The sequence below is a fragment of the Streptomyces nanhaiensis genome (assembly GCF_046614825.1).
GTDB classification, from domain to species: domain Bacteria; phylum Actinomycetota; class Actinomycetes; order Streptomycetales; family Streptomycetaceae; genus Streptomyces; species Streptomyces radiopugnans.
Window position 1 is genome coordinate 1 of record NZ_JBKJFM010000014.1, and the last position, 54,622, is coordinate 54,622.

53 protein-coding genes and 5 tRNA genes are annotated in these 54,622 nt (G+C 74.5%); 39 read left to right on the forward strand and 19 right to left on the reverse strand.

The window, feature by feature from the left end; all coding sequences use genetic code 11:
* Window positions 1-148: 148 nt before the first annotated feature.
* Window positions 149-1,096: a DUF2510 domain-containing protein gene (locus ACLIYP_RS06360; RefSeq protein ID WP_412712211.1), complete on the forward strand. Its 948-nt coding sequence runs from the start codon at window positions 149-151 to the stop codon at window positions 1,094-1,096.
* Window positions 1,097-1,173: 77 nt separating this feature from the next.
* Here the strand turns inward: ACLIYP_RS06360 and ACLIYP_RS06365 are convergent, their stop codons facing one another.
* Entirely contained in the window at window positions 1,174-2,388 is a 1,215-nt protein-coding gene (locus ACLIYP_RS06365; protein ID WP_412712163.1) for an amino acid deaminase/aldolase, read from the reverse strand.
* 434 nt (window positions 2,389-2,822) lie between these two features.
* On the opposite strand from ACLIYP_RS06365, the gene ACLIYP_RS06370 reads away from it, so the two are divergent.
* Genes ACLIYP_RS06370 through ACLIYP_RS06380 form a run of 3 tightly spaced genes read left to right on the forward strand, consistent with a single transcriptional unit; the run spans window position 2,823 to window position 5,585 of the window.
* Window positions 2,823-3,575 (forward strand): hypothetical protein, encoded by a 753-nt coding sequence (locus ACLIYP_RS06370; RefSeq protein WP_412712164.1) that lies wholly within the window; start codon window positions 2,823-2,825, stop codon window positions 3,573-3,575.
* Complete coding sequence (mycP, locus tag ACLIYP_RS06375) at window positions 3,572-4,822, forward strand: type VII secretion-associated serine protease mycosin (protein ID WP_412712165.1); 1,251 nt, start codon at window positions 3,572-3,574, stop codon at window positions 4,820-4,822. Before ACLIYP_RS06370 ends, mycP begins: the two co-directional genes overlap by 4 nt.
* Before the next feature lie 22 nt (window positions 4,823-4,844).
* Entirely contained in the window at window positions 4,845-5,585 is a 741-nt protein-coding gene (locus ACLIYP_RS06380) for an SseB family protein (protein WP_412712166.1), read from the forward strand.
* A gap of 92 nt (window positions 5,586-5,677) precedes the next feature.
* On the opposite strand, the gene ACLIYP_RS06385 is transcribed toward ACLIYP_RS06380, so the two are convergent.
* Window positions 5,678-6,073: a DUF1844 domain-containing protein gene (locus ACLIYP_RS06385; RefSeq protein ID WP_412712167.1), complete on the reverse strand. Its 396-nt coding sequence runs from the start codon at window positions 6,071-6,073 to the stop codon at window positions 5,678-5,680.
* 420 nt (window positions 6,074-6,493) lie between these two features.
* On the opposite strand from ACLIYP_RS06385, the gene infC reads away from it, so the two are divergent.
* From infC to pheT, 7 genes are all read left to right on the forward strand, one after another.
* Window positions 6,494-7,108 (forward strand): translation initiation factor IF-3, encoded by a 615-nt coding sequence (gene infC, locus ACLIYP_RS06390; protein WP_093662397.1) that lies wholly within the window; start codon window positions 6,494-6,496, stop codon window positions 7,106-7,108.
* Window positions 7,109-7,247: 139 nt separating this feature from the next.
* On the forward strand, window positions 7,248-7,442 hold the full coding sequence (gene rpmI / locus ACLIYP_RS06395) for a 50S ribosomal protein L35 (protein WP_093662399.1): 195 nt from the start codon (window positions 7,248-7,250) through the stop codon (window positions 7,440-7,442).
* Window positions 7,443-7,579: 137 nt separating this feature from the next.
* Window positions 7,580-7,963: a 50S ribosomal protein L20 gene (gene rplT, locus ACLIYP_RS06400; protein ID WP_412712168.1), complete on the forward strand. Its 384-nt coding sequence runs from the start codon at window positions 7,580-7,582 to the stop codon at window positions 7,961-7,963.
* A 127-nt stretch (window positions 7,964-8,090) separates the two neighbouring features.
* Window positions 8,091-8,948: a TrmH family RNA methyltransferase gene (locus tag ACLIYP_RS06405; protein WP_412712169.1), complete on the forward strand. Its 858-nt coding sequence runs from the start codon at window positions 8,091-8,093 to the stop codon at window positions 8,946-8,948.
* A 39-nt stretch (window positions 8,949-8,987) separates the two neighbouring features.
* A complete protein-coding gene (locus ACLIYP_RS06410; RefSeq protein WP_412712170.1) occupies window positions 8,988-10,148 on the forward strand; it encodes a sensor histidine kinase in 1,161 nt (386 codons plus the stop codon).
* 177 nt (window positions 10,149-10,325) lie between these two features.
* Window positions 10,326-11,453 (forward strand): phenylalanine--tRNA ligase subunit alpha, encoded by a 1,128-nt coding sequence (gene pheS, locus ACLIYP_RS06415; protein ID WP_412712171.1) that lies wholly within the window; start codon window positions 10,326-10,328, stop codon window positions 11,451-11,453.
* Window positions 11,453-13,960: a phenylalanine--tRNA ligase subunit beta gene (gene pheT, locus ACLIYP_RS06420; RefSeq protein WP_412712172.1), complete on the forward strand. Its 2,508-nt coding sequence runs from the start codon at window positions 11,453-11,455 to the stop codon at window positions 13,958-13,960. The genes pheS and pheT overlap by 1 nt, the downstream gene beginning before the upstream one ends.
* Before the next feature lie 184 nt (window positions 13,961-14,144).
* On the opposite strand, the gene ACLIYP_RS06425 is transcribed toward pheT, so the two are convergent.
* On the reverse strand, window positions 14,145-15,002 hold the full coding sequence (locus tag ACLIYP_RS06425; protein ID WP_093662411.1) for a 3-hydroxybutyryl-CoA dehydrogenase: 858 nt from the start codon (window positions 15,000-15,002) through the stop codon (window positions 14,145-14,147).
* 491 nt (window positions 15,003-15,493) lie between these two features.
* Between ACLIYP_RS06425 and ACLIYP_RS06430 the strand changes: the two genes are divergently transcribed.
* The gene (locus tag ACLIYP_RS06430) at window positions 15,494-16,747 is read left to right on the forward strand and encodes a glycoside hydrolase family 10 protein (protein ID WP_412712173.1); all 1,254 of its coding nucleotides are present in this window, start codon (window positions 15,494-15,496) and stop codon (window positions 16,745-16,747) included.
* A gap of 62 nt (window positions 16,748-16,809) precedes the next feature.
* On the opposite strand, the gene ACLIYP_RS06435 is transcribed toward ACLIYP_RS06430, so the two are convergent.
* Window positions 16,810-17,031, reverse strand: coding sequence for a DUF1918 domain-containing protein (locus ACLIYP_RS06435; protein ID WP_093662414.1), 222 nt, complete (start codon window positions 17,029-17,031; stop codon window positions 16,810-16,812).
* A gap of 192 nt (window positions 17,032-17,223) precedes the next feature.
* Between ACLIYP_RS06435 and ACLIYP_RS06440 the strand changes: the two genes are divergently transcribed.
* Window positions 17,224-17,643, forward strand: a complete 420-nt coding sequence (locus ACLIYP_RS06440) for a GNAT family N-acetyltransferase (protein WP_412712174.1) — start codon at window positions 17,224-17,226, stop codon at window positions 17,641-17,643.
* 72 nt (window positions 17,644-17,715) lie between these two features.
* On the forward strand, window positions 17,716-18,288 hold the full coding sequence (locus tag ACLIYP_RS06445) for a histidine phosphatase family protein (RefSeq protein ID WP_412712175.1): 573 nt from the start codon (window positions 17,716-17,718) through the stop codon (window positions 18,286-18,288).
* Window positions 18,289-18,345: 57 nt separating this feature from the next.
* Here the strand turns inward: ACLIYP_RS06445 and ACLIYP_RS06450 are convergent, their stop codons facing one another.
* Entirely contained in the window at window positions 18,346-19,095 is a 750-nt protein-coding gene (locus ACLIYP_RS06450; protein ID WP_412712176.1) for a MerR family transcriptional regulator, read from the reverse strand.
* A gap of 136 nt (window positions 19,096-19,231) precedes the next feature.
* The gene (locus ACLIYP_RS06455) at window positions 19,232-20,044 is read right to left on the reverse strand and encodes a LysR family transcriptional regulator substrate-binding protein (protein WP_412712177.1); all 813 of its coding nucleotides are present in this window, start codon (window positions 20,042-20,044) and stop codon (window positions 19,232-19,234) included.
* Between the two features lie 72 nt (window positions 20,045-20,116).
* Between ACLIYP_RS06455 and ACLIYP_RS06460 the strand changes: the two genes are divergently transcribed.
* The 6 genes from ACLIYP_RS06460 (at window position 20,117) to ACLIYP_RS06485 (ending at window position 25,903) form a co-directional block, all read left to right on the forward strand.
* On the forward strand, window positions 20,117-20,500 hold the full coding sequence (locus ACLIYP_RS06460) for a DUF5997 family protein (protein ID WP_412712178.1): 384 nt from the start codon (window positions 20,117-20,119) through the stop codon (window positions 20,498-20,500).
* A 241-nt stretch (window positions 20,501-20,741) separates the two neighbouring features.
* Window positions 20,742-21,770 (forward strand): N-acetyl-gamma-glutamyl-phosphate reductase, encoded by a 1,029-nt coding sequence (gene argC / locus ACLIYP_RS06465; RefSeq protein ID WP_412712179.1) that lies wholly within the window; start codon window positions 20,742-20,744, stop codon window positions 21,768-21,770.
* Between the two features lie 231 nt (window positions 21,771-22,001).
* Entirely contained in the window at window positions 22,002-23,153 is a 1,152-nt protein-coding gene (gene argJ / locus ACLIYP_RS06470; protein WP_412712180.1) for a bifunctional glutamate N-acetyltransferase/amino-acid acetyltransferase ArgJ, read from the forward strand.
* Window positions 23,150-24,124: an acetylglutamate kinase gene (gene argB, locus ACLIYP_RS06475; RefSeq protein WP_412712181.1), complete on the forward strand. Its 975-nt coding sequence runs from the start codon at window positions 23,150-23,152 to the stop codon at window positions 24,122-24,124. Before argJ ends, argB begins: the two co-directional genes overlap by 4 nt.
* A complete protein-coding gene (locus ACLIYP_RS06480) occupies window positions 24,121-25,335 on the forward strand; it encodes an acetylornithine transaminase (RefSeq protein WP_412712182.1) in 1,215 nt (404 codons plus the stop codon). Before argB ends, ACLIYP_RS06480 begins: the two co-directional genes overlap by 4 nt.
* Window positions 25,336-25,342: 7 nt before the next feature.
* Window positions 25,343-25,903 carry an arginine repressor gene (locus ACLIYP_RS06485; protein ID WP_093662430.1) on the forward strand — a complete coding sequence of 187 codons (561 nt, stop codon included), beginning with the start codon at window positions 25,343-25,345 and terminating at the stop codon, window positions 25,901-25,903.
* Between the two features lie 53 nt (window positions 25,904-25,956).
* Here the strand turns inward: ACLIYP_RS06485 and ACLIYP_RS06490 are convergent, their stop codons facing one another.
* The 3 genes from ACLIYP_RS06490 to ACLIYP_RS06500 form a co-directional block, all read right to left on the reverse strand.
* Window positions 25,957-26,523 carry a GNAT family N-acetyltransferase gene (locus ACLIYP_RS06490; protein ID WP_412712183.1) on the reverse strand — a complete coding sequence of 189 codons (567 nt, stop codon included), beginning with the start codon at window positions 26,521-26,523 and terminating at the stop codon, window positions 25,957-25,959.
* Between the two features lie 179 nt (window positions 26,524-26,702).
* Window positions 26,703-27,248, reverse strand: coding sequence for a GNAT family N-acetyltransferase (locus ACLIYP_RS06495; RefSeq protein ID WP_412712184.1), 546 nt, complete (start codon window positions 27,246-27,248; stop codon window positions 26,703-26,705).
* 54 nt (window positions 27,249-27,302) lie between these two features.
* Window positions 27,303-27,890, reverse strand: coding sequence for a pyridoxamine 5'-phosphate oxidase family protein (locus ACLIYP_RS06500; protein ID WP_412712185.1), 588 nt, complete (start codon window positions 27,888-27,890; stop codon window positions 27,303-27,305).
* A 294-nt stretch (window positions 27,891-28,184) separates the two neighbouring features.
* On the opposite strand from ACLIYP_RS06500, the gene ACLIYP_RS06505 reads away from it, so the two are divergent.
* Together ACLIYP_RS06505 and argH are read left to right on the forward strand one after the other, a co-directional pair.
* The gene (locus ACLIYP_RS06505) at window positions 28,185-29,381 is read left to right on the forward strand and encodes an argininosuccinate synthase (RefSeq protein ID WP_412712186.1); all 1,197 of its coding nucleotides are present in this window, start codon (window positions 28,185-28,187) and stop codon (window positions 29,379-29,381) included.
* 172 nt (window positions 29,382-29,553) lie between these two features.
* Window positions 29,554-31,020, forward strand: a complete 1,467-nt coding sequence (gene argH / locus ACLIYP_RS06510; RefSeq protein WP_412712187.1) for an argininosuccinate lyase — start codon at window positions 29,554-29,556, stop codon at window positions 31,018-31,020.
* Window positions 31,021-31,089: 69 nt separating this feature from the next.
* On the opposite strand, the gene ACLIYP_RS06515 is transcribed toward argH, so the two are convergent.
* Both ACLIYP_RS06515 and ACLIYP_RS06520 read right to left on the reverse strand, forming a co-directional pair.
* Window positions 31,090-31,806, reverse strand: coding sequence for a carbonic anhydrase (locus tag ACLIYP_RS06515; RefSeq protein ID WP_412712188.1), 717 nt, complete (start codon window positions 31,804-31,806; stop codon window positions 31,090-31,092).
* A 179-nt stretch (window positions 31,807-31,985) separates the two neighbouring features.
* Window positions 31,986-32,666 (reverse strand): lysophospholipid acyltransferase family protein, encoded by a 681-nt coding sequence (locus ACLIYP_RS06520; RefSeq protein ID WP_093662442.1) that lies wholly within the window; start codon window positions 32,664-32,666, stop codon window positions 31,986-31,988.
* A gap of 246 nt (window positions 32,667-32,912) precedes the next feature.
* Here ACLIYP_RS06520 and ACLIYP_RS06525 point away from each other — a divergent pair, with 246 nt between their 5' ends.
* Both ACLIYP_RS06525 and ACLIYP_RS06530 read left to right on the forward strand, forming a co-directional pair.
* Window positions 32,913-34,067 (forward strand): glycerophosphodiester phosphodiesterase, encoded by a 1,155-nt coding sequence (locus tag ACLIYP_RS06525; RefSeq protein ID WP_412712189.1) that lies wholly within the window; start codon window positions 32,913-32,915, stop codon window positions 34,065-34,067.
* A 340-nt stretch (window positions 34,068-34,407) separates the two neighbouring features.
* On the forward strand, window positions 34,408-34,935 hold the full coding sequence (locus tag ACLIYP_RS06530; protein WP_412712190.1) for a GNAT family N-acetyltransferase: 528 nt from the start codon (window positions 34,408-34,410) through the stop codon (window positions 34,933-34,935).
* A gap of 157 nt (window positions 34,936-35,092) precedes the next feature.
* Here the strand turns inward: ACLIYP_RS06530 and ACLIYP_RS06535 are convergent, their stop codons facing one another.
* Complete coding sequence (locus tag ACLIYP_RS06535) at window positions 35,093-35,521, reverse strand: hypothetical protein (RefSeq protein WP_412712191.1); 429 nt, start codon at window positions 35,519-35,521, stop codon at window positions 35,093-35,095.
* Window positions 35,514-35,882, reverse strand: a complete 369-nt coding sequence (locus tag ACLIYP_RS06540; protein ID WP_412712192.1) for a hypothetical protein — start codon at window positions 35,880-35,882, stop codon at window positions 35,514-35,516. The genes ACLIYP_RS06535 and ACLIYP_RS06540 overlap by 8 nt, the downstream gene beginning before the upstream one ends.
* Before the next feature lie 594 nt (window positions 35,883-36,476).
* Between ACLIYP_RS06540 and ACLIYP_RS06545 the strand changes: the two genes are divergently transcribed.
* The 9 genes from ACLIYP_RS06545 to ACLIYP_RS06585 all read left to right on the forward strand — a co-directional run bounded on the left by ACLIYP_RS06545 (window position 36,477) and on the right by ACLIYP_RS06585 (window position 48,007).
* Window positions 36,477-37,616, forward strand: coding sequence for a methionine ABC transporter ATP-binding protein (locus ACLIYP_RS06545; protein WP_412712193.1), 1,140 nt, complete (start codon window positions 36,477-36,479; stop codon window positions 37,614-37,616).
* A complete protein-coding gene (locus tag ACLIYP_RS06550) occupies window positions 37,613-38,281 on the forward strand; it encodes a methionine ABC transporter permease (RefSeq protein WP_412712194.1) in 669 nt (222 codons plus the stop codon). Before ACLIYP_RS06545 ends, ACLIYP_RS06550 begins: the two co-directional genes overlap by 4 nt.
* Before the next feature lie 169 nt (window positions 38,282-38,450).
* On the forward strand, window positions 38,451-39,302 hold the full coding sequence (locus tag ACLIYP_RS06555; protein WP_412712212.1) for a MetQ/NlpA family ABC transporter substrate-binding protein: 852 nt from the start codon (window positions 38,451-38,453) through the stop codon (window positions 39,300-39,302).
* Window positions 39,303-39,412: 110 nt separating this feature from the next.
* On the forward strand, window positions 39,413-40,078 hold the full coding sequence (locus tag ACLIYP_RS06560; RefSeq protein ID WP_412712195.1) for a GNAT family N-acetyltransferase: 666 nt from the start codon (window positions 39,413-39,415) through the stop codon (window positions 40,076-40,078).
* 238 nt (window positions 40,079-40,316) lie between these two features.
* A complete protein-coding gene (gene cbiE / locus ACLIYP_RS06565) occupies window positions 40,317-41,555 on the forward strand; it encodes a precorrin-6y C5,15-methyltransferase (decarboxylating) subunit CbiE (protein ID WP_412712196.1) in 1,239 nt (412 codons plus the stop codon).
* A 203-nt stretch (window positions 41,556-41,758) separates the two neighbouring features.
* Entirely contained in the window at window positions 41,759-45,241 is a 3,483-nt protein-coding gene (gene cobT / locus ACLIYP_RS06570; protein ID WP_412712197.1) for a nicotinate-nucleotide--dimethylbenzimidazole phosphoribosyltransferase, read from the forward strand.
* 185 nt (window positions 45,242-45,426) lie between these two features.
* Window positions 45,427-46,659 carry a uroporphyrinogen-III C-methyltransferase gene (cobA, locus tag ACLIYP_RS06575; protein WP_412712198.1) on the forward strand — a complete coding sequence of 411 codons (1,233 nt, stop codon included), beginning with the start codon at window positions 45,427-45,429 and terminating at the stop codon, window positions 46,657-46,659.
* Window positions 46,660-46,778: 119 nt separating this feature from the next.
* Entirely contained in the window at window positions 46,779-47,549 is a 771-nt protein-coding gene (locus tag ACLIYP_RS06580) for a TrmH family RNA methyltransferase (protein ID WP_412712213.1), read from the forward strand.
* Window positions 47,550-47,794: 245 nt separating this feature from the next.
* Complete coding sequence (locus ACLIYP_RS06585) at window positions 47,795-48,007, forward strand: hypothetical protein (protein ID WP_412696678.1); 213 nt, start codon at window positions 47,795-47,797, stop codon at window positions 48,005-48,007.
* A 19-nt stretch (window positions 48,008-48,026) separates the two neighbouring features.
* Here ACLIYP_RS06585 and ACLIYP_RS06590 read toward each other — a convergent pair whose 3' ends face one another.
* On the reverse strand, window positions 48,027-49,412 hold the full coding sequence (locus tag ACLIYP_RS06590) for a serine/threonine-protein kinase (RefSeq protein ID WP_412712214.1): 1,386 nt from the start codon (window positions 49,410-49,412) through the stop codon (window positions 48,027-48,029).
* Window positions 49,413-49,660: 248 nt separating this feature from the next.
* Here ACLIYP_RS06590 and ACLIYP_RS06595 point away from each other — a divergent pair, with 248 nt between their 5' ends.
* The 4 genes from ACLIYP_RS06595 to ACLIYP_RS06610 all read left to right on the forward strand — a co-directional run bounded on the left by ACLIYP_RS06595 (window position 49,661) and on the right by ACLIYP_RS06610 (window position 51,973).
* Window positions 49,661-49,903 carry a hypothetical protein gene (locus ACLIYP_RS06595; protein ID WP_093662468.1) on the forward strand — a complete coding sequence of 81 codons (243 nt, stop codon included), beginning with the start codon at window positions 49,661-49,663 and terminating at the stop codon, window positions 49,901-49,903.
* Between the two features lie 245 nt (window positions 49,904-50,148).
* On the forward strand, window positions 50,149-50,358 hold the full coding sequence (locus ACLIYP_RS06600) for a hypothetical protein (RefSeq protein WP_412712199.1): 210 nt from the start codon (window positions 50,149-50,151) through the stop codon (window positions 50,356-50,358).
* Window positions 50,359-50,547: 189 nt separating this feature from the next.
* Window positions 50,548-51,552 (forward strand): phosphotransferase family protein, encoded by a 1,005-nt coding sequence (locus ACLIYP_RS06605; protein ID WP_412712200.1) that lies wholly within the window; start codon window positions 50,548-50,550, stop codon window positions 51,550-51,552.
* Between the two features lie 136 nt (window positions 51,553-51,688).
* Window positions 51,689-51,973 carry a TFIIB-type zinc ribbon-containing protein gene (locus ACLIYP_RS06610; protein WP_093662472.1) on the forward strand — a complete coding sequence of 95 codons (285 nt, stop codon included), beginning with the start codon at window positions 51,689-51,691 and terminating at the stop codon, window positions 51,971-51,973.
* 81 nt (window positions 51,974-52,054) lie between these two features.
* Here the strand turns inward: ACLIYP_RS06610 and ACLIYP_RS06615 are convergent.
* The 5 genes from ACLIYP_RS06615 to ACLIYP_RS06635 all read right to left on the reverse strand — a co-directional run bounded on the left by ACLIYP_RS06615 (window position 52,055) and on the right by ACLIYP_RS06635 (window position 52,487).
* Window positions 52,055-52,126: transfer RNA gene (locus tag ACLIYP_RS06615), tRNA-Val, on the reverse strand.
* Window positions 52,127-52,144: 18 nt separating this feature from the next.
* A tRNA-Val gene (locus ACLIYP_RS06620) sits at window positions 52,145-52,216 on the reverse strand.
* A 27-nt stretch (window positions 52,217-52,243) separates the two neighbouring features.
* A tRNA-Val gene (locus ACLIYP_RS06625) sits at window positions 52,244-52,315 on the reverse strand.
* Window position 52,316: 1 nt separating this feature from the next.
* Window positions 52,317-52,387 (reverse strand) — tRNA-Cys (locus tag ACLIYP_RS06630).
* Between the two features lie 27 nt (window positions 52,388-52,414).
* Window positions 52,415-52,487, reverse strand: a tRNA-Gly gene (locus ACLIYP_RS06635).
* 135 nt (window positions 52,488-52,622) lie between these two features.
* Here ACLIYP_RS06635 and ACLIYP_RS06640 point away from each other — a divergent pair.
* Together ACLIYP_RS06640 and ACLIYP_RS06645 are read left to right on the forward strand one after the other, a co-directional pair.
* Complete coding sequence (locus tag ACLIYP_RS06640; protein ID WP_412712201.1) at window positions 52,623-53,738, forward strand: chorismate-binding protein; 1,116 nt, start codon at window positions 52,623-52,625, stop codon at window positions 53,736-53,738.
* Entirely contained in the window at window positions 53,735-54,559 is an 825-nt protein-coding gene (locus ACLIYP_RS06645) for an aminotransferase class IV (protein WP_412712202.1), read from the forward strand. The genes ACLIYP_RS06640 and ACLIYP_RS06645 overlap by 4 nt, the downstream gene beginning before the upstream one ends.
* Window positions 54,560-54,622 lie beyond the last annotated feature (63 nt).

Genomic DNA, 54,622 nt, shown 5'->3' on the forward strand with positions numbered 1-54,622 from the left:
CGTCTCGGTGATGCCGCGGCCCGGTCCGCCGGCGCCGCCGGGCCCCGGCGGACGGCGGCATGCCGGGACGCACGTCACGCCGTCGCGGCCGATGGGGGCGCACCGGTCCTCCCGGGCGCCGGTTGCCGCTACTGTGCACGCCGTGAGCATGACGACACCGCCCGGCTGGTACGCGGACCCCGGGCACACGGGTCCCGGTCCGGCACCGGAGCGCTGGTGGGACGGATCGGCCTGGACCGAACACACCCGGACCGCCGGCGCCCACGACGCGTACACCCCGTACGGCGCCGGGGACGCGTACACCCCGTACGACCGGACGGCCCCCCTCCCGCGGGATCCGCGGGCGAGGCCCTCGCGCGGCCCGCTGGTGGCCGCCGTCATAGCCGTCGCGCTCGTGGTGAGCGCGCTCCTGGCGGGAGGGCTGCTCCTGCTCGGCGGCTCCGGCGGCTCCGGTGACCACCGGGCGCGGCCCGAGGCCACCGCCGGCGCGGACGAGAAGCCCGGCGGGCGGCCGGACGGCGGGCCGGAAGAGGAGGAGCCGGACGAGGACCAGGGAGGGAAGGCCGACGACGGCCCCCCCGGCACCGCGGTCGACCGCGTCAACGGCGTCAGCGTCCCCGTCCCCGAGGGCTGGAACGAGGCGGATACCGACAACGGGATCTGGCTGTCCTCCGGCTCCTACCCCTGCCCCGGGGACACCTCCCTCACCTGCGTCCGCGCCGGGGTCTCCCTGCGGGCCGCCGACGACCCCACCGGGGCGGGCCCGCGGGCGATGGCCGAGGCGGACGTCGCCCGCAACGCCGAGGAGTCCTACGACACCAAGGGCTACGGCGGGATCGAGGAGCACGAGGTGGTCTCCTCCGCCGAGGTCACCGTCGCGGGGCAGAAGGGCCACCGGGTGCGCTGGCGGATCGCCAACGAGCTCGAGCCCGACGCGTACGTGGAGTCCGTCGTCTTCCCCGCCCCCGACGGCAGCGGCCGGATGCTGGTGATGCGCCTGGGTTTCGACATCCACGCCGAGGCCCCGGACCCGGGCGAGATGGACCGGATCGTGGCGGGCGTCCGCGCCGCCGACGGCCCCGGCATGGAGGTCTGAACCCGCCCCTCCCGCCCCTCCCGCCCCTCCCGCCCCCGGCGCACCCGTCGCGCCGGGGGCGGGAGGGGCCGGGTGCCTCAGAGGAAGGTGCGGCCCTCGCCGCGGTACGTCGGCACCGTCTCCGCCACCCGGTCGCCCTCGACCAGGTGCAGCGCCGCGAAGCGCTCGCACAGCTCCCCGGCCTTGGCGTGCCGGAACCACACCTTGTCGCCGATCAGCAGGTCGTCGGCGGGCGGTCCGAGCAGCGGCGTCTGCACCTCGCCCGGCCCCTCCACCGGGTCGTAGCGCAGCCCGGCCGGCAGGTACGGCACCGGCAGCCGGTCCCGGCCCGCCGCGCCGGAGGCCGGATAGCCGCCGCCGAGCACCGTCACCACGCCCACCCCGGGCCGCCGTACCACCGGCTGCGCGAACAGTGCCGCGGGGCGGCCGGAGAACGAGGTGTAGTCGTCGAACAGCCGGGGCATCAGCAGCCCCGAGCCCGCGGCGACCTCGGTGACCGCGTCCTCGGCGGCGGTGTGCTGCACGCTCCCGGTTCCGCCGCCGTTGACGAACTCCAGGTCCGGCGCCACCGCCCGCACCGCGCGTACCGCCGCCGCGCGCCGCTGGGCCAGCTCGCGCCGCGCGGCCGACTGCATCAGCCGTACCGCCCGCGCGCGCAGCGGGCGCCCGTGAGGGGCGTCGCCCACGCCCGCGATGTGCCCCTCGTACGCCATCAGCCCCACCAGCCGGAAGCCGGGCCGGCGTGCCACCGACCGGGCCAGCTCGGCCAGTTGGGCGGGGGAGTGCAGCGGCGAGCGCCGCGCGCCGATCCGCACCCGGCCGCCCAGCAGCCACAGCGAGGTGTCCAGCTCCAGGCAGACCCGGATCTCCTCGCGCCCGCCGCCGCGGGCTGCGTCGATCAGGGCGAGCTGCGCGGGGTCGTCGACCATCACCGTCACGGCCGCGGCCAGCTTCTGATCGGAGGCCAGCTCGGCGTAACCGGCCCGGTCCGCCGACGGATAGGCGAGCAGGACGTCGTCGAACCCGCAGCGGGCCAGCCACAGCGACTCGGCGAGCGTGAAGCCCATGACCCCGGCGAACCCCTCCCGCGCCAGCGCGCGTTCCAGCAGGGCACGGCAGCGTACGGACTTGCTGGCCACGCGGACGGGCTTGCCGCCGGCGCGGCGCACCAGATCGGCGGCGTTGGCGTCGAACGCCGCCAGATCGACGACAGCGAGCGGCGCGTCGAGATGGGCGGTGGCCCGGTCGTAGCGGGCCCGGTCGGCTGCGGGATCAGCGGTCGCGTCGAACACCCTGGCAGCTTGCCAGAGCCCACCGGGCCCGGGACAGACCCGGTGGCGGCGGCCCGGCCCCTCCGCACCGGGTCCGGGCCCCGCGCGCAGGCCGGGCCGCGGGTTGCCGTCACCGTGCCGGATGCCCGTAGAGTGACGCGCACACCACCGTCGGCCGCTGGTCAGCGGTGTGATGTCCCGATACCAACCGGCCTGCCCCGAAAGGGACTCGACGGGGCGGCACAGAACACGAGGGGGTGCCGGTGAGCACTGAGGCCGACCCGGTCCGGGCTCCGCTCCCACCCGTCGTACCACCGCGGCCCGCCGTGCCGCCGAGGGCCCCCCGGACCGCGGCCGCCGCGCCACCGATAGCGACGGGGCCGCCGCCACCGAGGTTCGCGGTCCCCCTGGTGTATCCGGGCGAGCCGGTCGCCGCCGCGGGCCCGGAGCGGCGCGTGCGCGGTCCGGTCCGCACCGCCGCCGCGGCCGTCTGCCTCGTCCTGGGCTTCGGGCTGCTGGGCGGAGCCGCCGCCGGGGCCTGGCTCACCGGCGACCCCGGTGAGCGCCCCGCGGCCGACTACGCCGAGGCGCGCTCGCTGTGGCACGAGATACCCGTCGACACGCTCTTCCCCCGCACCCTGCGCGGCAAGGGAGCCGGGCCGGGACGCGCCGACCGGCGCTGGACCCGGGTGGCGGTCGCCCCCGACGCCGACTGCCGCAACGCCTTCGACCCCCTGCTGGCCCAGGCCCTCTCGCCGGCCGGCTGCGAACGGCTGCTGCGCGCCACCTACGCGGACGAGACCGGCAGCGGCGTCACCACGGTCGGGCTGCTGTTCACCGAGGCCGACGAGAAGGGCATGCGCGCCCTGCGCGAGCGGTTCGACGAGGACGACCTGGAACTGCGCGCCGATCTGATGCCCCGTCCGTACGCGGCGCGCGGCACCGCCGCGGCCCGTTTCGGCGACGCCCAGCGCGCGAGCTGGACGATCCGGCCGCTCACCGACGCCCCCGTGGTGGTCTACACCGTCTCCGGCTTCGCCGACGGCCGTACCGTCGGCGACCCGCAGCCGGCCTCCGAGGCCGTTCTGGAGGACCAGACCACCGCCCCCGCCCAGGCGGGCCTCGGCCACGACGCCCGCGGCATCGCCGACCGCATCGAGCGCGGCCTGCGCCGCATCGTCGCCCAGGGAACCGGACAGGACCGATGAACACGACGGGTCTTCCCGCCCCCGCGAACCCCCCGCGAGCCCGCCGCACCCGCCCCGCCACCGCGCTGCTCTCCGCGCTGTCGGCGTTCGCGGTGCTCTGCGCCCTCCTGCTGCTGACCGCGCCCGCCGCGCACGCCGACGAGGTGCGCGACCGCCAGTGGGGGCTGGACGCGGTGGGCGCGCGCGACGCCTGGAACACCACCAGGGGCCAGGGCGTCACCGTCGCCGTGCTCGACACCGGTGTCGACGCCGGCCACCCCGACCTGCGCGGCCGGGTGCTGAAGGGCAGGGACCTCATCGGCTTCGGGGCCCGCCGGGGCGACGAGCACTGGGCCCGGCACGGCACCGCGATGGCCGGGATCATCGCCGGGCGCGGCCACGGCCCCGGCGATTCCGAGGGCGTCCTCGGAATCGCGCCCGAGGCGCGGATCCTGCCCGTGCGCGTCCTGCTGGAGGACGGCGACCCGCAGCGCAAGAAGGCCCGGGAGGAGCGCGGCGACGCGCTGGCCGAGGGCATCCGCTGGGCCGCCGACCAGGGCGCCGACGTCATCAACCTCTCGCTCGGCGACGACAGCGCCTCCGCCCACCCCGACCCGGCCGAGGACGCCGCCGTCCGCTACGCGCTGGCCAAGGGCTCGGTGGTGGTCGCCTCCGCGGGCAACGGCGGGGAGGACGGCGACCGGGCCTCCTATCCGGCCGCCTACCCCGGCGTGATCGCCGTGACCGCCGTGGACCGCGACGGCCGGCGCGCCCCCTTCTCCACACGCCGCTGGTACGCCACCGTCAGCGCCCCCGGCGACGACGTGATCATCACCTACCCCGACCGCGAGTACTACGAGGGCTGGGGGACCAGCGCCGCCGCCGCCTTCGTCTCCGGCTGCGTTGCCCTGGTGCGGGCCGCCCACCCCGACCTCAGCCCGGCGCAGGTCAAGGAGCTGATCGCGCAGACCGCCCGGAACACCCCGCCCGGCGGGCGCAGCGACGACCTGGGCAGCGGCATCGTCGACCCGGCCGCCGCCATCGAGCTGGGCGCGAACGTCGAACCGCGGCGGCAGCAGCCGGTGGCCGAGGCGTATCCGCAGGAGTACTTCGGCGCGGGGCCGGCCCCCGAGCGCGGGTACGGCGGCAGGCTGGCGCCCGCCGCCGCGGTCGCCGGCCTGCTGCTGGTGCTCTGCGCCGTGCTGCTGTACCGGGGCGACCGCCCGGCGGAGCGGCTCGGGGGGCGGACCGGGGAGCGGGTCGTCTGACCCGGGCGGATACCCTCGAGACGTGGCGCTCAAGAACATCCCCGATCCCGGCTTCGCGGGCGACGACGGCTCGGCCGATCCCGCACTCGCCCGGGCGCTGGCCGCCTGGGCACAGGACCGCACCGCCGAGCCGGAGGTGCTGGCCGCCCTGGCGCGGGCCCGGTTGCTGGTGCCGGTGGTCGCCGTCCTCGGCGAGGTGGAGACCGGCGAGGACGGCCTGCGCCGGGAGAAGACCAGCGACATGGCGGTGCCCACGCTCAACGCGCCGGACGGGCGCAGGGCCCTGCCGGCCTTCACCTCCACCGACAGCCTGGCCCGCTGGCGCCCGGAGGCCCGCCCGGTCGCCGTCCCCCTGCGCCAGGCCCTCCAGGCCCTCGCACAGGAGGGCGCCGACACCCTCGTGCTGGATCTCGCCGGGCCGGTGACCTACCAGCTCACCGGCGCCGCGCTGCTGGCCCTCGCCGAGGGCCGCACCGGGACCGCCGACCCGCTGGACGACCCGGCCGTCACCGAGGCGCTGCGCACGGTGCTGGCCGCCGAGCCCGCGGTGAGCGCCGCCCGGCTCGGTCCCGGCCGCGGCACCGACGGCGTACTGGCCCTGCGCCTGGACCCGGCCGCGCCGCCGCGCGAGACCGCCGGGCGGGTGGCCGCCGCGCTCGCGGCGGACGAGACGCTCCGCGCGCGCCTGGTGCGCGGTCTGGACCTGGCCCTGCTGCCGCCGGAGGGGACCCTGCCGGGGCGCCCGCTGTACGACCGCGACTGAGGCCGTACGCGCCCGACCGGGCCGCAAGCCGGGCCGCAGGACCGCGACCGGGCGGCCGCGGGAGGCGGCCGGAGGCCCGGGACCGGCCGGTCTCAGCCGATGACCGGGCCGGTGAACTTCTCGCCCGGGCCCTGGCCCGGCTCGTCCGGCACCACGGACGCCTCGCGGAAGGCGAGCTGGAGCGACTTCAGCCCGTCGCGCAGCGGAGCCGCGTGGTAGGAGCCGATCTCGGTGGCGGCGGCGGTCACCAGCCCGGCCAGCGCCTGGATCAGCTTGCGCGCCTCGTCCAGGTCCTTGTGGTCCTCGCCGCCCTCGGCCAGGCCGAGGTTGACCGCGGCCGAACTCATCAGGTGGACCGCGACAGTGGTGATCACCTCGACCGCGGGCACGTCCGCGATGTCGCGGGTCATCGTCTCGAAGTCGGCCGCCGCTCCGGCCTCTCCGGCGGCGCCGGGGGAGGGGGAGGGGGTGCCGCTGTCGTCGCTCATCGTTCTCCGCTTCCTGCTGGTCGGGTGCGCTCCAGCCTAGGTCCCGCCCGTCGCGCGCGTGTACGACGGGCGGGGAGGAACTTCTCCGCGACCCTGCTATGCTGGTATATCGACCGGCCGGACCACGTTCCCGACGTGGTCTCCGGGTGACCGCCCAGGTGGTTCGCCCGGACGACCCGCGCAGAGCGCGCTCCGGCCCGCAAGTGGAGGCTCCGAAGCTCCCACCCGACCGACCTCCGGGCCGGCGGGTCACAGGTCAGGCTGCGCCCCGCGGTGTATCGCGGCGGTGTTCCCGGTCAATGAGGAGCCCCGCCTGCGTCCCGTCCGGGGCGTTTTCGCGTTCCGGCTCGGTGGTCGTACCGAACGCAACCGTGCGCGGCTGTCCGCCAGGCATCCGCGTGGCGCAACCGAGGAGGCCCCATCAGCGCCGAGCCCCGCATCAACGACCGGATTCGCGTCCCCGAGGTGCGACTCGTCGGTCCCAGTGGCGAGCAGGTCGGCATCGTGCCGCTTGCCAAGGCCCTGGAGCTTGCCCAGGAGTACGACCTCGACCTGGTCGAGGTCGCGGCGAACGCCCGTCCGCCGGTGTGCAAGCTCATGGACTACGGAAAGTTCAAGTACGAGTCGGCCATGAAGGCCCGTGAGGCGCGCAAGAACCAGGCGCACACGGTCATCAAGGAGATGAAGCTCCGGCCGAAGATCGATCCGCACGACTACGACACCAAGAAGGGTCACGTCGTCCGGTTCCTCAAGCAGGGGGACAAGGTCAAGATCACGATCATGTTCCGCGGTCGTGAGCAGTCCCGTCCCGAGCTGGGCTACCGGCTGCTCCAGCGCCTCGCGGAGGACGTCCAGGACCTGGGCTTCGTCGAGTCGAACCCCAAGCAGGACGGCCGGAACATGATCATGGTTCTCGGTCCGCACAAGAAGAAGACCGAGGCGATGGCCGAGGCCCGTGAGGCGCAGGCCGCCCGCAAGGCGGAGCGCCAGCAGCAGGGGAACGCAGCCCCTGCCGAGGAGCGCGCCGAGGCATGATCCGGCGGCCGCGGAACCGGCCGCCAGGTCACACGGGCCCCTTCCCGGGCCCGGACAGCAACCGAAACAGCTGACGCCGCCGTGCGCCGGCCCGCACGGGCCGGCGGGGCGGCGCCACCGACGAGGAGAGAACGGCGACATGCCGAAGAACAAGACGCACAGTGGTGCGAGCAAGCGCTTCAAGATCACCGGCTCCGGCAAGGTGATGCGCCAGCGCGCCGGCCGCCGCCACCTTCTCGAGCACAAGTCGTCCACGCTGACGCGCCGCCTTGCCGGCAAGACCGAGATGGCCCCGGCCGACGCCAAGAAGATCAAGAAGCTTCTCGGCAAGTGAGCCGGCCGCCCGCCGGTCCCCGTGACCGGCCGGGCGCAGGACACCGGACACCGGTACCCCATCGAACCTTCGGGCCGACGGCGCCGTAGCACGGCAGCCGGACCACCACACCGGCCCCGCGACAAGGAGTAATTCACGTGGCACGCGTCAAGCGGGCGGTCAACGCCCACAAGAAGCGCCGGGCGATCCTCGAGCAGGCCAGCGGTTACCGCGGTCAGCGCTCCCGCCTGTACCGCAAGGCGAAGGAGCAGGTCACCCACTCCCTCGTCTACAACTACAACGACCGCAAGCGCCGCAAGGGCGACTTCCGGCAGCTGTGGATCCAGCGGATCAACGCCGGCGCCCGCGCCAACGGCATGACCTACAACCGCTTCATCCAGGGCCTGAAGGCCGCCGAGGTCGAGGTGGACCGCAAGATCCTGGCGGACCTCGCGGTCAACGACCCGAGCGCGTTCGCCGCGCTGGTCGAGGTGGCCCAGAAGGCGCTGCCGAGCGACGTCAACGCCCCCAAGGCCGCCTGACGACGGCACGGGACGTCACCGGACCCGCGGGCCATCGAGCCCGCGGGTCCGGTCGTTTGCCCCGGCCCGCCCGGCCGTCCAGTCCCCCCGCCCGCCGAGAAGCCCCGAGAAGCGAGAACGCCGCGCCATGGCCGCCGCCCCGGAACTGACCTCCCCGCGCTCCCCGCGCGTCATCGCCGCCCGGCGGCTGGCCCGCCGCAACACCCGCGGCAAGGAGCGCCGCTTCCTCGCCGAAGGGCCCCAGGCCGTACGCGAGGCGGTCGGCCACCGCAGCGACGGCGAGCCCACGCTCACCGAGCTGTTCACCACCCCCGAGGCCGCCGAGCGGCACGCCGACATCGTCGCCGCCGCCCGCGCCGCCGGGGCCCGCGTCCGCACCGCCACCGACGAGGTGATCGCGGAGCTGTCGCAGACCGTCACCCCGCAGGGACTGGTCGGGATCTGCCGCTTCCTCGACCTGCCCTTCGACCGTGTGCTGGCCGCCCGCCCGAAGCTGGTCGCCGTCCTCGCCAACGTGCGCGACCCCGGGAACGCCGGGACGGTGCTGCGCTGTGCGGACGCGGCCGGAGCCGACGCGGTGGTGCTCACCGACGCCTCGGTGGACCTGTACAACCCCAAGTCGGTACGGGCCTCTGTCGGCAGTCTCTTCCACCTGCCCGTCGCCGTCGGCGTCCCCGTCGAGCGGGCCGTGGCCGGACTGCGCGAGGCGGGCGTACGAGTGCTGGCCGCCGACGGCGCGGGCGAGCACGACCTGGACACCGAACTGGACGAGGGCCGCATGGGCGGCCCCACCGCCTGGGTCTTCGGCAACGAGGCGTGGGGGCTGCCCGAGGAGACCCGCGCACTGGCCGACGAGGTGGTGCGCGTACCCATCCACGGGCGCGCGGAGAGCCTGAACCTCGCGACCGCCGCGGCCGTGTGCCTCTACGCCTCGGCCCGTGCGCAGCGCGCACCCGGAGGGTGCCGCTGCGTCACCCCGAGCTAGTAGGGTGGCGGCCCCGGGGACCGAAGGGGGTGAACGGGAGTGGACGTGAGGACGTCCGGCGGACAGGGCGGCGAGCCGTCCGACGCGCCCGGCGCGCCCCGCACATCCCGCGCCCGTCCCGCGCGGCAGGCGCCGCCGCGGGCCGACGGCACGGGTGTGCTCCCCGACGACCTCCCCGACGGACTGGTCGTCGCCGACGCCCGCGGCCGGGTCGTCTGCTTCAACGCCGCGGCCGCCCGCATCACCGCCCTGCCGCGCGAGGACGCGCTGGGCCGCCCCGTCGAGCAGGTCCTGCCCCTGGAGGACCTGGAGGGACGCCGCTGGTGGAAGGTCACCGACCCCTACGGGGGCCTGGCCATCCGCACCGGCCAGCCCGAGCGCAACCTCTTACTCCCCGGAGGCCGGGAGGTCCTGGTCTCCGCCCGGTACGTCCGCGCCCGCCCCACCGGCCCCGTGCAGCGCCTGGTGGTCTCCCTGCGCGGCACCGAGGCCCGGCGGCGCACCGAGCGCAGCCACGCCGAGCTGATCGCCACCGTCGCCCACGAACTGCGCTCGCCGCTGACCTCGGTGAAGGGCTTCACCGCGACGCTGCTCGCCAAGTGGGAGAGGTTCACCGACGACCAGAAGCGGCTGATGCTGGAGACGGTGGACGCCGACGCCGACCGCGTCACCCGGCTCATCACCGAGCTGCTGGACATCTCGCGCATCGACTCCGGGCGGCTGGAGATCCACCGCCAGCCCGTGGACATGGCCGCCGCCGTGGACCGGCACATACGGGCCCACATCGCCGCGGGCCGCGCCGAGGAGCGCTTCGCCCGCAGGATCGCCACCCCGCTCCCGCCGCTGTGGGCCGACCCCGACAAGATCGACCAGGTGCTCGGCAACCTGCTGGAAAACGCCGTGCGCCACGGCGAGGGGACGGTCACCATAGAGGTGGCACCGGCACGGACGAAGACGGGCGACGAAGGAACGGCGGTCACGGTGAGCGACGAGGGCCCCGGCATCCCCGAGGAGTCGATGAGCCGCGTCTTCACCCGCTTCTGGCGCGGCAGCAAGCGCGGCGGCACCGGTCTGGGCCTGTACATCGTCAAGGGCATCGTCGAGGCCCACGGCGGGGCGATCACCGTCGGCCGCTCGCCCGCGGGCGGCGCCGAGTTCCGATTCACCCTGCCCGCGGGCGTCCCGGCCTTCATGGCCTGAGCGGCGTCCGCGGGCTCCTCCGGGTCAGTAGCGATCTTCCTCGCCCCGTAGACTCGACAACCGGTACCTTCGAGCGGCCCGGGAACCGGATCCGCCGGGACACAGGGGTGCCGAAGCGCCGAAGCGGGGCGAAGCAACCAACCGAAACCACGGGCCAACCGAAAAGCACGGGAAGAGATGTCCGCACCCAACAAGTCGTACGACCCCGTAGAGGTCGAGGCACTGAAACCGGAAGAGATCGACCGGGCACGGGACGCGGCCCTCGCCGCGATCGCCGCCGCCGGCGATCTGGAGGCGCTGCGCGAGGTGAAGGCCGCCCACGCCGGCGACCGCTCGCCGCTGGCGCTGGCCAACCGCGAGATCGGCGCCCTGCCGCCGCACGCCAAGGCCGAGGCCGGCCGGCGCGTCGGCCAGGCGCGCGGCGCGGTGGGCCAGGCCCTCAAGCGGCGCCAGGAGGAGCTGGAGGCCGAGCGCGACGAGCGCGTGCTGGTCGAGGAGGCGGTGGACGTCACGCTGCCCTTCGACCGCGTCCCCGCGGGCGCCCGCCACCCGCTGACCACGCTGTCCGAGCGGATCGAGGACGTCTTCGTGGCGATGGGCTACGAGGTCGCCGAGGGGCCCGAGGCCGAGGCCGAGTGGTTCAACTTCGACGCCCTCAACATCGCCCCGGACCACCCGGCCCGCACCATGCAGGACACCTTCTTCGTCCAGGGCCCCGAGGGCTCCGGGGAGGGGGAGTCGGGCGTCGTGCTGCGCACCCACACCTCGCCGGTGCAGGTCCGCTCCCTGCTGGAGCGGAAGCCGCCGGTGTACGTGATCTGCCCCGGCCGGGTCTACCGCACCGACGAACTGGACGCGACCCACACCCCGGTCTTCCACCAGGTCGAACTGCTCGCCGTGGACGAGGGCCTGACCATGGCCGACCTCAAGGGCACCCTGGACCACATGGTCCGGTCCCTGTTCGGCGAGGACCTGCGCACCCGGCTGCGCCCGTCGTACTTCCCCTTCACCGAGCCGTCCGCCGAGATGGACATGGTGTGCTTCGCCTGCCGCGGCGAGTCCGTCGGCGACCCCGACCGCCCCTGCCGCACCTGCTCCTCCGAGGGCTGGATCGAGCTGGGCGGCTGCGGCATGGTCAACCCGCGGGTGCTGACCGCCTGCGGTGTGGACCCGGAGCGCTACAGCGGCTTCGCCTTCGGGTTCGGCATCGAGAGGATGCTGATGTTCCGCCACAACGTCGAGGACATGCGAGACATGGTCGAGGGTGACGTCCGGTTCACCCGGCCGTTCGGGATGGAGATCTGATGCGGGCCCCGCTTTCGTGGCTGCGGGAGTACGTCGACCTGCCGGCCGGTGAGACCGGCCGTGACGTCGCGGCGAAGCTGATCGCGGCCGGGCTGGAGGTCGAGACCGTCGAGCGGCTCGGCACCGGGATCACCGGGCCGCTGGTCGTCGGCCAGGTCCTGGCGATCGAGGAGCTGACCGGCTTCAAGAAGCCGATCCGCTACTGCCAGGTCGACGTCGGCGACGCCAACGGTTCGGGCGAGCCGCAGAACATCGTCTGCGGCGCCACCAACTTCGCCGTCGGCGACAAGGTCGTGGTGATCCTGCCCGGCGGCGTGCTGCCCGGCGACTTCCGGATCGGCGCCCGCAAGACCTACGGCAGGCTGTCGGAGGGCATGATCTGCTCGGCCGGCGAGCTGGGCATGAGCGACGACCACGACGGCATCATCGTGCTCCCGCCCGAGCACGAGGTGGGCACCGACGCGATCGAGCTGCTGGAACTGGTCGACGAGGTCCTCGACATCGCCGTCACGCCCGACCGCGGCTACTGCCTGTCCATGCGCGGCATCGCCCGCGAGGCGGCCACCGCCTACGGCCTGCCGCTGCGCGACCCGGCGCTGCTGGACGTGCCCGTGCCCAACGAGCACGGCCACCCGGTGAAGATCGAGGACCGGCGCGGCTGCGACCGCTTCACCGCCCGCACGGTCACCGGCGTGCGGCCCGACGCGCGCTCCCCGATCTGGCTCCAGCGGCGGCTGCAGAAGGCCGGCATGCGTCCGATCTCGCTGGCCGTGGACATCACCAACTACGTGATGCTCGAACTCGGCCAGCCCCTGCACGCCTACGACCGCTCCCGCGTCAACGGGGCGATCGGCGTGCGCCGGGCCCGGCCGGGGGAGAAGCTCACCACCCTCGACGGCACCAAGCGCGAGCTGCACCCCGAGGACCTGGTCATCACCGACGACAGCGGGCCGATCGGCCTGGCCGGGGTGATGGGCGGAGCCGACACCGAGATCGCCGACGCCCGCGAGACGACGGGCACCAGCGAGATCGTGATCGAGGCCGCGCACTTCGACCCGGTCTCCATCGCCCGCACCGCCCGCCGCCACAAGCTGTCCTCCGAGGCGTCCAGGCGCTTCGAGCGCGGGGTGGACCCGCAGGCCACCTCCGCCGCCGCCCAGCGCACCGTGGACCTGCTGGTCCTGCTGGCGGGCGGCACCGCCGAGGCGGGCGTCACCGAGATCGTCTCGCCCAGCGGCCCGCACACCATCAGGATGCGCGCCGACCACCCGGACCGGGTCGCGGGCGTGTCCTACGGCCGCGAGACCGTGGCGCGGCGCCTGCAGGACGTGGGCTGCGACGTCTACGGCACCGACGAGCTGACCGTGACCGTGCCGTCGTGGCGGCCCGACCTCACCGACCCCAACGACCTGGCCGAGGAGGTCATGCGGCTGGAGGGCTACGAGGCCCTGCCCTCCACCCTGCCGCGCCTGCCCTCGGGCCGCGGTCTGACCGAGCGGCAGCGGCTGCGCCGCCGGGTCGGGCGGGCGCTGGCCGGAGCGGGGTACGTCGAGGCGCCGAACTACCCGTTCGTCGGGGACGCCGCCTTCGACCGGCTCGGCCTGGAGCCGGACGACCCCCGCCGCCGCACCGTACGGCTGGTCAACCCGCTCTCCGACGAGGAGCCGGCGCTGCGCACCACGCTGCTGCCGGGGCTGCTCGCCGCGCTGCGGCGCAACGACGGCCGCGGATCCCACGATCTGGCACTCTTCGAGACCGGCCTGGTCTTCCGGCCCACCGGATGCGAGACCGCCGCGCTCCGGCTGCCGGTCGACCGCCGCCCGACCGACGAGGAGCTCGCCGCCCTCACCGCCGCGCTGCCCGCGCAGCCGCGCCGGGCCGCGGTCGTGCTGGCCGGCGCGCGCGAGCAGGCCGGCTGGTGGGGCAAGGGCCGCCCGGCGACCTGGGCCGATGCCGTCGAGGCGGCCCGCACCGTCGCCCGCGAGGCCGGCGTGGAGCTGGAGGTGGAGGCCGACCGGCACGCTCCCTGGCACCCGGGTCGCTGCGCCGCGCTGTACGCGGGCGCCGGCGGCGAGCGCACTCTGGTCGGGCACGCCGGCGAGCTGCACCCGCGCGTGATCAAGGCGATGCAGCTGCCCGCCCGCGCCTGCGCCATGGAGATCGACCTCGATCTGCTGGAGCGCGCCTCCTCGGGCGCCCCGCAGGCCCCGCACGTGTCCGCCTTCCCGGTGGCCACGCAGGACGTCGCCCTGGTGGTGGACGCCTCCGTCCCGGCGGCCGAGGTCGAGTCGGCGCTGCGCGAGGGCGCGGGCGAACTGCTGGAGTCGCTTCGGCTGTTCGACGTCTTCACCGGCGAGCAGCTCGGCGATGGGAAGAAGTCCCTGGCCTACGCCCTGCGCTTCCGCGCGCCCGACCGCACGCTGACGGCCGAGGAGGCCACGGCCGCCCGCGAGGCCGCGGTGGCCGCGGCGGTCGCGCGCACCGGCGCGGTGCTGCGCGGCGCGTAGCGGCCTCCCGTCCGCCGCGGCCGGCCCGCCCGGTACCGGCGACGGGGAACGCCGGTGACGGAGAACACCGGCGGCGGAGAACACCGGCGGCGGGGCGCCCCCTTCAAAGAGGGGGCGCCCCGCCGCCGGCGTTCCCCGCGCCCGCCGGACCGCCGCACCGGGCGGGCCGAGGGGCCGCGGGGTGTCAGTAGGTGTAGAAGCCCGCGCCGGTCTTGCGGCCCAGGCGGCCGGCGTCGACCATCCGCTGCAGCAGCGGCGGGGCGGCGTACAGCGGCTCCTTGTACTCCTCGTACATCGAGTACGCGACCGAGGCGACGGTGTCCAGGCCGATGAGGTCGGCGAGCTTGAGCGGCCCCATGGGGTGCGCGCAGCCCATCTCCATGCCGTTGTCGATGTCCTCGCGGCTGGCGATGCCCGTCTCGAACATCCGGATCGCCGAGAGCAGGTACGGGATCAGCAGCGCGTTGACCACGAAGCCCGAGCGGTCCTGGGCGCGGATGGCGTGCTTGCCCAGCAGCTTGACGACCGCGGTCTCGGCCCGCGCGATGGTGTCGTCGGAGGTGGTCAGCGCGGGGATCAGCTCCACCAGCCTCTGCACCGGCGCGGGGTTGAAGAAGTGGATGCCGATCACCCGGTCCGGGCGGGAGGTCGCCACGGCCAGCTTCACCAGCGGGATGGAGGAGGTGTTGGAGGCCAGGATCGCCTCCGGGCTGGTCACCACCTGGTCGAGGATCTGGAAGATCTCGGTCTTGACCTGCTCGTTCTCCACGACCGCCTCGATCACCAGATCGCGGTCGGCGAACTCGCCGAGGTCGGTGGTGAAGGACAGGCGCTCCAGGGTGGCGTCGCGCTCCGCCTCGCTGATCTTGCCCCGCGCGGCGGCCTTGTCCAGGGAGGTCACCAGCCGGGTACGGCCTATCTCCAGGGCTTCGCCGGTGGTCTCGGCGACCATGACGTCCAGGCCGGCCCGTGCGCAGACCTCGGCGATACCCGAGCCCATCTGGCCGCAGCCCACCACTCCGACGCGTTCGATGTCGGTCACATCGTGCCTTTCGCTGATCCACTGGTCCGTGACGCCGCCCCCGTACGGTTCCGGCCGCAGCGCCTCGCCGACCGACGTTACCGCGTCGCGCCGGAGGAACGGTCGGCCGGGGCGCCGCGGCCCGGCCGACCGGTCGTCCGGACAGTGGTCCGGCGCGGTCAGCCCGTGGCGCCGGCCGCTCCGTCGGGCTCGAAGGCGGCGGGGGCGCCGTTGGAGCCCGGCCAGGAGCCGGCGGCGCCGGCCGATCGTCTTCCGGGAACGGACACGTCCTCTCAGGGCAGATCCCCCCACGCGGGCGGTACGGGGGGGTGAACCAGTGGGTGGGAGCGTTCTCAGAGGTGCGGATGCCAGTTGTCGAACGGTGTTCGCACAAGGGGGTGTGTCAAGAGGGCGATGTGGCGCGGACGGCCGCCCGGTCTTCCGTTACGCGGAGTTGCCATGCCGCTACCCGGACGGGATGATCGGGTGAATCGTCGTCAGGAGGAGGCAGCATGGGGCTTTTCTCTCGGAGGACCTTCGGTGCGGCGGCGGTCGGGGTGCTCTCCGGCTCGCTGCTGACCGGCCCGGGGGCGGGAACGGCGTCCGCCGGGGAGCCGGGGGGCGCCGGGTACGGGCAGCGCCCGCAGTTGCGCGGGATGTGGGTGGCGACCGTCGCCAACATCGACTGGCCGACCAGGCCCGGGCTCGCCGCGGCCGAGCAGCGAAGACAACTGCTGGCCCACCTGGACACGGCGGTCGAGCGCCGCCTCAACACGGTGTTCCTCCAGGTGCGGCCCACCGCGGACGCCTTGTGGCCCTCGCCGTACGAACCCTGGGCGCAGTACCTCACCGGCACCCAGGGCGAGGACCCCGGCTGGGATCCGCTGGGCTTCGCCGTCTGCGAGGCGCACCGGCGCGGGCTGGAGCTGCACGCCTGGTTCAACCCCTACCGGGTGGCCAACCACGCCGACCCCGCGCGGCTGGCCGCCTCCCACCCCGCGCGCCGCCATCCGGAGTGGGTGGTGCCCTACGGCGGCAAGCTCTACTACAACCCCGGGCTGCCCGAGGTGCGCGCCTTCGTCCAGGACGCGATGTTCGACGCGGTGGAGCGCTACGACGTCGACGGCGTGCACTGGGACGACTACTTCTACCCGTACCCGGTGGCGGGCCAGGTCTTCGACGACGACGACGCGTACGAGCGCCACGGCGGCGCCTTCGAGGACCGGGCCGACTGGCGGCGCGACAACATCGACCAGCTGGTACGGGAGACCGCGCTGCGCCTGAGGCGGACCAAGCCGCACGTGCGCTTCGGCATCAGCCCCTTCGCCGTGTGGCGCAACGCGGGCACCGACCCGGAGGGCTCCGACACCCGCGCGGGCGTGCAGACGTACGACGACCTGTACGCCGACACCCGCAAGTGGGTGCGCGAGCGCTGGATCGACCAGATCGTGCCCCAGGTGTACTGGAACATCGGCTTCGCGGCCGCCGACTACGCGAAACTGGTGCCCTGGTGGGCCGGTGTGGTGCGGGGCACCGGCGTCGAACTCCACATCGGCGAGGCGCTCTACAAGGCGGGTGATCCGGCCCAGGGTCCGGCCTGGCACGACCCGGCCGAACTCTCCCGCCACCTGACGCTCTGCGGCCGCTACCCCGAGGTCCGGGGCAACGCCTACTTCTCGGCGAAGCACGTCGCCGCGGACCCGATCGGGGCGATGAGCCGGGTGGTGGAGGACCACTACGGCCGTCCGGTGCGGCCGCCCCGCTAGCCGGGCTCCCGCAGCGGTCCCCCTTCTGCCTGCCTCCTTCGGTCCGGCATGCGGCCCCGGCGTCAGCGGCGCCGGGGTTCGCCGTGCTCCAGCAGGGGCTCGCCGTGGTGCCGCACCACGGAGTCGGGCCCCGGCGACATCACGGTCTCGTGCCCGTCCTCGAAGCGGACCCGGTACGGCGGCTCGCCGTTCGTCCCCAGTACCTCGATGATCTCCGCGACCCTCTCGTGCTGCCCCACGAACCTGCCGTGGACCAGCAGCAGGTCGCCCACGTTCGCCTGCATCGGCGGTCTCCTTCTGTCCGTATCGAGAAGAAAAATCCTTTTGGTCACGATTCTAGGGGCGGAGAGGGGCCGGACGCCTGCGAGCGCGGAAACGCAGAGAACGCAGGGAAGGCGGGGAAGGCGGGGAGGCGGAGGGGAGAGCCGGGTAAAACCGGTCGACGGCCCGCACACCGGCTGCCAGGCTCTCCCGCCATGAGCACCCCGTACGAGATCTCCGCCGACCCCGCCCGCCTCGACGCCGCACGCGTCCACCACTGGCTGTCCACCGACGCCTACTGGGCGCTCGGCCGCAGCCGCGAGAAGCAGGACCGGGCCATCGCGGGCTCGCTCAACCTCGGGGCGTACGACAGGGCCACCGGCGAGCAGCTCGGCTACGCGCGGGTGGTCACCGACCGGGCCACCTTCGCCTGGCTGTGCGATGTCTACGTCGCCCCCGCCGCCCGCGGCCGGGGCATGGGGAAGGCGCTGGTGGGAGCCGCGCTCGCGGAGCTGGAGCCGTACGGACTCGGACGGGTGCTGCTGGCAACGCAGGACGCGCACGGCCTCTACGGGGGCTTCGGCTTCCGCCCGCCGGCGGAACCCGGGCGGTTGATGGCGCTGATCCCCCGGTGATCCGGGCATACGTCCGAAAACAGTCCGTGCCCGACCGTCGAACAATCCGGTTCATGGTTCTACCATCCGGTAATGCACCTGCGGATCACGCTGCTCGCCGCCGCCCGCAGCTCATCCCTGCTGGACGCGCGCTTCGAGGACGACCGTCCCCTGGACGCCGCCGGGTGGCGGGAGGCCGAGCGGGCCATCCCGGCGTACGCGCATCTGGCGGGCGCCGAGCTGCGCTACTGCTCGCCGACCATGCGCTGCCGGGAGACCGGTGACGTACTGGGGATGCGGCCGCTGGCCCAGCCCGCGCTGCGCGAGTGCGACATGGGCCGGTGGCGCGGGCACACCTTCAAGGAGGTCGCGGCGAGGGAGCCGCGGGCCGTGGACGCCTGGCTCGCCGACCCCCACGCCACCCCGCACGGCGGGGAGTCGCTGTTCTCCTTCATCCTGCGGGTCGGAGACTGGCTCGACACCCGGCCGGGCGGCGAGGGCGACACCCTGATCGCCGCGGTCGTCGAACCGACGGTGCTGCGCGCGGCCGCGGTGTACGCGCTGAAGGCGCCGCCGCACACCTACTGGCGCGTGGACGTCCGGCCGCTGTCGTCGGTCACCCTGGCCGGGTGGGCGGGGGACTGGACACTGGCCATGGACCGCTGACGGCCTCCGGCTCCCGGGACCGCGCCCCGAAGGCGCCGTTCCCGGGAGCCGGAACCCCTACAGCTCGCGCTCGGCGTAGGCCCTCATGGCGTCCCGGACGAAGACCGCCGTGCCCTCGCCGTAACGGTCGTAGGCGGCGGTGAAGCGGGGATCGTCGACGTACATCTGCCCGAGCCCGGCGAACTGCTCCGCGCTGGGGCGCCTGCCCTGCCAGCCGCCGCAGACCCACTCGTAGTGCCGCCGGGTGATCGCGAGCACCTCGTCGCCGTCCGGCGCGAGACCGGCCCGGTGGGCGCGGGCGTAGTCGGTGGTGATGTCGGCCTGGCGCTGCTGGAAGGACTTCTTGTCGTCCTCCGTCAGCGAGCGCCACCAGCGGTCGCCACGCTCGAAGGCGTCGCGGCCCCAGCGTTCGATCACCTCGTCCTTGTACCTGGTGTGGTCGAAACCGTCGAGAGCCTCCTCGGGCATCAGGGGCTCGCCTCCTTTCAATCTGGTCAACGTCTTCCGTACCGACTCGATCTGCCGGCCCAGGCGCTCCCGCTCCCGTTCGAGCAGTTCCAGATGGGTGCGCAGCGCGGCGGCCGCGTCCCGCTGCCCGTCGAGCGCCTCGGAGATGGCGGCCAGCCCCAGGCCGAGTTCGCGCAGCAGCAGGATCCGCTGGAGCCGCACCAGCGCGCGCTCGTCGTAGTAGCGGATCCCGCCGTGCCCGACCCGGCTGGGACGCAGCAGCCCGACGGCGTCGTAGTGGCGCAGGGTGCGGCTGGTGGTCCCGGCCGAGCGGGCGATCTCCTGAATGGACCATTCCATCGCCAGTGGCCTCCGGGTCCCCCGTGGTTCGGTCGGTGAGGACGACGCTAGGGGTTTACGCGGCGTCAACCGCAAGCCCGCCACCCGGGCTCGCCTCCGGTGGCCGCGGAGGTGCGCCGGGGACGCCGCTGAGACGCTACGACCCGCGGCGGGGCCTGCCGCGCCTGCCGCCCCCGGAGCCCTTCGAACCGCCGGAGCCCTTGGCGCCGCCGGAGCCGCGCCGGGCGGTCCGGCCGGTCTGCCCGCCCGCCGCGGACCTCCGCCGCGCGCCGCCCCCGTCCGGGCGCTTCGGCTTCGCCCTCCCCTGCTTGCCCGGCTCGGTCTCCTCGGCGGCGGGGCGGCGGCCCCTGGTGCTGTTGACGGTCCGCCCCCGGACGATCCCGATGAAGTCCTCCACCAGATCGGTGGTCCGGTCCTCCCGCCACGACAGCGCGACGCGCGACTGGGGGGTGCCCGTGACCGGCCGGTAGGTGAGGTCCCTGCGGTGGTGCAGGCGGGCGAGCGACTGCGGGACGACGAGCAGCCCCACCCCCGCCGCCACCAGCTCGATCGCGTCAGCCGTCGTGGCGGGGCGCTCGAAGGCGGGCCGTCCCGGCGGGCGCTCCCAGTCCAGGGTGTCGTCGAGGGGGTGCAGCACGATCTCGTCGGCCAGTTCCTCGGCGGACACCTTCTCGGCCGCTGTCACGAGGTGGTCCTTGGGGACCACCACCACCGTGGTCTCGGTGTAGAGGGGGATCGCGCTGAGATCCGTCCGGTCGGTGGGCAGCCGCAGGAAACCCGCGTCGGCGCCGCCGTCGCGCAGCACGCCGGACGCCTCGGCGGCGGGCACCTGGACGAGGTCGAGCGGGATGCCGGGCAGGCGCTCGTTCCAGATCCGCACCCACTTGGTGGGCGTCACTCCCGGGACGTACGCGAGCCGGAACGAGGGGGATGCTTCCGAGCCGTTCACCGAGCCAGGCTACCGGGCGGCGAGGGAGCCGGGTGGCGGGAGGAGCCGTGGGCGCTCGATACCCTGGACCCCATGAAGTCGCAGCAGACCGCCCAGACGATGAAGCCCGCCACCGCGGCGAAGAAGCTGGGTGTGTACCTCGAGGCCACCCCCGCCGAGTTCCGGGAGGGCGTCGTCTCGCGCGCGGAACTGAACGCGCTGCAGACCGACCCGCCCGAGTGGCTGCGGGAGCTGCGGCGCAACGGACCGCACCCCCGTCCGGTGGTCGCGGCGAAGCTGGGCGTCTCCAACTCGGGGCTCGCGCGCGGCGGGATCACCGAGCCCCTGACCACCGAGCAGATCGAGGCGCTGAAGGCGGAGAACCCCGAGTGGCTGCGGAAGGAGCGCGCCACCCAGGCCGAGGTCCGCAAGGAGGCGGCGCGCCTGAAGGAGCGGAAGGCGGAGCAGGGCGACTGATCCCGCCCGCCGCGCTCCCGATCCCGGCCCCGGCCGCCCCCGCGGCGCCCGTGTGACGCCGCACCGCACCGTACCCGCGGCCCCGGCCGCGTACTTCCCCGGCCCGCCGACCGGTCCTTGCGACCGGCCGGCGGGCCGTACGTCTTCCCGGGCCCGCTCCCCGCGGTCCTCGCCGCCGCACGAGTCCATTGCATAAAACTGTCGATGTGCGTATAGTCATGCCATCGATGAGGAGGATTCCATGGCAGTGCGAGCGGCGGTGGCGGGAGCGAGCGGCTACGCGGGGGGCGAGATCCTGCGCCTGCTGGCCGGGCACCCCGAGGTCGAGATCGGGGCGCTGACGGGCAACTCCAACGCCGGGCAGCGTCTGGGCGCGCTCCAGCCGCACCTGCCGCCGCTGGCCGACCGTGTCCTGGAGGTCACCACGGCGGAGGCGCTCAGCGGCCACGACGTGGTCTTCCTCGCCCTGCCGCACGGCCAGTCCGCGGCCGTCGCCGAGCAGCTCGGCGACGATGCGCTGGTCATCGACTGCGGCGCCGACTTCCGGCTGGGGGACCCGGGGGACTGGGAGCGCTTCTACGGCACGCCGCACGCCGGCACCTGGCCGTACGGCCTCCCCGAGCTGCCGGGGGCACGCGACGCGCTGACGGGGTCCCGGCGCGTCGCGGTCCCCGGCTGCTACCCGACGGCCGTGACGCTCGCGCTCTTCCCGGCGTTCGCGGCCTCGCTGGCCGAGCCCGACGTGGTGGTGGTCGCGGCCACCGGCACCTCGGGGGCCGGCAAGGCGCCCAAGCCCCATCTGCTGGGCAGCGAGGTGATGGGCTCGATGAGCCCCTACGGCGTCGGCGGCGTCCACCGGCACACCCCGGAGATGGCCCAGAACCTCTCGGCCGTCGCGGACGAACCGGTCACCGTCTCCTTCACCCCGACCCTCGCCCCGATGTCCCGGGGCATCCTGGCCACCTGCACCGCCAAGGCCCGGCCCGGCCTGACCGCCGACCGGCTGCGCGAGGCGTACGGCAAGGCGCTGGCCGCCGAGCCGTTCGTCCACCTGCTGCCCGAGGGCCAGTGGCCGTCCACCGCCGCCGTGTACGGCTCCAACAGCGTGCTGGTCCAGGTCGCGTACGACGAGGCCGCGGACCGCGTGATCGCCGTCAGCGCCATCGACAACCTCACCAAGGGCACCGCGGGCGGCGCGGTGCAGAGCATGAACATCGCCCTCGGCATCCCCGAGGAGACCGGCCTCCCCGTCACCGGGGTCGCCCCGTGAACCGGGGGCACCTCCCGGCGGTGGCCGGGGACGCACGCGCGGCTGCCGGTCCGCTGTCGGTGACGATGTCCGCGCTGTGCCGCGTGGGCGGAGATGGGGGTACCACCGTGCCGAAGGCACAGGGGGAGAACGGAGAGACACCGTGAGCGGCGCACGCGCGGCTGCCGGTCCGCTGTCGGCGACGATGCCCGCGCTGTGCCGCGTGGGCGGAGAAGAGAACGGAGAGACACCGTGAGCGTGACCGCGGCCAAGGGATTCACCGCGGCGGGGATCGCCGCCGGGATCAAGGACAACGGCAACCCCGACCTGGCTCTGGTCGTCAACACCGGGCCGCGTCTGGCCGCCGCCGGTGTGTTCACCTCGAACCGGGTCAAGGCCGCCCCCGTGCTCTGGACCGAGCAGGTCCTCAAGGGCGGGCAGGTCTCGGCGGTCGTCCTCAACTCCGGCGGCGCCAACGCCTGCACCGGCCCGCTCGGCTTCCAGGACACCCACGCCACCGCCGAGAAGGCCGCCGAGGTGCTCGGCCACAGCGCCGGCGAGGTCGCCGTCTGCTCCACCGGCCTGATCGGCGTGCGGCTGCCGATGGACCGGCTGCTGCCGGGGATCGAGGAGGCCGCGAAGGAGCTCTCCGCGTACGGGGGCGACAAGGCCGCCATCGCGATCAAGACGACCGACACCGTGCACAAGACCGCCGTCGCCGAGGGCGCCGGCTGGGTCGTGGGCGGTATGGCCAAGGGCGCGGGCATGCTCGCCCCCGGGCTGGCGACCATGCTGGTCGTCCTCACCACCGACGCCGACGTGGACGCCCCGGGACTGGACGCCGCGCTGCGCGAGGCCACCCGCACCACCTTCGACCGCGTCGACTCCGACGGCTGCATGTCCACCAACGACACCGTGCTGCTGCTCGCCTCCGGCGCCTCGGGGACCACCCCGGAGGCGAAGGAGTTCGCCGAGGCCGTGCGGTCCGTCTGCGACGACCTGGCGCAGCAGCTGATCCGGGACGCCGAAGGTGCTTCCAAGGACATCCGGATCGAGGTGGTGAACGCGGCGAGCGAGGACGACGCCGTCGAGGTGGGCCGTTCCATCGCCCGCAACAACCTCCTCAAGTGCGCCGTCCACGGCGAGGACCCCAACTGGGGCCGGGTGCTCTCCGCCATCGGCACCACCTCCGCCGCCTTCGAGCCCGACCGGCTGAACGTCGCCATCAACGGCGTGTGGGTCTGCCGCGACGGTTCGGTGGGCGAGGACCGCGAGCTGGTGGACATGCGCTACCGCGAGGTCCGCATCACCGCCGACCTGGCGGCGGGCGGCGAGTCCGCCGTCATCTGGACCAACGACCTCACCGCCGACTACGTCCACGAGAACAGCGCTTATTCGTCATGAGCACACGTAGGCACACCGCCCTGCCCAAGGCCCAGATCCTCATCGAGGCGCTGCCCTGGCTGACCCGCCACCACGGGAAGACCGTGGTCGTCAAGTTCGGCGGCAACGCCATGGTGGACGAGGACCTGAAGGCCGCGTTCGCCCAGGACGTGGTCTTCCTGCGGCACGCGGGCCTCAGGCCCGTCGTCGTCCACGGCGGCGGCCCGCAGATCAGCGCCCACCTGGACAGGCTCGGCCTGGTCAGCGAGTTCAAGGCCGGGCTGCGGGTCACCACCGAGGAGGCCATGGACGTCGTGCGGATGGTGCTGGCCGGCCAGGTGCAGCGCGAACTGGTCGGTCTGCTCAACCGGCACGGCCCGCTCGCCGTCGGCATGACCGGCGAGGACGCGCACACCCTGACCGCCACCAAGCGCTACGCGCACATCGACGGCGAGAAGGTGGACATCGGCCGCGTCGGCGAGATCACCGAGGTCGACGCGGGCGCCGTCCAGGCCCTGCTGGACGACGGCCGCATCCCGGTGATCTCCTCCATCGCCCGCAGCGCCGACGACGGGCACGTCTACAACATCAACGCCGACACCGCCGCCGCGGCCCTCGCCGCGGCGCTCGGCGCCGAGACGCTGATGGTGCTCACCGACGTCGAGGGCCTCTACGAGGACTGGCCCAACAGCGACGACGTGATCAGCCGCCTGACCGCGAGCGAACTGGAGAGGCTGCTGCCGGACCTGGCCAGCGGCATGGTGCCCAAGATGGAGGGCTGCCTGTACGCCGTGCGCAACGGCGTCAACACCGCCCGGGTCATCGACGGGCGCGTCCAGCACTCCATCCTGCTGGAGATCTTCACCGACGAGGGGATCGGGACCATGGTCGTGCCGGACGGAACCGCATCGGACAGGACCGCCCCGGACGAGGACGTGACGGACGGGGCCGCGGTGCGGGAGACGGCGGCGGAGAAGGAGCAGCGGGCATGAACGACACCGCCACCACAGCCGGCAACACCGGTCTCACCCGGCGCTGGCAGGGCGCGCTGATGGACAACTACGGCACCCCCCGCATCCCGATCACCCGCGGCGAGGGCGCCCGGCTGTGGGACGCCGACGGCAGGGAGTACCTGGACTTCGTCGCGGGCATCGCCGTCAACTCGCTGGGCACCGGCCATCCGGCGGTCGTCCGCGCGGTCTCCGAGCAGATCGCCACCCTCGGCCACGTCTCCAACCTCTTCGTCGCCGAACCCCCGGTCGCCCTGGCCGAACGGCTGCTCCAGCTCTTCGGCCGTCCCGGACGCGTCTACTTCTCCAACTCCGGGGCGGAGGCCGTCGAGGCGGCGTTCAAGATCGGCCGCCGGACCGGCCGGACGCACATGGTCGCCACCGCCGGCGGCTTCCACGGCCGCACCATGGGCGCCCTCGCGCTGACCGGTCAGCCCGCCAAGCGCGATCCCTTCCTGCCGCTGCCCGGCGAGGTCACCCACGTCCCCTACGGTGACGCCGACGCGCTGCGGGCGGCCGTCACCGAGGAGACCGCCCTGGTGATCGTCGAGCCGGTCCAGGGCGAGAACGGCGTCGTCGTCCCGCCCGAGGGCTATCTGGCCGCCGCCCGCGAGATCACCGCCGCCACCGGCACCCTGCTGGTGCTCGACGAGGTCCAGACGGGCATCGGCCGCACCGGGCACTGGTTCGCCTGCCAGGCGCAGGGGGTGCGGCCCGACGTCGTCACCCTCGCCAAGGGTCTGGGAGCCGGACTGCCCATCGGTGCCACGGTCGCCTTCGACGAGGCCGCCGAACTGCTGGGCCCCGGCCACCACGGCTCCACCTTCGGCGGCAACCCGGTCTCCTGCGCGGCGGCGCTCGCCGTCCTGGACACCATCGCCTCCGAGGGCCTCCTCGACCACGTCAAGCGGATCGGCAGCCGGCTGCGCGAGTCCGTCCGGGCGCTGGGACACCCGCTGGTCGACCACGTCCGCGGCGCCGGACTGCTGCTCGGTATCGTACTGACCGAACCCGTCGCACCCCAGGTGCAGCAGGCTGCCCAGGACGCGGGCTTCCTGGTGAACGCGTGCGGCCCGGACGTCGTCCGGCTGGCACCACCGCTGATCATCGGCGAAGCCGAGGTGGACGCGCTGGTCCGGTCCCTCCCCGCCGTCCTCGACGCCGTCGACGGGACCCGACGAGCCGGAGACTGACGAGACGATGACCGAGGCGCAGGCGCAGGGCGGCAACCACGGCGGCCCGGCCGTACCCCACACGCGTACGGCCCGGCACCGCCGGATCGTGGAGATCCTGAACCGCGAGCCGGTCCGGTCCCAGAGCCAGCTCGCCAAGCTGCTCGCCGACGACGGGCTGAGCGTCACCCAGGCGACGCTCAGCCGGGACCTCGACGAGCTGGGGGCGGTCAAGATCCGCAACACCGGGGGCGAGCTGATCTACGCCGTCCCCGGCGAGGGCGGCGACCGCACGCCCCGGGCCCCGCTGGGGGAGTCCGCGAGCGAGGCGAGGATGGCGCGGCTGGCCGGCGAACTGCTGATCTCGGCCGAGGCGTCGGCCAATCTGGTGGTGCTGCGCACCCCGCCCGGCGCCGCCCAGTTCCTCGCCTCGGCCATCGACCAGGCGGAGGTGCACGACATCATCGGCACCATCGCGGGCGACGACACCCTGCTGCTGATCAGCCGCCACCCCACCGGCGGGCAGGCCCTGGCCGACCATCTGCTGCGGCTGGCGCAGAAGAACTCCCACCAGGGCAACGCCACCTGACGGGTTCCGGGGTCCGGTGACCGCCGGATGCGCTCCGTCAGCCGTGCGCTCCGTCAGCCGTGCGCGCCGTGTCCGGCGGCGGTCTGCCACTCGTGCGCCAGCAGAGCCCAGACCTGGAGGTCGTGACGGCGGCCGCCCATGGAGAACACGCTGCGCAGCGTGCCCTCGTGCGTCATGCCCAGCCGCCGGGCCACCGCGATGCTGGGGCGGTTGTCGGGGGAGACCATCCACTCCACCCGCGCCAGGCCGCGCACCCCGACCGCCCAGTCGATCATGCGCCGGGCGGCGGTCGTCACCAGCCCGCGCCCCTGGGCCCCGGGCGCCAGCCAGGCGCCCAGCTCGCAGGAGCCCTCGGAGGCGCTGAACAGCCGGAAGAGCATGCCGCCCACCAGCTCGCCGTCGAGCCGGATGCCGTAGATCCGGCCCTCGTCGGCGGCCTGCTTGTCGGCGTACCGCTGGAGGAAGGCCCGGGCCGAGGCGGTGTCGGTGACGATGTGCGCCCACGGCAGCCAGGGCGCCAGATGGTCGCGCACCCGGTCGGTGTACGCGGCCAGCTCCGCCGCCTGCCACGGCTCCAGGGGGCACAGCTCCGCGCCGTCGCCGAGAGGGGTGCTGAACATGGGTGCTCCTCGCAGGGTCGCTCGCAGGTGGTGGGGCGTGCGGTCGCGGCGGTCCCGCCGGTCCCGGCGAACGCCATGATCGAACCCGCCGTCACGCTAGCGGCGCCCGCCGCGCGGAACCAGCCGGTGGACGGCGGACCGGCGGGCGGTCGCGCGCCCGGTGTCCGCCGCCCGCCGGGTCAGAGCGGCTTCTTGTGGAAGAGGGTCGTGGGCCGGAGCACGCCCTCGGTGTCCGCGGCGTAGTCGGGGATCGTGCCGGCCTCGGTCCAGCCTGCCGAGCGGTAGAGGCGCTCGGCCGGGCTGCCGGTCTGGGTGTCCAGCACCAGCAGGGAGATCCCCGCGCCGGCGGCCTCCCGTTCGGCCGTGGCCAGCAGCCGCCGGCCCAGCCCCCGGCCCCGGGCGTCCCGGTGCACGATCAGCTTGGCCACCTCCGCGCGGTGGCGGCCGTTGGGCATGCCGCAGAACCTGAGCTGCACGGTCCCCAGGATCCGGCCGCCGCTCCGGGCGGCCCACACGGCCGTCCGGCCGTCGGCGACCTCGGGCGCCAGGCCCTCCCACCAGGCCGCCGCCTCGGCGGGGTCGAGCGGGGCGAGGAAGCCGATCGAGGAGCCGCCCTCGACGGCGTCGTGGAGCAGGGCGGCCAGCTCCCGGGCCGCGGCGGGGATCTCGGTGGCCGGCAGACGGGTGATCACCGGCGTGGCGCTGCTGATGTGTTCGGTTCGCACCGCCCGATGGAACTCCTTCCGGGGCCCCGGCCGCAAGAACGTTCCGCCAGGCGGTCAGGAGGGGGTGGGCGGCAGGGGGAGCGGCAGGCCCGGGAGGCCGTCGATGCTGGTGGCGACGTGCTCCTTCTTGTGGAAGTAGGCGTCCAGCGACTCGTCCGTCTCGCGCTCGAAGCGCGAGCCGTGCAGCGGGCGGTCGCTCTCGTACGTCATCAGCGGCACGGCGTAACCGCAGGTGTCGCGGATCAGCTCGGCGGTGACCACGATGATCGCGCGCAGACCGTGCCGGGAGTGGTCGATGCCGGGGAAGCGGCCGATCAGCTCCCCCCAGCGCGGGTCGTCGCGGAAGACGGGTTCCCCGCGGCCGTGGACGCGCACGATGTTCGGCGGGCCGGAGAAGGCGCACCACATCAGGGTTATGCGGCCGTTCTCCCGCAGATGGGCGACGGTCTCGGCGTTGGAGCCGGCGAAGTCGAGGTAGGCGACGGTGCGTTCGTCCAGGACGGCGAAGGAACCCCTCAGCCCCTTGGGGGAGAGGTTGACGGTGCCGTCGCCGGACAGCGGCGCGGTGGCGGTGAAGAAGACGGGCTGGGCCTCGATGAAGTCCCGCAGCCGTCCGTCGATGCGTTCGTATGTCTTTCCCACACGGGCATCATGCCGCTGCGAGGGCGCACGTGCCCGGTGATTACGGCGCGGACCGGACAGCCGAAGGCGGGGGACAGGCGCGGACGCAGGGGCAGGGGCGGGTGCGGGTGCGACGGGAGCAGGGGAACCGGCAGCGGGGAGAGGACGCCGCCCGCGGCCGTGCCGACCGAGGTGCCGCGGACCACCGGAAGGCTGTTGACCTGTGCTTTCCGCGGAGACCAGGCGTGCTTTGACGAACCATACGGAGGAGTGCATACTTATACTAGTCACCGTATGCATCGTAAGGAGCCCCTCGTGACCGAGCGCGTCGTACTCGCCTACTCCGGTGGCCTGGACACCTCCGTCTGCATCGGCTGGATCGCCGAGGAGACGGGCGCCGAGGTCATCGCCGTCGCCGTGGACGTCGGCCAGGGCGGAGAGGACCTGGACGTCATCCGCAAGCGCGCGCTCGCCTGCGGTGCCGTCGAGGCCGAGGTCGCCGACGCGAAGGACGAGTTCGCCGAGGAGTACTGCCTCCCCGCGATCAAGGCGAACGCGCTCTACATGGACCGCTACCCGCTGGTCTCCGCCCTCTCCCGGCCGACCATCGTCAAGCACCTGGTGGCCGCCGCCAGGAAGCACGGCGCCACCACCGTCGCCCACGGCTGCACCGGCAAGGGCAACGACCAGGTGCGGTTCGAGGCGGGCATCTCCTCCCTGGCCCCCGAGCTGAGGTGCATCGCGCCGGTGCGGGACTACGCCATGACGCGCGACAAGGCCATCGCCTTCGCCGAGGACAAGGGCCTGCCGATCGCCACCACCAAGAAGTCGCCGTACTCCATCGACCAGAACGTCTTCGGGCGGGCCGTGGAGACCGGCTTCCTGGAGGACATCTGGAACGCGCCGATCGAGGACGTCTACGACTACACCCGGAACCCGGCCACCGCGCGCGAGGCCGACGAGGTGGTCATCACCTTCGACAAGGGCGTCCCCGTGGCCCTCGACGGCAGGCCCGTCACCGTCCTGCAGGCCATCCAGCAGCTCAACGAGCGGGCCGGGGCGCAGGGCGTGGGCCGGATCGACATGGTCGAGGACCGCCTGGTGGGCATCAAGTCCCGCGAGGTCTACGAGGCGCCGGGCGCCATCGCGCTGATCACCGCCCACCAGGAGCTGGAGAACGTCACCGTCGAGCGCGAACTGGCCCGCTACAAGCGGCAGGTGGAGCAGCGGTGGAGCGAGCTGGTCTACGACGGCCTGTGGTTCTCCCCGCTCAAGCGCGCCCTGGACGGCTTCGTGGAGGAGGCCAACGAGCACGTGTCCGGCGACATCCGGATGACCCTGCACGGCGGCCGGGCCACCGTCACCGGCCGGCGCTCCCACAAGTCGCTGTACGACTTCAACCTGGCCACCTACGACACCGGTGACACCTTCGACCAGTCGATGTCCAGGGGCTTCATCGAGATCTTCGGCATGAGCAGCAAGATCGCGGCCAAGCGGGACCTCGCGCAGTAACCTGCCCCCGCGGCAGCCGCACACCGCCCGCCTCCTCCGCCCGTGGTGGGGGAGGCGGGCGCCTTCCCGTCCCCGCCGGGCCCGGCGCCGTCCGGGACCGCCCCGCACCGTCCGACACCGCCCGGCACGTCCAGCACGCCCGGCACGACCGGCAAGCGCACGAGGAGCACCGATGACCAACGCCCCCCAGACCCCGCCCCCCGCCGCAGGCGGCGACGTACGGCTGTGGGGCGGCCGGTTCGCCGACGGACCGGCCGAGGCGCTGGCCGCCCTCTCGGCCTCCGTCCACTTCGACTGGCGGCTGGCCCCCTACGACATCGCCGGGTCGCGCGCCCACGCCCGGGTGCTGCACCGGGCCGGGCTGCTGAGCGCCGACGAACTGGAGAGGATGCTCGCCGGCCTCGACCGCCTGGCGGCCGACGTCGCCGACGGCACCTTCACCGGCACCGTCGCCGACGAGGACGTGCACACCGCCCTCGAGCGCGGCCTGCTGGAGCGCCTCGGGCCGGAACTCGGCGGCAAGCTGCGCGCCGGGCGCTCCCGCAACGACCAGGTCGCCACGCTGTTCCGGATGTACCTGCGCGACCACGCCCGGATCATCGGCGGCCTGCTCGCCGATCTGAACGAGGCCCTGGTCTCCCTGGCGGAGGCGCACCCGGACGTGGCGATGCCCGGCCGCACCCACCTCCAGCACGCCCAGCCGGTCCTCTTCGCCCACCACGTCCTCGCCCACGTCCAGGCGCTGTCCCGGGACGCCGAGCGGCTGCGGCAGTGGGACGCGCGCACCGCCGTCTCGCCCTACGGGTCGGGGGCGCTGGCGGGCTCCTCGCTGGGCCTGGACCCCCGCGCCGTCGCCGCCGACCTCGGCTTCGAGCACGGTTCGGCCGCCAACTCCATCGACGGCACCGCATCGCGCGACTTCGTCGCCGAGTTCGCCTTCATCACCGCGATGATCGGCGTGGACCTCTCCCGGATCGCGGAGGAGGTGATCATCTGGAACACCAAGGAGTTCTCCTTCGTCACCCTCCACGACGCCTTCTCCACCGGCTCGTCGATCATGCCGCAGAAGAAGAACCCGGACATCGCCGAGCTGGCGCGCGGCAAGTCCGGCCGGCTCATCGGCAACCTCACCGGCCTGCTGGCCACCCTCAAGGCGCTGCCGCTGGCGTACAACCGCGATCTGCAGGAGGACAAGGAGCCGGTCTTCGACTCCTGCGACCAGCTGGAGATCCTCCTCCCGGCCTTCACCGGGATGATGGCCACCCTCACCGTCAACCGCGAGCGGATGGCCGAGCTGGCCCCGGCCGGCTTCTCCCTGGCCACCGACGTCGCCGAGTGGCTGGTGAAGCGGGGCGTGCCGTTCCGGGACGCGCACGAGATCGCGGGGGAGTGCGTCAAGGTCTGCGAGGCCGCCGGGATCGAGCTGGACGAGCTGACCGACGAGCAGTTCGCGCGGATCTCGCCCCACCTCACCCCCGAGGTCCGCACCGTGCTGAGCGTCTCCGGCGCCCTGGCCTCCCGCGACGGGCGGGGCGGCACCGCGCCGTCCGCCGTCGCCGTCCAGCTCGCCGAGGTCAAGGAGGACCTGGCCCGGCAGCGGGAGTGGGCCGAGGAGGACCGCCCGGGCGCCGTGAGCTGACCGTCCGCCGGGCCCCTGCCACCCCGTCAGTCTCCGCCGGTTCCTGACAGGACCCCTGCCGGGCCCCTGTCAGGGACCGGCGGGGAACTCCACCTCGCCGGTCTCCTCCCGGCAGTGGGCTCCGACCACCTCCAGCTCGCCCCGCCGCAGCAGCGGCAGCAGGACCGGGTCCTCGCGCAGGCGTGCGACGACCCGGTCCGTCTGCGCCCGGACGGTGTTCTCCACCGCGTCGCCCGGCGCCCCCGAGCCGTCCCGGCAGGCCGCCGCCAACCGGGCGGCCGCCACGGCCAGATGGGCCGGCGGCCGGGTGCCGGCCGTACGCGACTCGAGCGCCGCCGCCACCGCTCCGCAGTGCTCGTGCCCCAGGACGACCACCAGCGGCACGCCCAGCTCCACCGGGCCGTACTCGACACTGCCCTCGACCGTCGCGTCCAGGGTGTGCGCGGCGGTGCGGATCACCAGCAGCGCCCCGGGCGCCTGGCCGAACAGCGTCTCCGGTGGCACCGGGCAGTCCACACAGGCCAGAACGGCGGCGACGGGGCGCCGGGCGGCGGGGCACCCGCCGCCTCCCCTCCTCGCGCCCCTCGCGCCCCTCCCGGCCCGGCGGGCGTTCCCCTCGCGCAGCAGCCGCAGCGCCTCGGCGGGGGTGAGCCGCCGCTCCTGTGCGTCCGTGCCCTCGGCTCCCGTGCCCGCCGCGCCGCGCGGCCGGCCGTCCCGCGGAGCGCCGCCGGGCAGGCAGACGGCCCCGCGCAGTGTCCAGCGGTGGTTCCTCGGCGAGCGCGGCACGTGTTCCTCCAGGTCTGTCGGCGTCCTGGGGAAGCATGGACCGCGCTGCCTCCCGCTACGCCCCCGGAAGGGGTGAACCGGAAGGCGCCGAGGGGACGCGGTCCACCCGCGGGGGCGAACGGCCGGTTCAGGGAACGGCCGGTTCCGGGAAGGGGCCGCCGCGCACCGCCGGCGGAGGCTCAGGCAGCCTTGGCCTTGGTGGCGTACACGTCCACGTACTCCTGGCCCGACAGCCGCATCACGTGGCTCATCACCTCGTCGGTCACGGCCCGCAGCACGTAGCGGTCGCGGTCCATGCCCTCGTAGCGCGAGAAGTCCAGCGGCTCGCCGAAGCGGACGGTGATCCGGCGGCCCGGGCCGATCCTGGGCAGCCCGCTGCCGCCCGGCTGCACACGGTCGGTGCCGATCATCGCGAACGGGACGACCGGCGCGCCGGTCATCAGCGTCAGCCTGGCGATGCCGGTGCGGCCCCGGTACAGGCGGCCGTCGGGGGAGCGGGTGCCCTCCGGGTAGATGCCGAAGACGTTGCCCTCCTCCAGCACCCGGCGGCCGGTCATCAGCGCCGCGACCCCGCCGCGCCCGCCGTCGCGGTCCACCGGGATCATGCCGACGCCGGTGAAGAACCACGCCATCAGACGGCCCTTCAGGCTCTTTCCGGTGACGTACTCGTCCTTGCCGATGAAGAAGACCTGCCGGTCGACGACGATCGGGAGGATCATCGAGTCGATGAAGGTCAGGTGGTTGCCGGCCAGGATCACCGGGCCGCTGCCGGGGATCCGCTCCGCTCCCTCGACCTGCGGACGGAACAGCACGCGCAGGAGCGGGCCGAGCAGCGCCTTGATGAGCAGGAAACGGGACAACGTGCCCTCCGGTCGTGATGGTCAGCGCGCGCACCCGCGCAGGTGAGTACGGTACTCGCCGGTCACCGGCGGGCGCGCGCCGGGTTCGTCACACGGATACCCCGTGATGGCGCGATTTGTCAGCCGTTCACGCCACGTTTCGTGTGCGGTCTCCCGCAGTGAAGCGACGCGCACCTACCATGCGCGGGTTCCGTTGCTTGTCAGGTGCGGGACAGTCACAGGCGTGTGAAGGCGAGAGGAGAGCCCATGGGACAGGCGCAGAGGCCGGACCGCAGAACCGTGCTGGGCGCGGCGGTGCTGGGCGCGGGCGCGGCGGCACTGGGACCGGCCGCCACCGCGGCGGCGGCCGACGGCGGGAGGGGAAGCGGCGCGGGCCGGGGGCGTACGGCCCTGCCGGCACCCGCCGTCATCGCCCACCGCGGTGCCAGCGGCTACCGGCCCGAGCACACCCTGGGGGCCTACCAACTCGCCCTCGACATGGGTGCCGACGTCATCGAGCAGGACCTCGTGCCCACCCGGGACGGCCATCTGGTCTGCCGCCACGAGAACGACATCACCGGCACCACGGACGTGGCCGACCACCCGGAGTTCGCCGGCCGCAGGACCACCAAGACGGTGGACGGCACCGAGATCACCGGCTGGTTCACCGAGGACTTCACCCTCGCCGAACTCAAGACGCTGCGCGCCACCGAGCGCATCCCCGGCACCCGCCCCGACAACACCCTCTACGACGGCCGCTGGACGGTCCCGTCCTTCGAGGAGGTGCTGCGCTGGGCCGAGCGCGAGGGCCGCCGGCGCGGACGCCCGGTCTGGCTCCACGTCGAGACCAAGCACCCCAGCTACTTCCGCGCACTGGGCCTGGGCCTGGAGGAGCGGCTGGCGAAACTGCTGCGCCGCTACGGGCGGGACCGCGCGAACTCCCCCACGTTCCTGCAGTCCTTCGAGCCGACCAGCATGGAGCGGATGAGCCGGCTGGTCAGGACCCCGCGCGTGGTGCTGCTGTGGACCGCCGACTCCCGTCCCTGGGACTTCGAGCAGGCCGGCGACCCGCGCACCGTGGCCGACCTCGTCACCCCCGAGGGGCTGGAGTGGATCTCCGGCTTCGCCCAGGGCGTCGGCCCGCTGCTCGACCTCGTCATCCCCCGGCGGGCGGACGGGCGGCTGGGCGAGCCCACCACCCTGGTGCGCGACGCCCACGCCCGCGGGCTGCTGCTCCACCCGTACACCATGCGCAACGAGAACCGCTTCCTGCCCGCGGACTTCCACCGCGGCACCGACCCGGACGCGTACGGGGACGCCTTCGGCGCCCTGCGCGCGTACTTCGGGACGGGCATCGACGGCATCTTCACCGACCAGCCGGACACCGCCCTGCTGGCCGCCGAGGACTTCCGCCGGGGCTGACGGCCGGCCGGACCGGCCCGTCGGCCCCGAGGGCGCGGACCGCGGTGGTCACCCGTGCGGGTGGCGCACGCGCGGTCCGCGCCGCCGTCTCCGCCCTCCCACCGGACCCCGCCCACGGGCAAGCCGCCCGGGAGTCGGGAATCTCACAGGGCGGTCCCGGACCGATTCGTTCCCGTTGCACCGATCGCCTGCGCAGAATGCTCACGGCGGAGGTTGCGCCCCCCGAACCAGGGGAAGGGTGCGGTGAACCACCGGCGTCATCAGGGCAGACAGTTCGGGCGCGCGACCCTCGTTCCGCATGTGCGCCCGGACGCGACGAGACATGGGGAGACGTGCGCACATGGGAATGAGCGTGACCATCTCTGCGGCGACGGACGAAGACGTCGAGCAGATCCTCAAACTGCAGTACCTGTGCTACCAGTCCGAGGCCGCCCTCTACGGCGACTACGGCATCGAGCCGCTCACCCAGACCCTCGACGACCTCCGCGCCGAACTGGCCCGCGGCTGCGTGCTCGTGGCCCGGCTCGGCGAGGAGGTCGTCGGCTCGGTACGCGGCCGTGTCGAGGACGACGGCACGGCCGTGATCGGCAAGCTGATCGTCCACCCCCGCATGCAGCGGCACGGGCTCGGCAGGAGGCTGCTGTCCGCGGTCGAGGAGCGGCTGGCGCGGGAGCGGTCCGCCCGGCGCTACCGGCTGTCCACCGGCCACCGCAGCGAGGGCAACATCCGCCTCTACCGCAGGCTCGGTTACACGCCGGTGGCCACCGAACAGGTCTCCTCGAGGCTGAGCATGGTGACCCTGGAGAAGGCGCCGCAGTCCTCGCCGGCGGGCGGGGAGGTCTCCCGGACGTACGCCGCCAGCGCCTGACCGGCGCCCGGTACGCGCCCGGTACGGATTCCGTACGCGCTCGGGCCGCCCCGGTGACACCCGCCGGGGCGGCCCGAGCACGTACCGGGGCCGCCGAGCCGGGGGAGGGGCGGCGGTCGCCGCAGCGCCGCCCGGGCGGCCCGGACCGCTTCCGCGCTCAGACCGCCCCGGCCCCGGCGGGCGAGCGGCGCAGCCACAGCAGGCCGACCACCGGCAGGACCAGCGGGAGCAGCAGATACCCCAGGCCGTAGTTCGACCAGACGGTCGCGTCGGGGAAGGCCGCCGGATCCAGCACCGTCCAGGTGCCGACCGTCAGCACCCCGGCCAGCTCGGCGGCGCAGCACACCAGCGCCACCCGGCGGGCGCCCGTGCCGCCGCGCACCAGGGCGACGGTGATCACCACGTACACCGCCGCGGCCACCGCCGAGAGGAGGTACGCCAGCGGCGCCTCGTGGAAGCGCGTGGAGAGCTGGTAGACGGAGCGCGAGGTCGCGCCGACCGCGAAGACCGCGTACAGCGTGACCAGCAGCCTGCCCGGACCGCGGTTCAGACCCGAGGCCGCCGGAGGGCCCGAGGGCTCAGCCATGCCCGCCTCCCCACACGTCGTACAGCCGCACCTGGAGCACGGCCATCACCACCGCGCCCGCGGCGACCGTCGCCGAACCCCAGCGGGTGCGTTCGGCCAGGGAGATGAAGCCGACGGCCGGCACGCAGGCCGCCACGCCCAGCAGGTAGGAGACGAAGACCACCGTGCCGCCGTCCGGCTTCGCGCCGCGCGCCAGCTGTACGACGCCGACGACCAGCTGCACCAGGGCGAGTGCGGTCACCACGGCCATGCCGGCGAAGTGCCAGTCCTTGGTCGGCTGGTCCCGGTAGGCCGCGAAGCCGCACCAGGCGGCCAGGGCGAGCGCGGCCACGGCGACCGCGACCGTCAGCGGGGTGAGCATGTCGGCACTGTATTCGAGCCCGTCATCGCGGACGAAACGACCCCTCCCGAAGTCCCTCCCGAAGTCCCTCCGGATCCTTCCCGGACTCCTGCCGGCCGTGGCCTTGACCACATGCCGGGCTGTCCACCGGGCGGCACGCGAACGGCTTCCGCGCAGGTGGCGGCGGATGGGCGGCTCCTTCCGCGGGTGGGCGCGACGGGTGCCCCACACCACCGACCGTCCACTATCCGGACAGGGGCGTCCGTTTTTTACGTGTAGAGGCCAGGGGTCTGCTTTACTCTTCCGCATGACCGCGACGAGCTGCCGCATCCGTGCGACCGAGGCGACGATGACGCCCGGTGCTCGCCGCATGTGTCGAATGTGTGACCGCTGAGGGCCCCCGCCTGAGCCGCCTCGCGCCCCGAAGCGAGACCTGAGCCTTCCGCCTCCCGGCAGTCCGCCCGGAGGGCCGCGGATGCGCTCGGCCCCGCGCTCGCCCGCCGTCCGCCCGCCCCGGGCGTGATTCCGGACAGCGGGTTCCACCCCTTTTCGTCAGGAACATCCGTGCCCGGCGCCGTACCCCCGCGCCGCGCACTCGACAGTGATGGACACCCAGTGATCACCACCACGGGACTCACCAAGGTCTACCGTTCCCGAGGCCGCGACGTGACCGCGCTCGACGGCGTCGACCTCCACGTCCGCGAGGGCGAGGTCTTCGGCGTCGTCGGCCGCAGCGGAGCGGGGAAGTCCTCCCTCATCCGCTGCGTCAACCTGCTGGAGCGCCCCACCTCCGGCACGGTCGTCGTCGACGGACGGGACCTCACCGCCCTGGCCGGGCGCGGACCGAGGGCCGGCGCCGAACTGCGCCGGGCCCGCAGCCGCATCAGCATGGTCTTCCAGCACTTCAACCTGCTGTCCTCCCGGACCGTCCAGGGCAACGTCGAACTGCCGCTGGAGATCCTCGGCGTCCCCGGCCGCGAGCGCGCCCGCAGGGCCCGGGAACTGCTGGGCCTGGTCGGCCTCGCCGACCACGCCCGCTCCTGGCCCGCACAGCTCTCCGGCGGCCAGAAGCAGCGCGTCGGCATCGCCCGGGCACTGGCGGGCGACCCCAAGGTGCTGCTGTCCGACGAGGCGACCTCCGCGCTCGACCCGGAGACCACCCGCTCCGTCCTGGCCCTGCTGCGCGACCTCAACCGGCAGCTCGGCCTGACCGTCCTGCTCATCACGCACGAGATGGACGTCGTCAAGACCGTCTGCGACTCGGCCGCGCTGATGCGGGACGGGAAGGTCGCGGAGTCCGGCACCGTATCGGGGCTGCTGGCCACCCCCGGCTCCGAGCTGGCCCGCGAGCTGTTCCCCCTCGGGGGGACGCCCCCGACCGGGGAGGCGGGGACCGGGGCGGGGCCGGCCCGGGAGCGCACCGTCGTGGACGTCACCTTCCACGGCGAGAGCACCGGGCGGCCGCTGATCTCCCAGCTCTCGCGCACCCACGGCATCGACGTGTCGATCCTCGGCGCCGCCATGGACACCATCGGCGGCCGCCAGGTGGGCCGGATGCGGATCGAACTGCCCGGCGCCCGCGGGGACAACGCCGTACCGATCGGCTTCCTGCGCGAGCGGGGGCTGACCGTCGAGTTCCCCGGAGCGGCCGGGGCCGCCCGGCCCTCCGGGAGCCCCGGAACCCCCCGGAGCACCAAGATCCCCGAGAGCACCAGGACCCCCGAGAGCACCGAGACCGTGGAGAAGACCCGATGACCTGGCCGGAGATGCAGCCCATCCTGCTCCAGGGCACCGTCGACACCCTCTACATGGTCGGCTGGTCCACCCTCGTCACCGTCCTGGGCGGCCTCCCGCTCGGCGTGCTGCTGGTGCTCACCGACCGCGGCGGGCTGCTGGCGAACAAGGCGGTCAACAAGGCCGTCGGCATCGTGGTCAACGTCGGGCGCTCCCTGCCCTTCATCATCCTCGTCGTCGCCCTGATCCCCTTCACCCGGCTGGTCGTCGGCACCTCCATCGGCCCGACGGCCGCCGTGGTGCCGCTGTCCATCGGCGCCATCCCCTTCTTCGCCCGCCTGGTGGAGACGGCCGTGCGCGAGGTGGACCACGGACTGGTCGAGGCCGTCCTGTCCATGGGCGGCGGTACCGGCACGGTCGTCTTCAAGGCGCTGCTGCCGCAGGCCCTGCCCTCCCTCGTGGCCGGTCTGACCACCACCGTCATCACCCTCGTCAGCTACTCCGCGATGGCCGGCGCGGTGGGCGCCGAAGGCCTGGGCAGCAAGGCCATCACCTACGGCTACCAGCGCTTCGAGACCGGCTTCATGCTGGCCACCGTCGTCGTGCTGCTCGCCCTCGTCACCGCCGTGCAGCTCCTGGGCGACGGCGCGGTGCGCCTGCTCTCCCGCCGCGAGCGCACCACCTGAACCACCCCCCGACCACCACCCCCCGCATGGAAGCCGGACCCCTTGTCCGGCACCGACCGGAGCCCCCGCATCCCCCGGAGCCCCGGAGAACGCAGAACGGAAAGAGGCACTCTTCGTGCGCACCATCACCAAGTCCGCCATCACCAGGTCCGCCATCACCAGGTCCGCCATCACCAGGTCCGCCCGCACCAGGGCCACCGCCGCCGCGGCCACCGCCGCGCTGGCCCTCTCGCTGGCCGCCTGCGGCACCGACTCCGACCCCGCCGCATCCGGCGGCTCGGGGGACGCCGACGCGCCGCTGACCGTCGCGGCCTCGCCGACCCCGCACGCCGACATCCTCGGCTTCGTCAAGGAGAACCTGGCCGAGAAGGCCGGACTGAAGCTGGAGATCAGGGAGTTCACCGACTACGTGCTCCCCAACACCGCCACCGAGAACGGCGAGGTCGACGCCAACTACTTCCAGCACAAGCCCTACCTGGACGACGTCAACGCCAAGCAGGGCACCCACCTGGTGCCGGTGACGGGCGTCCACCTGGAACCGCTGGGCCTGTACTCCTCCACGCTGAAGAAGGCCTCCGAGCTCGGCGCCGGCGACACCGTCGCGGTGCCCAACGACACCACCAACGAGGGCCGCGCCCTCAAGCTCCTGGACGACCACGGCCTGATCGAGCTCAAGGACGGCGCCGGGCAGGACGCCACCCTCTCCGACATCGCCGACGCCAAGGGCCTGGAGTTCAAGGAGCTGGAGGCCGCCGCGCTGCCCCGCTCCCTCGACGACGTGGACGCCGCCGTCGTCAACGGCAACTACGCCATCGAGGCCGGTCTGGAGCCCGCCGAGGACGCCCTGGCCCTGGAGGAGGCCGAGGGCAACCCCTACGTCAACCTCCTGGTCGTCAAGGAGGGCGGCGAGGACGACCCGCGGGTGAGGAAGCTGGCCGACCTGCTGGCCTCCGAGGAGGTCGCCGACTTCATCGAGCGGGAGTACCGGGGCTCGGTGGTGGCCGCGGCCGACGCCTCCTGACACCGGTACGGCGGTGAGCCGGGCCCCGGCGGGGGGCCGGGGCCCGCGCTGCACGCCGCCGGGACGATGCTGCATGCTGTGCACTCGACCCCGTCAGGCTGGAGCGGCGCATGACATCCATCTTCCCGGAGATCTCGATCAGCACGGAACGACTCGTGCTGCGTCCCCTCGAGACCGAGGACGCCCCCGCGTTCACCGAGATGATGAACGACGAACTGGTCACCGCCTGGACCTCCGCGCCCGTCCCCTACACCGAGGACCACGCCCGGGAGTGGATCGCCCGGGGGGCGCCCGCGGAGCGGGCCGAGGGACGCGGCGTCGTCTTCGCCGTCGTCGAGTTCCTCACCCAGCGCCTGGTCGGCACCGTCCATCTGCGCAAGGCCGACTGGCGGGTGCTGTCCGTCGAGGCCGCGTACGTGATCGCCCCCTGGGCACGCGGCGAGGGGTACGCCGCCGAGTCGCTGCTCGCCGCCGTCCAGTGGCTGTTCCAGGACCGGAAGTTCGAGCGGCTGGAGATACGCACCCCGGCAGACAACACCGCCTCGCAGCAGGTCGCCCAGAAGGTCGGCTGCGTCAGCGAGGGAGTGCTGCGCAACGCCTGGATAGCCCGGACCCGAACCGAGGACGGGAGCTGGACCGACATCCGCACCGACCTGATCGTGTGGAGCCTGCTGCCGGAGGACCTGGAGGACGGACCGGGCGAGGCGGCCGGCACCGGCGGATACTCCGCCTACCCCGAGGCCGGGAGCTACTCCGCCTACCCCGACTGGCGCTGACGGCCCGCAAGCCCGAGGCGTACGGCCCGAGGCGTACGGCCCGAGGCGTACGGCCCGAGCCGCGAAGCCCCGGCCGGGCTCCCCGCGCCGGGCGCGGTAACCTCGCTGCGTCGATCCCACCGCCCCAGCGACCCACCGCCCCGTCGACACAGCAACACCGCGACACCCGCGCACGTTCCCGCACGTTCCCGCACCGCCTTCCGCCCCCGCCCCGCGACGCGCCAGGAGAGAGCCGACGATGGCCGACCGTGTCACCGTGATCGGGTGGGACGGCTCGCCGCTGACAGAGACCGCCCGCGCCGCCCTCGGAGCCGCCACCCTCGTCGCCGGCGCCGCCCACCACCTGGCCCTCCCGGAGGTCCCCTCCGGTGCCGAGCGCATCCGGCTGGGCAGCGTGGCGCCGGCCGCCCGCCGCATCGCCGGGCACCGCGGCACCGCGGTGGTGCTCGCCGACGGCGACCCCGGCTTCTTCGGCGTCGTCCGCGCCCTGCGCGCACCCGAGTACGGCCTGGAGGTCGAGGTCGTACCGGCCGTCTCCTCCGTCGCCGCGGCCTTCGCCCGCGCGGGGATGCCCTGGGACGACGCGCAGATCGTCGTCGCCCACGGCCGCACCCTGCGCCGCGCCGTCAACGTCTGCCGCGCCCACACCAAGGTCGCCGTCCTCACCTCGCCCGGCGCCGGGCCCGCCGAACTGGCCCTGCTGCTGGAGGGGGTGCACCGCACCTTCTTCATCTGCGAGGCCCTGGGCACCGACCGCGAGCGGGTCACCGTACTGACCTCCGACAAGGCCGCCGACCACGTCTGGCGCGACCCCAACGTCGTGATCGTGGTGGGCGGTTCGGCCGCCGCGGCCGGACCCGGCGCGGCGGACCGGGGCGGATGGCTGGCCGGACGTGATCCGAACTACCCGCCCGCCGTGCGGGGTTGGGCCCTGCCGGCCGCCGAGTACACCGGGCAGGACGCCCAGGCGCCCCCCGCCGGGACCGCGGACTCCGCGCAGTTGCGCGCCGCCCAGCTCGCCCGGCTCGGCCCCAGACCCGGTGACCTGCTGTGGGACATCGGCGCGGGCAGCGGAGCCGTCGCAGTGGAGGCCGCCCGCTTCGGCGCCGCGGTCCTCGCGGTCGAGCGCGACGCGGCGGCCTGCGCACGGATGTCCGCCGCCGCACGGCGCTTCGGCGTCCAGCTCCAGGCCGTGCACGGCATCGCGCCCCTGGCGCTGGAGGCGCTGCCCGAACCCGACGTGGTGCGCGTCGGCGGGGGAGGGGTGCGTACGGTCGCCGCCTGCGCCGACCGCAGGCCCGAGAGGATCGTCACACACGCCTCCACCCGCGACGAGGCCGAGGCCGTCGGGCGGGTGCTCGCGGACGGCGGATACGCCGTGGAGTGCGCCCTGATCCAGTCCCTCGAACTGGACACCAGGGAGTGGACGGAACGCGAACGCGCGGTCGTCTTCCTGCTGTCCGGCAGCCGGATGTGATCTCGCCCGAGACGAACCGGACCAACCGGGGCCAGTCGTCCACCCCCGCCTCCCGCGGGGTGCGGCGGCGGGTAGGCTGATGGACCGTTGTGCCGCCAGCCGGGGTTGACGCTTTGTCTGTCGATGTCCGGATGGTTCAGGCGGGGGCACGGCGGGCGCCCGCTGGGGCTGGAAGGAGCACTACCGATGGGCGAGGGGTACGCATGACTGACACCGGCCGGGTCCCGGGCGAGGGGCAGCCGGAGAACGCAGGCGGACAGCCGGAGCAGCCGGGCACACCGGCACCCGGCACGTACACCTTCGCGGGCCCGGTCGAAGGTGTGGGATCGGGCTACGAGGACGATCTGCTGCTGCCCGGTTCCCAGGGATGGGGCGAGGCGGCGGCGTCCGCGCAGCCCCAGGCGCCCGCGTCCGCCCCCGTGCCCGGCCCGCGCGGGTCGGACGGATACGGGCAGTACCCGGCGCCGCCCCCGCAGCCGGCCCACGGGCAGGCGCCCCACGGGCAGGCGCCCCACGGGCAGGAGCCCCACACCGCCACGACGCCTCCCCGGCCGCTGCACCTGGGGCCGCCCGTGCCCGAGCAGTCCGGTGTGGTGCGCACGCTCGCCGACCGCAGCAGCGCCCCGGCGGCTCCGGCGCCCACGCCCCCGCAGGGCATGCCCGTGAGGCAGCCGGGACCGCCGACCACGGGGCCCGAGTACTTCGACGTCGCCCATGAGGAGCCCGCGGCGCAGCCCGCACCGTCCCCGGAGGGGTTCTCCCCGCAGGTGCCCGGGGCGACCGCGCCCGCCCCTGCCGCGCAGCCCGAACCGCAGCAGCCCGGCACGCTTCCGTCGGACCCGGTGCAGCCGGGCGCCTGGGCGCCGCAGCCCCCGGCGCCGGAACAGGTGGCGGAACAGGTGTCCGCTCCCGTGCAGCCGACGGCCGGATGGCCGACCGAGCCGCTGCCCGGCCCGGACCTGGCCGCGATGCCCCCCCTCCCGGACGCCGGTGAGGCGCCCGACGCGGAGGCACGGACACCCGCTCCGGAGTTCGCGCCCGAGGCGGGGGCGGTGGAGCCGTACCCTCAGGAGCCCGTGCCGGCACCGGCGCAGGAGGCTCCCGCGCCCGCTCCGGAGCCAGAGCCGGAGCCGGAGCCCGCGGCCGAGTCGGCGGCGGAGGCGGTCGAGGCCGCTGCCGTCGAGCAGCCTGCCGTCGAGCCCTCTGTCACCGAGGCCGCCGCACCCGGGCCCACCGCGGCCGACCCCGGACCGCGGACCGCCGACGAGCCGCAGGCCGTGGAAGCGGAGCAGCCCCGGTCCGCCGCCGAGCAGGTGCCCGGCCCCGAAGCGCCGGAGTTCCCGGAGAGCCCGGAAGGCACCGGGGAGCCCGTCGCGGCGGAGGTCCCGGCGGATGCTTCTGCCGAGCCCGAGCCCGAGCCCGAGCCCGAGCCCGAGCCCGAGCCCGAGCCCGAGCCCGAGCCCGAGCCCGAAGCCGAGGCGGCCCCTGCGGAACCCGGTTCCGAGGCGGTGGCCGAGACTCCCGCCCCCGAACCCACCGCACCCACCTCGGCCGAACCCGCGCCGGTCCAGGCGCCGTCCGAGCCCGTACCCGCCGAGCCCGTCCCCGCCGAGTCCGAGGCCGCCGAGCCGGAGCCCGAGGCCGGGGCCCCCGCTCCGGAGCAGGCCGGGACCGGCGACGAACAGGCCCCCGCCCCCGCCCCCGAGCAGCAGCTCGCCGTGGCGGCGGTGCCCGGCGCCGGACCGCAGGTGATGGAGGCCGTGGCGGTAACCGCCGAGGCCCCCCGCCAGGACGACGGGCAGCCGCCGGCCGACGGCGTGCCCGTCGTACCCGCCGCCGGGCAGGCGCCCGAGCCCGGGACGCCGGAGGCGGCCGGTACCGCGGAGGCCGAGGATGCCGCGGAGGACACCGGTGCCGACGCCGGCGCTGATGCGGCTCCCGCTCCCGCCCCCGCCGCCCCGGGGTACGACGAGGCCGAACGCGAGACGCTGCACCGCCTCATGCGCGAGCGGCGGGACATCCGCAACGGCTTCCGCTCCGACCCGATCCCCGACGACGTGCTGCTGCGCGTTCTGGAGGCGGCCCACACCGCCCCCAGCGTCGGCCACTCCCAGCCGTGGGACTTCGTCCTCATCCGCTCCGAGGAGACCCGCAGGACGATGCACGAGCTGGCCATGCGCCAGCGCGACGCGTACGCCCGGTCGCTGCCCCGGGCCCGCGCCAAGCAGTTCAGGGAGCTGAAGGTCGAGGCGATCCTCGACACCCCGGTCAACATCGTCGTCACCGCCGACCCCACCCGCGGCGGCCGCCACACCCTCGGCCGCCACACCCAGCCGAAGATGGCGCCCTACTCCTCGGCCCTGGCGGTGGAGAACCTCTGGCTCGCGGCCCGCGCCGAGGGCCTGGGCGTGGGCTGGGTCAGCTTCTTCGACGAGCGCGAGATGGTCCGGGTCCTCGGCCTGCCCGAGCACCTGGAGGTCGTCGCCTACCTGTGCATCGGGTACGTGGACGCCTTCCCGGACGAGCCCGAGCTGGTGCAGGCGGGCTGGTCCAAGCGCCGCCCGCTGTCCTGGGTCGTCCACGAGGAGTCCTACGGCCGCCGGGTCCTGCCCGGCGCGGAGGAGCCGCACGACCTGCTCACCGAGACCCTGGCGGGCATCCGCCCGCTGGACGCCAAGGCGCTCGGCGAGGCGTGGGAGCGCCAGAAGCGGATGACCAAGCCGTCCGGCGCGCTCGGCATGCTGGAGATCATCTCCGCGCAGCTCAGCGGTCTGGCCCGGCAGTGCCCCCCGCCGATCCCCGAGCCCGCGGCCGTCGCCGTCTTCGCAGGGGACCACGGGGTGCACGCCCAGGGCGTCACCGCCTGGCCGCAGGAGGTCACGGCGCAGATGGTGGCCAACTTCCTGGCCGGCGGCGCGGTCTGCAACGCCTTCGCCGGCCAGGTCGGCGCCGAGGTGTGCGTGGTGGACGTGGGCGTGGCGGCGGACCTGCCGCCCGCGCCCGGTCTGCTGCCGCGCAAGGTGCGGCCCGGCACGGCGGACTTCACCACCGGGCCCGCGCTCACCCGCGAGGAGGTGCTGCGCGCGGTCGAGGTGGGCATCGAGACCGCCCGCGACCTGGTGGCGGCGGGCAACAAGGCGCTGCTGACCGGTGAGATGGGCATCGCCAACACCACCGTCTCCGCCGCGCTGATCTCCGTCTTCACCGGCGCCGACCCGGCCGAGGTCACCGGCCGCGGCACCGGTGTCAGCGACGAGATGCACGCCCACAAGGTGGAGGTGGTGCGCCGTGCCCTGGAGCTGCACCGGCCCGACGCCTCCGACCCCCTCGGCGTCCTGGCGGCGGTCGGCGGGCTGGAGCACGCCGCGCTGACCGGGCTGATCCTCGGTGGCGCCTCGCTGCGCACCCCCGTCGTCCTCGACGGGGTGAGCGCGGGGGCGGCGGCCCTGGTGGCGCGGGCCATCGCGCCCGAGTCGCTGGCGGCCTGCATCGCCGGTCACCGCAGCGCGGAGCCCGGCCATGTGGCGGCACTGACCAAGCTGGGCCTGCGCCCCCTGATCGACCTCGATCTGAGGCTCGGCGAGGGGACGGGCGCCCTGCTGGCCCTGCCCGTGGTGCAGAGCGCGGCCCGGGCCATGCACGAGGTCGCCACCTTCGACTCGGCGGGCGTCACCGAGAAGAACTGACGCGCCCCGCCGCCGTACCGCCCGCAGGCCGCCGGGAGGGCCCGAGCCCTTCCGGTGACCTGCGGCACAGCGGGCGCGGGCCGCCGCGTCGTACGCTGCCCGCACCCGCTGCCCTCCGCAGCCAGTCCCGTTTCCGCCGCTCCAGCGCCGCAGCGGCCCGCGATCCTCCAAGGAGCCGCACCGCCATGTCCGAGCACTCCGCGCACCCCGCCTACCCCGTGGGCCTGCGCCTGACCGGGCGCCGTGTGGTCGTCCTCGGCGGCGGGACCGTCGCCCAGCGGCGGCTGCCCGCGCTGCTGGCCGCGGGCGCCGACGTCCTGCTGATCGCGCCCTCGGCCACCCCCTCGGTGGAGGCCATGGCCGAGGCGGGCGAACTGAGCTGGGAGCGCCGCGCCTACCGGCCGGGCGATCTGGACGGCGCCTGGTACGCGGTCGTCGCCACCGACGACGCCGAGGCCAACGCGGCCGCCTCCGCCGAGGCCGAGGAGCGCCGGGTGTGGTGCGTCCGCAGCGACGACGCCGACGCCGCCACCGCCTGGACCCCGGCCACCGGACGCAGCGAGGGCGTCACCGTCGCCGTCCTCACCGGACGCGATCCGCGCCGCTCGGCAGCCGTACGCGACGCCGTGGTCGAGGGCCTGCGCGACGGCACCCTGACCGCCCCCCGGCACCGCGCCCGCAGGACCGGCGTCGCCCTGGTCGGCGGGGGCCCGGGCGACCCGGACCTGATCACCGTGCGCGGCCGCCGGCTGCTGGCCGAGGCGGACGTGGTGATCGCCGACCGGCTCGGCCCGCGCGACCTGCTGGACGAACTGCCGCCGCACGTCGAGGTGATCGACGCGGCCAAGATCCCCTACGGCCGGGCGATGGCCCAGGAGGCCATCAACGCCGCACTCGTGGAGCACGCGAAGGCCGGGAGGTTCGTCGTGCGCCTCAAGGGCGGCGACCCCTACGTCTTCGGCCGCGGCATGGAGGAGGCGCAGGCGCTCGCCGAGGCCGGGATCCCGGTCACCGTGGTGCCCGGCATCTCCAGCTCCGTCAGTGTGCCCGGCGCCGCGGGCATCCCGGTCACGCACCGCGGGGTGGCCCACGAGTTCACCGTGGTCAGCGGTCACGTCGCCCCCGGCGATCCGCGTTCGCTGGTGGACTGGGCGGCCCTGGCGAAGCTGCGCGGCACCCTGGTGATGCTGATGGCGGTGGAGCGCGTCGGCGCCATCGCCGAGGCCCTCATCGAGCACGGGCGGTCCCCGGACACGCCCGTCGCCCTGGTCCAGGAGGGCACCATGGCCGGGCAGCGCCGGGTGGACGCCACGCTGGCGACCGCGGCGCGCACGGTCGAGGAGGAGGGCGTGCGCCCGCCCGCGGTGATCGTCGTCGGCGAGGTGGTCGGGGTTAACCGGGCCGAGACCGGCCGGTGACGGCGCCGGAGACCGGCAGGGCCGGGACAGGGGGAGAGGACGAGGGCACCGCCGCGGCGGAAGGCGCGACCGGGGCGGCCCGGGGCCCGGTCACCGTCGAGGACCCCGGGGATCCGCGCCTGGGCGACTACACCGGCCTGACCGACGTCCGGCTGCGGCGTGTGCGCGAACCGGCGGAGGGACTGTTCATCGCCGAGGGCGAGAAGGTCATCCGGCGCGCCCTCGCGGCCGGCTACGAGATGCGGTCGATGCTGCTGACGCCCAAGTGGGCCGAGGCGATGCGCGACGTGATCGCCTCGGCCCGGGTGCCCGTCTACAGCGTCGGCCCGGAGGTGGCCGAGAGGGTGACGGGCTATCACGTGCACCGCGGGGCCCTGGCCTCGATGCGCCGCAAGCCCCTCCCGAGCCCGGCGGAGCTGCTGGCGCACGCGCGCCGGGTGGCGGTGCTGGAGGCCGTGAACGACCACACCAACGTCGGAGCCCTGTTCCGCAGTGCCGCGGCGCTGGGCATGGACGCGGTGCTGCTCTCCCCGGACTGCGCCGACCCCCTCTACCGGCGTTCGGTCAAGGTCTCCATGGGTGCGGTCCTCCAGGTGCCGTGGACCAGGCTGGAGTCCTGGCCGGGGGACGTCGGGGTGCTGCGGGAGGCGGGATACGTCACGGCGGCGCTCGCCCTGGACGAGAACGCCGTCGGCCTCGGCGAGTTCGCGGCCCGCCGGCCCTCCAGGCTCGCCCTGATCCTCGGCTCCGAGGGCGACGGCCTGCGCCCGTCCACGGTCGCGGCCGCCGACGTGACCGTGCGGATCCCCATGAGCGCGGGCGTCGACTCCCTCAACGTCGCCGCGGCCGCGGCCGTGGCCTTCTACGCGACCGGTCCCGCCGCGGGGTGAATCCGTCCGGGCGCATCTGTCCGCCAAAGCGGGCATCTCGTGACACTGCGTGATAAAGTGAGCGCGCCAGTACTCGGTCGGCGCGGCCGACGGCGGGCCGACCGCCGCCCCGGCCCGCTCACGTCGATGAAACGCAGGTCTGTACTGGGGGTGCAGACCTCGACTTTGCCCCATCCAGAGGATGGTCGGGTTGAGGCCGTTCGAACTCGGTCCGGCCGTCCTTCCGAAGGGAAGGAAGACGACCGATGAGCACCCAGCCCGTCTCACACCCCCCGGTGGTCAGAGCCCTGTGGGTTCTGGTCGCCGTGCTGTTCTCCGCCCTGGTCGCCCTGGTCGCGGGCATCCTCTCCGGTGCCGCGGGCAGCCCCTTCCCCGAGGCCGTGCTGCACGCCGGCGGCGCCTTCGCCGCGGCCCTCCCGCTGTGCCTGACCGTCCTGTCCGCGCTCGGCGCGCTGTAGGCGCAGGGGTGAGGGAGCGTCAACGGGCGGGACGCTCGGCGGAGTCGGCGGCGTCCGGCCGCCCGGCCCCGATCCCGGCCGCAGTCCCGGCCCCGGTCCCTGCCGCGCCCGAGTCCGCGGCGCCGACGGCCGGATCCGCGGAACGCCCCAGCCCCCGCGCCGGCCCCTGACAGCCCTGCGCCGTCGCGATCCCGAGTGCGACCAGCAGCGTCACCGTCACGAACACCACCAGGCGCTGACGCAGCAGACGAGGGTTCGCCGGCCGCCGCGCACCCGGCCGGGTGCCGCCCGCGGTGCGCACCGGACGCCGGGCCGAGGACCCTCCCGAAGTGCCGCCCGCCCGTCCTCCGGCCGACGGCCGGGCGCTGTTGCGGGGCGGTGTGCGCGGTACCGGGCCCCGGGACGTGCCCGTCCCGTCCCGTCCGGCGAGGCCCGCGCGGCCGGGAGCCCTCTGGGAGCCGCGGCCGCCCGAGGGGCGGTTGCCGTCGCGCGAGGTGCGCTGCCGCAGGTACTGCTCGGCCCGCCTCCCGGCCGGCCGAGCCGGACGCACGGCCGCCCCCGTGGCGGCGCCCTCCGGCAGCCCGCGCGCCTCCCGGGCGGCGATCTCCCGCAGCCGCAGCGACAGTTGCAGTGTGCTCGGCCGGTCCTCCGGGTCCTTGGCCAGACACGCCCTCACCAGTGGCGCCAACGCCGCGTGCACACCGTGCAGCTGGGGCTCCTCGTGCACCACCCGGTACAGCATCACCTCCGAACTGCCCTGCCCGAAGGGCGAGTCCGCGGTCGCCGTGTACGCCAGCGTCGCGCCCAGCGAGAACACGTCCGTCGCCGGGGTCACCGCCGCACCCCGTACCTGCTCGGGCGCCAGGAAGCCCGGGGAGCCCACCGCCGTGCCGACGTGCGTGAGGGTGCTGGCGCCGGTCGCCCAGGCGATGCCGAAGTCGATGATGCGCGGGCCCTTGGGCGACAGCAGGATGTTCGACGGCTTCAGGTCCCGGTGCACCACACCGGCCTCGTGCACCGCCACCAGCCCCTCGGCCAGTGCCGCACCGATCGAGGCGACCTGCGCGGCGGGCAGCGGGCCCTCCTCGTTCACCTTGTCGTGCAGCGACGGACCCGGGACGTACTGCGTGGCGAACCACGGGCGGTCCGCCTCCAGATCCGCCGCCACCAGCCGGGCCGTGCACCCGCCGCGGATCCGGCGGGCGGCCGACACCTCGCGTGCGAAGCGCGAGCGGAACTCGGGGTCCTCCGCGAGATCCGGCCGGATCACCTTCAGCGCCACCCGCTGCCCGCGCCGGTCGGAGCCGAGGTACACCACGCCCATGCCGCCCGCGCCCAGCCGCCGGTGGAGCCTGAACGAGCCGACGACTCGCGGGTCCTCGCGCCGGAGCCGCATCATCGCCATGTCCTTCCCCATACCTCCGGCCGGGAGGCCCGTCCCGCCCCGGTGGGGCGGCCCTGCACTGCCCGGTCCCTCTGACGTGCCACAGCTTACGGACTGCGGCCCCTTCGCGCCGACAGGCCGCGCATGCGGACCATGCCTGTTGTCAGTGCCCGGTGGGAGACTGAAGTGGTGGGCGCGCGGCAGTCAGGGGTGGGGAAAGCCCTGCTCAGGGGGCGTCCGACAGGCATTCCCGGAAGGGGGATCGCACGATGAAGGGCGACTGGGTGGAGATCGTGGTGGACGCCGGAGACACCACCCGTACCTATGAGATGGCGGCCACGCGTGCGGGTCGGCGCGTGGAGACGCAGGTGCGCAGGGGAGTGGTGGAGGTGAGCGAGGTCACCCGCAGCGGCACGGTGGTGCGCACCGCGCGCTTCATGGCCAACCGGGTGCTGGCCCTGGTCGAGCACCCGGTGCCGCGGGAGGACGCCGCGCAGGAGCCGGGGCGCTGACCGGCGGCGCGGCCCGTCCGCCCGGGGTTTCCCCTCGGGGAAGTCCCGGGCCCGGAAGGGCGGTTCTCCACCCTGGGGAGTACCCGGGGCGCGCCGGAGTCATCCTGCGGGAGGCCCCCGTTCGGTACGCGGGCATGACGCCCGGAGGCGCCCCTCGCTCCTAGTGTTGTCCTCAAGCGGCGGGTGCAGCACTCGTCCCCCGAGGCCAGACGCCCGCCGCCCCGGATCACGACAGGAGCGGAACCATGGCGCACACAGCAGAGCGCCCGGCGGCACGGACACGTGGGCGCCTGGCGGATCTCGCCGCCCTCGGCACCCGGCCGGGCGGCCGCCGCCACCCGCTGGTGGCCGCCGTCATGGTCCTTCCGCTTGCCGTGCTGCTGGCCGTCGTCTTCGGCGGCGCGGAAGCGGTGATCACACAGGCGTCGTCCGTGGCCGGACTGCTGGGGCTCTGACACAGGGCCCCGGGCTCGGGAGAGCGGCCCGAGCCCGGAACATCCGGGCACACAACCCCGTGGGGACGGGGGTACGGCGGACGGCGCGGGGCCCGGGCAGTCGGGGAACTGCCCGGGCATCGCGCCGTCACGGGCCGTACGATCCGCCGCACGGCCCGCGCCCGCGGGCCCGCAACGGACGGGGACACCGTGGCGCACACACCGCTCACCGCACATCTCGCGGCGCACCTCGCGCACCGGGCCGCCTCCGCCCGCGCCGCGGCCCCCGACGGCACCGCCCGCCCCGTGGTACTGGCCGAGCGGGCCGACGCCACCGTCGTACGCAGCGGAAGCGTCGTGGCCAAGGCGCACGACCCCGGCGGCGACTCCGGCCGGCTCGCGCTCCGGCTGGGCGTGGCCGCCCACCCGCTGCTGAGCCGCGTCCTGCTCGCACCGCTGCCCGTAGCCGGAGGTCCGCGCAGCGGGGCCCCGGAAGCAGGGAGGTGGCCGCAGGGGCGGCTTCTGGACACCCTGCCCGACGGCCGTCCGGTGAGCCTGTGGCCCTACGGCACCCCCGTGGACCCCGGTGCACCCGAGGCCGCCCCCTGGGAGGCGGTCGGCACGCTGCTCGCCCGCCTGCACGCCGTACCGCCCGCCGCGCTGCCCGGCCCGCTCCCGCCGATGCGCGGCCCGGCCAAGGCGGCCCGAGCCCTGGAAGCACTGCGCCGCACCGTCCGCCGCACCGCCGCGGTACGGACCGTCGAGGCGGCCTGGGCCCGCCTGCCCGCGTGGACGCGCGACGAGGCCCCGCCACCGCGCGCGGACGCCCTCTGCCACGGCGACCTCCACCTGGGGCAACTCGTGCGGCACCCGGCGCCCGACGGCCCCTGGCGCCTCATCGACGTGGACGATCTGGGCCTGGGCGACCCGGCCTGGGACCTGGCCCGCCCCGCGGCCTGGTTCGCCACTTGGCTGCTAGCACCCGCGGACTTCGGCCGCCTCCTCGACGCCTACCGTGCCGCGGGCGGCACCGCGCTCCCCGGCGGCGCGGGCGGCCCTCCCCCCGACCCCTGGCCGCGGCTGGACGCGCCCGCGCGGGCGCTGACCGCCCAGCTGGCGGCCCGTGCCCTGGTCAGGGCCGAGGCCGAAGGGCGGGCGCCGGACGAGACCGACCGGGCCCTGGTCGACGCCTGTTCCCGCATCGCGGGGTCCTGAGGAGCCCGCGGGCCCTACGCTGGTGCGCCCGGACGGCCCGCCCCACCGGTCCGGCCGGTGCGCGGACGCATCCAATCCGCCCCCGCGGCGCGTCTGCACAGTCACACGGTCCCTACCGCCACGGAGGCGAGACGCGATGCAGTGCCCCAAGTGCCGAGCGCACATGCAGACTTACAACCGCAGCGGAGTCCAGATCGAGCAGTGCAGCGGCTGCCGGGGGGTCTTCCTCGACTACGGGGAGCTGGAGGCGCTCACCCGCCTCGAGTCGCAGTGGTCGCAGCCCGCCCCGCCCCCGCCGGGACCCGCCGCCCAGCCCTACCCGGCCCCTCCCGCCTGGGGAGCCCCGCACCACGGCCACCACGGCCATCACGGTCACCACGGCCGCCACAAGAGCTTCAGCCGGATGCTGTTCTCCTCCTGACCGGCAGGCCCTCCTCCCGGCCGCAGGACGGCGCGGGGCACGGCGAAGGGCCGGAGCATCAGGCTCCGGCCCTTCGGGGTGTGGACGATACTGGGATTGAACCAGTGACCTCTTCCGTGTCAGGGAAGCGCTCTCCCGCTGAGCTAATCGTCCGCAGTGCGGTGTGCCGCGTGCGCGATACTGGGATTGAACCAGTGACCTCTTCCGTGTCAGGGAAGCGCTCTCCCGCTGAGCTAATCGCGCGGAACAAGGACCCCGGAGGGCCCTCAGTGGACGATACTGGGATTGAACCAGTGACCTCTTCCGTGTCAGGGAAGCGCTCTCCCGCTGAGCTAATCGTCCGAGGTGGAGACGGGATTTGAACCCGTGTAGACGGCTTTGCAGGCCGTTGCCTCGCCTCTCGGCCACTCCACCAGTGCGGGGGCCGCGGGGCCCCCATCGAGCGGACGACGAGACTCGAACTCGCGACATCCACCTTGGCAAGGTGGTGCTCTACCAACTGAGCTACGTCCGCAGTGCCTCTCCCGGGGCGGTGCTCGGGAGCTGCCGCCACCGCCCGCTGCCGCGCTCGGTGACGACATGAACTCTAGCGGATTCCCGGGCCAGCTCAAATTCCGTTTCCCCAGCGTGCCCGCCGTAGACTCGCCGAGTGCACGATCCGGCCCCTCTCGCCCGCTTCGGCGGTCTTGTCGCCACCGACCTGCGGGACGTCACCGGCGATCCCGCCGCCCTGGACTCCACCGGCTGGTGGGCGGTGGTCGCCGACTTCGAAGGCCGCCTGGTCTGCGCCCGCTTCGGCGATGTGCGGCCCGCCCCCGTACCCCGCCCCCGGCCGGGGCGCTGGCGCGGACCGGACGCCGGCGCCTGGACGTCGTCCCTGGACCGCGCCGCCTACACCGCGGGCGTGCGGCGCATACGCGAGCACATAGCGGCGGGCGAGGTCTACCAGGCCAACCTCTGCCGCGTGCTCACCGCGCCGCTGCCCGACCCGGCCGCCGCCGACCCCGACGAACTGACCGCGCTCCTGGCGCGCGGCAACCCCGCCCCCCACGCCGGCACCGTCCGCCTCCCCGCCCACGGGGTCGAGGTCGCCACGGCCTCGCCCGAGCTGTACCTCGCCCGCCGCGGACGCACCGTGGAGTCCCGCCCCATCAAGGGCACCGGGCGTACGGCCGCCGACCTGCTGGAAAAGGACCGCGCGGAGAACGTGATGATCGTGGACCTGGTCCGCAACGACCTCGGCCGCGTCAGCGCCACCGGTTCGGTCACCGTCCCCGCCCTGTGCGCCGTGGAGCCGCACCCCGGACTCGTCCACCTCGTCTCCACCGTCCGCGGCGAACTGGCCCCCGGGGCCGGCTGGGCCGAGCTGCTGGAGCACACCTTCCCGCCCGGCTCGGTCACCGGCGCCCCCAAGTCCAGCGCCCTGCGCGTCATCCGCTCCCTGGAGACCGCCCCGCGCGGCCCGTACTGCGGCGGCATCGGCTGGGTGGACGCCGACCGCCGCACCGGCGAGCTGGCCGTGGGCATCCGCACCTTCTGGATCGACCGCACCGCGCCCGGCGGGCCGGCGCTGCGCTTCGGCACCGGCGCCGGGATCACCTGGGGCTCGGATCCGGAGCGGGAGTGGGAGGAGACCGAGCTCAAGGCGGAGCGGCTGCTCGCGGTAGCGTCGGGGGAGTACGCGAAGACGCCTTCCGTGAGCGGCGCGATCCGGGCCACCGGCGCGGCGGGCACGACGGGCGGGACCGGAGGAGCTGGGGCATGACGCTGATCTGGGTGGACGGAGAACTGCGGGACGCCGACGCCGCGCGGGTGTCCGTGCTCGACCACGGACTGACCGTCGGCGACGGGGTCTTCGAGACGGTCAAGGCCGTCGACGGGCGCACCTTCGCCCTCACCCGCCACCTGGAGCGCCTGGCCGTCTCCGCCCGCGGCCTGGGCCTGCCCGAGCCGGACCGGGACGAGGTGCGCCGCGCCTGCGCCGCCGTGGTGGAGGCCAATCCCGTGCCGCTGGGCCGGCTGCGGATCACCTACACCGGCGGGCTCTCCCCCCTCGGCTCCGACCGGGGCGACGCCGGGCCCACCCTGGTCGTCGCCGTCGGCGAGGCGAAGCCCCGCCCCGACACCACCGCCGTCGTCACCGTCCCCTGGGTCCGCAACGAGCGCGGCGCGCTGACCGGCCTGAAGACCACCTCCTACGCCGAGAACGTCGTCGCGCTGGCCCACGCCCACCGGCAGGGCGCCTCCGAGGCCCTGTTCGGCAACACCGTCGGGCGGCTGTGCGAGGGCACCGGCTCCAACGTCTTCGTCGTCCTCGACGGCGAGGTGCACACCCCGCCGCTCGCCTCCGGCTGCCTGGCCGGGATCACCCGCGCACTGGTGGCCGAGTGGACCGGCGCGCAGGAGACCGATCTGCCGATGGACGTCCTGGAGCGTGCCGAGGAGGTCTTCCTCACCTCCACCCTGCGCGACGTCCAGGCCGTCCACCGGATCGACGGACGCGAACTGCCCTCCGCGCCGGGACCGGTCACGGCCAAGGCGATGCGGATCTTCGCCGAGCGCTCGGCGGCCGACGTCGACCCGTGAGGCGGCGGCCGCGCCCCCGGCGCCTCCGGTCCTCCCGCACCCCGGTGACGGGTGGGGCGCCGA

What these genes read in the sequence shown, in the direction of transcription:
- ACLIYP_RS06360 (WP_412712211.1), top strand. Translation starts at nt 149, where the DNA reads ATGACGACACCGCCCGGCTGGTACGCGGACCCCGGGCACACGGGTCCC.
- mycP (WP_412712165.1), top strand. Translation starts at nt 3,572, where the DNA reads ATGAACACGACGGGTCTTCCCGCCCCCGCGAACCCCCCGCGAGCCCGC.
- ACLIYP_RS06385 (WP_412712167.1), bottom strand. Translation starts at nt 6,073, where the DNA reads ATGAGCGACGACAGCGGCACCCCCTCCCCCTCCCCCGGCGCCGCCGGA.
- rpmI (WP_093662399.1), top strand. Translation starts at nt 7,248, where the DNA reads ATGCCGAAGAACAAGACGCACAGTGGTGCGAGCAAGCGCTTCAAGATC.
- ACLIYP_RS06405 (WP_412712169.1), top strand. Translation starts at nt 8,091, where the DNA reads ATGGCCGCCGCCCCGGAACTGACCTCCCCGCGCTCCCCGCGCGTCATC.
- pheS (WP_412712171.1), top strand. Translation starts at nt 10,326, where the DNA reads ATGTCCGCACCCAACAAGTCGTACGACCCCGTAGAGGTCGAGGCACTG.
- pheT (WP_412712172.1), top strand. Translation starts at nt 11,453, where the DNA reads ATGCGGGCCCCGCTTTCGTGGCTGCGGGAGTACGTCGACCTGCCGGCC.
- ACLIYP_RS06430 (WP_412712173.1), top strand. Translation starts at nt 15,494, where the DNA reads ATGGGGCTTTTCTCTCGGAGGACCTTCGGTGCGGCGGCGGTCGGGGTG.
- ACLIYP_RS06435 (WP_093662414.1), bottom strand. Translation starts at nt 17,031, where the DNA reads ATGCAGGCGAACGTGGGCGACCTGCTGCTGGTCCACGGCAGGTTCGTG.
- ACLIYP_RS06440 (WP_412712174.1), top strand. Translation starts at nt 17,224, where the DNA reads ATGAGCACCCCGTACGAGATCTCCGCCGACCCCGCCCGCCTCGACGCC.
- ACLIYP_RS06445 (WP_412712175.1), top strand. Translation starts at nt 17,716, where the DNA reads ATGCACCTGCGGATCACGCTGCTCGCCGCCGCCCGCAGCTCATCCCTG.
- ACLIYP_RS06450 (WP_412712176.1), bottom strand. Translation starts at nt 19,095, where the DNA reads ATGGAATGGTCCATTCAGGAGATCGCCCGCTCGGCCGGGACCACCAGC.
- ACLIYP_RS06460 (WP_412712178.1), top strand. Translation starts at nt 20,117, where the DNA reads ATGAAGTCGCAGCAGACCGCCCAGACGATGAAGCCCGCCACCGCGGCG.
- argC (WP_412712179.1), top strand. Translation starts at nt 20,742, where the DNA reads ATGGCAGTGCGAGCGGCGGTGGCGGGAGCGAGCGGCTACGCGGGGGGC.
- argB (WP_412712181.1), top strand. Translation starts at nt 23,150, where the DNA reads ATGAGCACACGTAGGCACACCGCCCTGCCCAAGGCCCAGATCCTCATC.
- ACLIYP_RS06480 (WP_412712182.1), top strand. Translation starts at nt 24,121, where the DNA reads ATGAACGACACCGCCACCACAGCCGGCAACACCGGTCTCACCCGGCGC.
- ACLIYP_RS06485 (WP_093662430.1), top strand. Translation starts at nt 25,343, where the DNA reads ATGACCGAGGCGCAGGCGCAGGGCGGCAACCACGGCGGCCCGGCCGTA.
- ACLIYP_RS06490 (WP_412712183.1), bottom strand. Translation starts at nt 26,523, where the DNA reads ATGTTCAGCACCCCTCTCGGCGACGGCGCGGAGCTGTGCCCCCTGGAG.
- argH (WP_412712187.1), top strand. Translation starts at nt 29,554, where the DNA reads ATGACCAACGCCCCCCAGACCCCGCCCCCCGCCGCAGGCGGCGACGTA.
- ACLIYP_RS06525 (WP_412712189.1), top strand. Translation starts at nt 32,913, where the DNA reads ATGGGACAGGCGCAGAGGCCGGACCGCAGAACCGTGCTGGGCGCGGCG.
- ACLIYP_RS06530 (WP_412712190.1), top strand. Translation starts at nt 34,408, where the DNA reads ATGGGAATGAGCGTGACCATCTCTGCGGCGACGGACGAAGACGTCGAG.
- ACLIYP_RS06535 (WP_412712191.1), bottom strand. Translation starts at nt 35,521, where the DNA reads ATGGCTGAGCCCTCGGGCCCTCCGGCGGCCTCGGGTCTGAACCGCGGT.
- ACLIYP_RS06540 (WP_412712192.1), bottom strand. Translation starts at nt 35,882, where the DNA reads ATGCTCACCCCGCTGACGGTCGCGGTCGCCGTGGCCGCGCTCGCCCTG.
- ACLIYP_RS06550 (WP_412712194.1), top strand. Translation starts at nt 37,613, where the DNA reads ATGACCTGGCCGGAGATGCAGCCCATCCTGCTCCAGGGCACCGTCGAC.
- ACLIYP_RS06560 (WP_412712195.1), top strand. Translation starts at nt 39,413, where the DNA reads ATGACATCCATCTTCCCGGAGATCTCGATCAGCACGGAACGACTCGTG.
- cbiE (WP_412712196.1), top strand. Translation starts at nt 40,317, where the DNA reads ATGGCCGACCGTGTCACCGTGATCGGGTGGGACGGCTCGCCGCTGACA.
- cobT (WP_412712197.1), top strand. Translation starts at nt 41,759, where the DNA reads ATGACTGACACCGGCCGGGTCCCGGGCGAGGGGCAGCCGGAGAACGCA.
- cobA (WP_412712198.1), top strand. Translation starts at nt 45,427, where the DNA reads ATGTCCGAGCACTCCGCGCACCCCGCCTACCCCGTGGGCCTGCGCCTG.
- ACLIYP_RS06585 (WP_412696678.1), top strand. Translation starts at nt 47,795, where the DNA reads ATGAGCACCCAGCCCGTCTCACACCCCCCGGTGGTCAGAGCCCTGTGG.
- ACLIYP_RS06590 (WP_412712214.1), bottom strand. Translation starts at nt 49,412, where the DNA reads ATGGCGATGATGCGGCTCCGGCGCGAGGACCCGCGAGTCGTCGGCTCG.
- ACLIYP_RS06595 (WP_093662468.1), top strand. Translation starts at nt 49,661, where the DNA reads ATGAAGGGCGACTGGGTGGAGATCGTGGTGGACGCCGGAGACACCACC.
- ACLIYP_RS06600 (WP_412712199.1), top strand. Translation starts at nt 50,149, where the DNA reads ATGGCGCACACAGCAGAGCGCCCGGCGGCACGGACACGTGGGCGCCTG.
- ACLIYP_RS06610 (WP_093662472.1), top strand. Translation starts at nt 51,689, where the DNA reads ATGCAGTGCCCCAAGTGCCGAGCGCACATGCAGACTTACAACCGCAGC.
- ACLIYP_RS06645 (WP_412712202.1), top strand. Translation starts at nt 53,735, where the DNA reads ATGACGCTGATCTGGGTGGACGGAGAACTGCGGGACGCCGACGCCGCG.